We start from the raw sequence: 57,671 nt of genomic DNA, 5'->3' as shown, positions 1-57,671 counted from the left end.
CGATCGCCTCGCTGTCGATGTCGGTCGAGAAGATGCGGACGTTGAAGGCGTCGAGCTCGTCCCCGAGCAGCTCGCTGATCAGGATGGCGAGCGAGTACGCCTCCTCGCCGGTGGCGCACCCGGCCGACCAGATCCGGAGCGCCTTGTTGTCGCTGCGGGCGTGCGCGATGAGCCCGGGCAGGATCACGTCCCGGAGCTGCGCGAAGAGATCGGGGTCGCGCATGAACTCGGTGACCTTGATCAGGAAGCTGTTGATGAGCCGCTGGAGCTCGTCGGGTTGCCCGGCGAGGTGCTGCCGGTAGGCCTCGATGGACTCCGTGTTCGTGGCCGCCATCCTGCGCCGGAGCCGGCGCAGGATGGTCGCCTGCTTGTACTTCCTGAAATCGATCCCGCTCCGCTCGCGCACGAGATCGAGGAGCTCCTGGAGCCGCTTCTCGTCGTCCGCGGGGGGCTCGACGTACGAGCCAGCGAGCAGATCGTTGAGGATGGGCCCGATCCGATCGAGATCGGCCACGATGTCGACGGTGCTCGGGGCCAGTGACTCGGGCATGCCCGGGAAGCTCGCCGTCTGGGGGTTCTCGATGATGACGGTGCCGCCGCGCTTCTTGACGTGGAGTGCGCCCGCGCTGCCGTCGGAGCCGTTGCCCGTCAGGATGACGGCGACGAGGCCCTCGCCGAAGACCTCCGCCGCGGTGCGGAAGAGCATGTCGACGGACGGCTTGGGTCGATCGCTGTTGTCGGGCCTGAGCCGGAGCTCGTGGTCGGTGATCTCCACGTCGCGCCCCGACGGCACGACATAAACGACGCCGTCCTCGAGCGGGGAGGCCGTGGCGACGCTGCGGACGGGCAGCGCGCTGCGGCGGGCCAGCACGTCGACGAGGTGGCTGGGCCGTCGGGGGTCGAGGTGCTGAGCGATCACGATCGGCGCCGGGAACGGCGTCCTGAACGTGGAGACGAGCGTGCTGAGGGCCTGGATCCCGCCCGCCGAGCAGCCGATCACCACGAGCTGAGGTTTGATGCGGGGGTCTGCCATGCGCCTGTAATGAGCTCTTATATACGAGAACCTCAGGACGGATGCGTCGCAACAGGGAGGTTATGGTCAAAAACCACCGGTACTCCTGAGCCTGGTGCGGCGCTTGGTCAGGCGCGTATCCAATGGGCGCGGCGGTGTCGTGCTTCCGGAGGGGATTCGAAGAAGGACAAAAATTCACTGACAGCCGCAAGAAGATGGAGTGAAGAGCTCGCGATTCGCTAGAAGAACTCGTGATTCGATAGAAGAGCTCGCGATTCGCTCCAAGAGCTCACGACTCGCCCTCGTGGGCTATTGCGCGCTCGTCCAGAATTTTGTCATGCAGAGTTCTTCCGGGGGGCGCCTGTCGGCGCGGCGCGGGGGCGAAAGGCGCAGACCGCGCCGGGGGCGGCGGGCCGTCGGCGGCCCTGGCATCGTCGCGGAGCGCCGTCGCGACCGGTGGGGAGCCGTGCTACGGGGGCGCTCCGCGATGCGTTCGACCGCGAGGGCGACGAGCGGTACTCTCTCCAGGAGGAGCGACGCATGGCCTTTCAGAGCGACACCTCGTTCGTCCCGATCCCGCCGCCCGGCGAGGACGAGCTGCCGTACGACGACGGGGAGCCGATGGAGTCCGAGCGGCATCGCAAGCAGATGGACCTCCTCATCGAGGCGCTGGATCTGCTGTGGAAGGAGCGCGACGACGTGTACGTCGGCGGCAACATGGCCGTCTACTTCAGCGAGCTCCAGGCGAAGAAGAACGACTTTCGCGGGCCGGACGTCTTCGTGGTGCTCGACACGGTGAGGCGCGAGCGCAAATCCTGGGTCGTCTGGCAGGAGGACGGAAGGACGCCCGACGTGGTGATCGAGCTGCTCTCCGAGAGCACCGAGGCGGTCGATCGCACCGACAAGATGCGGATCTACGCGAAGCTCCTGCGCGTGCCCGAGTACTACCTGTTCGATCCGTTCACGGGTGTCCTCGAGGCCTACGCGCTCGATCTCGCCACGATGGCGTACGCGCCCGTCGCGCCCGGAGCGGGCGGCGACGTGGCGAGCCCGCGGCTGCACCTCGGGCTCGGCGTCCGCCGCGGCACCTACCACGGCCTCGAGGCCGACTGGCTGCGCTGGCTCGACCCAGAAGGGCGCGTGGTGCCCACGGGCGAGGAGCAGGCGCGGGCCGCCGAGGAGCAGGCGCGGGCCGCCGAGGAGCAGGCGCGGGCCGCCGAGGAGCAGGCGCGGGCCGCCGAGGAGCAGGCGCGGGCCGCCGACGAGCGGGCACGCGCGGCGCAGCACGAGGCGACGCTCCTCGCAGCGCGGCTGGCCGAGTACGAGCAGCGGTTCGGCAAGCTGCCCGGCGGCGGCTAGCTCTTGTCGGAGGCTGCCGGGAGCCTCCCGGGAGCGCTGAAGCTCGACCCGGAGGCTCTGGACTGCCGTGATGCCCGCCTCAGCGGCGCTGCTGTTCCGGGAGAGCGGCCGCCTCGGCCCCCTCCCGGAGCGCCTCCGGCAGCGCCGACGCCACGGCGGACCTGCACGCCTCCATCGAGGCGTGCAGCGCCTCGGCCGATGCCCCCGGCGGGTCGAGCGGCGGGTGCACAACGACCCGCACGACGCCGGGCGCGGCGGCATAACGCCCCTTCGGCTGCAGCGCACCCGTGCCGTCGATGGTCACCGGCAGGACGCGCGCGCCCGCGGCCGAGGCGGTCCGGAACGCGCCCAGCCGGAAGGGCAGGAGCCGGCCCGTCGCGCTCCGCGTGCCCTCGGGGAAGAACACCGTCGACCACCGCTGCATCACGTTGCGCCGCGCCTCGCCGAGATCCGCGAGCGCGCCGCGGGCGCGCCGCCGGTCGACGGGGGTGTGGCCGTACAGGCGCATGCCCCAGCCCAGCACCGGCACGCGGAACAGCGCGCGCTTCGCAAGGAACCGGAGCGGCGTGCGCCCCTGGAGCACCACGAGCAGCGCGAGGATGTCGAGCGTGCTCTGGTGGTTCGCCGCGATCACGTACCGCTCGCCCGGCCGGGCGTGCTCGACGCCCTCGGCCTCGACGCGCACGCCGACCAGCCAGAGCGCCCCGCGCGCCCACACGACCGAGAGCCGATCGTGCATCCGCTGCCGGGGATCGAAGGGGAAGCAGAGCAGCCCGACAGGGAGCAGCACGACAAGGAACAGCATCGCCCAGGCGTGGGCGAGCGCCGTGCGGACGACCTCGACAGGGCCGGCCGGCGCCGGCCGCGCAGCCTCGGCCGTCACTTGGCGACCGGCGGGGCCTCCGGCCCGTCGAAGCGCGGGACGAAGCCCTCCACCGAGGCCAGCGTCTCCAGCAGCGTGACGTGGCGGAGGCGCGGGATCGCCACGATCGTCGGCCCGCCGAGGTCCTCCTCCGGGACCGCGATCGTCGCCGCCGCCGCGAGCTCCGCCACCGTCGCGCCCACGACCTGCGTCGTGCCGACGCTGCTCGGGTTCGTGCTCCGGACCTCGCGCGGCAGATCGGCCCAGTACGCCCGCGGGGGGCCCTGGAACGCCGCCTCGGCCGGGACGCGCGGCCAGAACGTCGGATCCGTCACGCCGAGCTCCTCGACGAGCGCCGCGCGCTCGGCGCGGACGCCGCGCGCAGCCCCCCCGTCGCCCAGCGCGTCGAGCGCCTCGGCGTACCGCTCGAGCGCCGTCACAAGCAGCGTCCGGTTGCCCGACACGCGGATGAGATCGAGCGTCTCCCGGCCGTATGCGGCGAGCTCGCCGGCCTGGCCGGCGTCGCCGGCGTCGTCGGCGAGCAGCGCCCGCGCGTGCATCCGGCCGACCCGGCCGAGGCTCACGGCGTACGCGTCGCCCGTCCCCGCCGAGCCGATCTCGATCGCCCGGTCGTAGGCGGCGAGCGCGTCCCGCAGCAGGCCCTGCACGAAGTACACGTCGCCCAGGTACCCCTCCGCCCAGCCGCGCCCCATGCCGATGCCCAGCACGCCGCTCAGGTTGACCGCGTTCGCGATCAGCACGCGGGCCCGCGTGAGCTGGCCCATGTGGAACTGGTGCCGGCCCGCGTACATCGTCCCCATGTACAGGTAGAGCCCGCTCAGGCCGTGCTCCTCGGCGTACGAGAGCAGCTGCGCGGTCGACCGGACCCCGAGATCCCAGTCGAACCGGCCCTCCGCGAGCACCGCGTGGTAGAACCATGTGCCGAGCAGCCGCACCGGATCGCGCAGGCGCTCGGCGAGGCGCGCGGCGTCCGCGGCGCTCTGCTCGGCCTCGGCGTAGAGGCCGGACTGGCTCAGCGCGACGCAGAGGATGCCGCGCGAGTGGCAGAGCTCGACGTACTCGCCCGCCGCTTCCGCGAGCTCGCAGCCGCGGCGGAGCGGCTCGGTCGCCGGGCCCACCTTGCCGGCCGCGCACAGCGCGCGCCCGAGGATGTTCGCCGGCAGGCACTGGTACGGGCGCAGCTCCGGGCTCGCGCCGATCGCCTCGAGCGCCTTGCGGCTGTGCGCCACCGCGTCGGCGAACTCGCCCCGCACGTAGTGGACGCGCGACAGCGCGCTGGAGAGGGCCGCCGTGACGAGCGGCGTCCCCGGCAGCGCCCCCTGCGTGCGGCGCAGCAGATCGAGGGGCTCCGCCGTGCTGCCGAGCAGGCACGCCACGCGCGCGAGCTCGTGCGCGCAGCGGGCCCTGAGCTCGATCCGCGCCGGGTCGAGCGGCAGCCGCTCGAGCAGCGCGAGCGCCTGCTTCAGCCGCCGGCTGGCGCCGTGCGGATCCTGGAGCCGATCGGCCTCGCCCGCCGCGAGCAGGTACGTCGAGGCGGCGCGGTCGAGCTCGCCGGCGCGCTCGACGTGGTGCGCGAGCGTCCCCGGATCGCCGCCGCGCAGCTCGATGCGCCGCGCGATGCGCCCGTGGTAGTCGGGGCGCTCCTCGGCGGGCACGCGGGCGGCGAGCTGCTCGCGCGCCGCGTCGTGCGAGAACGACGTGAGGCCCCCGTCCTCGCTGAGGCAGACGTAGTGCGCCGCGGCGTCGCGCAGGGCGCTGTCGACCTCCGCCGGGTCGAAGAGCCCGAGCTCGACCAGATCGTCGCGCAGGAACTGGCGGCCGATGAGCGCGGCGACGCCGAGGACCTGGACCGCCGTGGGATCGAGCGCGTCGATGCTGCGCGAGAGGACGTCCGAGACCGACGCGGGCGCGAGGTAGCTCGCGTCGGCGCGGGAGATCTCGAGCGCGCCGCTCCGGCTGCGCTGCAGGAAGCCCTCGGTCTCCATGTTGCGGACGACCTGGATGTTGAAGAGCGGGTTGCCCGCGGCGAGCAGCGGGACGCGGCGCACGAGCTCCTGCACGAGGTCGTCCCCCGCGCCGCGGCCGAGCGCGGAGAGGAGCGCCCGGTTCGCGTCGGGCCGGAGCGGGCCGAGGTCGAGGCGCTCGACGTCCTTCCACGCGAGCCAGCCCGCCGAGCGCGGCGTCATCGGCGACGAGCCCGGCGGGCCGCGCAGCGCGGACGAGCCCGGCGGAGGCAGCGACGAGCCGGGCGGAGGCATCGATGAGCCACGAGCGAAGGGCGGCCGCGCCGTGCCGAGCAGCAGCACCGGCATCTCGCCGAGCTGATCCGAGAGGCGCAGCAGCACCTCCTGCGTCGCCTCGTCGGCCCAGTGCACGTCCTCGATCGCGAGGACGATCGGGATCTCCTCGGAGATCGCGCCGAGCAGCCGCAGGATCAGATCGGCGATCCAGCGCGTGCCGCCCGGGCCGATGGCGCCGCCCTCCTCCGCGAGCCCGACCGCGCGCGTCAGCTCCGGCACGAGCCCCTGGAGGAGGGCGGCGTCGTCGGCGATCACGAGGCTCACCAGCCGGCGGATGCGCGCCGCCCGGCTGTCGCCGTGCCGCTCGAGCCAGAGCGCGATCTGCGTCAGCGCCTCGCGGATCGCGGAGTAGGGCACGAGCCCGGAGAGCTCCCTGCACCGGCCGTATGCGACGATCGCCGTGCCCGCCTGCTCGGCGCTCCGGAGCAGCTCGGCGACGAGGCGGCTCTTGCCGACGCCGGTGTCGCCGACCACCACGGCCGGCCGCGGCTCGCCGCGCACCGCGCCCTGGAGGAGCTCGATGAGCCGCCCGAGCTCCTGCTCGCGGCCGACGAACGGCGCGTCGTGCGCGTCGTCGAAGGTCTCCGGCGCGGCGGCGTCGCGCTCGGGCGCTCCCGCCTCCGCCCCGGCCGGGGGCGGCGAGGTGCCGTGGAGCGTGACGTAATAGAGCTCCTTGAGCCGCGCGCAGAGCCGGGCCGCGCTGGAGAAGCGCCGCGCCGGGTCGCGCTCCAGGAGCTCCTCGACCAGCGCGACGACGGGCGCCGGCGTCTCGGGCGCCGCGTGGGCGAGCGGCACGAGCGTGCCGTAGACCTTCTGGTTGATGACGCTGTTGACGGTGCCGTCCGAGAACGGGAGCCGGCCGGCGAGCAGCTCGTAGAGCATGACGCCGACCGCGTAGAGGTCCATCCGGGGGCTCGGGCGCCCGAGCGCGCCGCGCTTCAGGCACTCGGGCGCCAGGTAAGCGATGGTGCCCGCGTTGACGCGGGCGTGCTCGGGCTGGAAGCTCACGGTGAGCGTCGCCAGGCCGAAATCGAGGATCTTGAGCCGGGGCTCGTACGGATCGGTGAGGACGATGTTGCTCGGCTTGAGGTCGAGGTGGAGCACGTTGAGCGCGTGGCAGTGCGCGAGCGCCTCGGCCACGCGGCGCGCGATGCGCAGGGCCTCGATCGTGTCGAGCGAGCCCATCCGTGCGAGGTACCTGTCGAGCGTCTCGCCCTGCACGAGCTCCATCGCGAGGTAGAGGCCCACGCCGTCCAGGACGCCGTACGAGGAGAGCTTGACGAGCGAGGGGTGGCGCAGGCGGAGCAGCGCCTCGATCTCGTTCTGCTGGGCGAAGAGCTGCCCGGCGTTCTGGGCGCTCACATCCTTGAAGATCTTGATGGCGGCGTCGTTGCCGGCCCCGTCACGGCCGCGGAACACGGCGCCGAAGCCGCCCTCGCCGAGGCGATCGGCGATCGTGTACTCGCCGATCCTGGCGCCGCGCTCGATCAAGGGATCGCCGACCATCGCTCCTGCCCTTCCGAGTACCCCGTCATCGTTCGCCGACGCACCATGATACTCCGGACGAGCGCCGCGACAGCGCGCAATGGCCCGGCCGCCTGCCGGAGGCACGCCGCCTCGACGGCCTGCCGCATCGCGGCTGTCTGGCCAAGAAACCTGCCTGCAACGTTGGGGGGCGAACCTGGCGCTGAGCTCGACCATCGCGCGCCGCGCCCGAAAAAGTGAGCCCGCACCCAAACCTGCGCCGCGGGCCTGGATTCGGCGCCTGAAATGACGACGGCGGCGACCCCCAGGAGGGGACCGCCGCCGCGTCCGCGCTCAGGCCGCGCCGGGGATCAGGTCCCGCCGCTGGCCGAACCGCTCGCGGAGCCGCTGACGCTCGCGCTCGCCTTGATGTTGATGTCGATCGAGGCCGACGCGCTGGCCGACGCGTCGACCGCGGCCGCGACGCAGGCGACCGCCTTGCCGCCGGCCTTGAGCGCCACGTCCTTCACCTCGACGCCGGCCTTGCCGACGCCGGACACCGCCGCCGCCAGCTTCTTGCCGGAGCCGAGCTGCACCTTGGCGATCGCCGGGAGCGACGTCCGGAGCGCGGCGACGAGCTTCTGCGCGTCGGCGTTCACCTTGCCGTTCGCCACGATGCGGACGTTCGGCGCATCGCACTTCGCCTCGCCGGCGGTCTTCGCCGTGCACTGCATCTGGCAGCTCGGGTCGACGCTCGGGGGCTTGAACTCGCCCGAGCACTTCGGCTCCTTGATCTCGGCGCTGCAGCCGCCGGAGCACGAGCCGGAGCACTTCGCCGCGGCCTTGACCTCGCAGGAGCCGGAGCAGGTGCCCTCGCAGGTGCCCGAGCAAGACCCCTCGGCCTTGGCGTCGCACTTGCCCTCGCAGGTGCCGGCGCACGCCGCGCCCTTCGAGTCCTTGCCGTCGCACTTGCCGTCGCACTTGCCGCCGCAGGTGCCCTTGAAGCCGACCTCGCACTTGCCCGAGCAGCTCGCGCTGCAGGTGCCGGTGCACGCCGCGCCGGCCTCGACGCTGCACTTGCCCTTGCACTCGGCGTCGCACTTGCCGCTGATCTCGCCGCCCTCACAGCTCGCCTCGAGCTTGCCGGGCTGCACCGGCGAGCCGCACTCGCCGAGGCACTTCTGCATGGCGGTGATGTCGGCGTAGCACTTCGGGGGGTCGATCTGGACGGTGATCTTCGCGTCGGCGTTCGCCTTCACGGCGGCGCTGACCTTCGCGGAGACCGCGCCGCAGACCTTCTCGGCGCCCTTGCCGCCGCTCGGGTCGGCCTTGAGCTCCGCGTCGCTCATGCCGAGGTCCTTGCCGAGCTTGCCGCAGGAGGCGATGAGATCCGCCTCCATGCTGGCGGTGAGCTTGTCGAGCGACGCAGCCGCGTCGAGGAAGCCCTTGATCTTGCCCTCGACCTCGGCGCCGCCGTCGAACTTCAGGTTCGCGATGCCGCCGTTCTTCAGCTCGTCGCAGCCGCTCGCGGCCGACGCCAGGTCACCGGCCGGGCCGGGCAGGCTGTCCGCGCCGGGGAATCCCTTGCCGCCGCAGTTCACGAGGAGAGGCGAGGCCAGGCCGAGAAGGGCCACGGGCATCGCGAACAACTTCCATCGATTGACGCTCATCTCAGAAACCCTCCGGCACCTCGATCGGTACCCCATGGAGCGCGGACCCTACACCAGCAGCCGCGACCTTGAAAGCTGGGACAGCCGCGATCCTGCGCGACGGTCACTCGCAATGCAGAGCAGCCCCGCACCGCGGGCTCCAGCAACTGACGGCCCTCATTGCCCCAAGTCAGGATGGCTGTAAAGAATCAAGCGGAGCTCATCGCGCGGGGATGGCGGTCTACACCGCAGGTGGCGCGAGGCGTTCCACATATATATATCGCGAGGCGTTTCACATGGAGCGCACGGCATTTCGCCCGTGACGCCTCACGCGCGGCGCGCGCGCCGTCCCTCGCCCGCCGCGCCGTCCCTCGCCCGCCGCGCCCTCTCGGGCGTCGCTTACTCCTCGTCCTCGTCGAAGGGGAGGTTCAGCTGGGCGAGGGGGCGTGCGCCGACCGTGGGCCCGCCCTGCTTCTTGAAGAGCAGCTGCTCGCGCGCGATGTCGGCCTCGATGAGGTCCTGGTTGTCGTACGCGAACGCGAGCGCGTCGAGCACGCGCGCGGGCCCGAGGTTCGGGTAGCGCTTGAGCAGCGTCTCCACCGACGCGCCGCCGCGGTGCCACGCCCAGAGCCGCCGGACCGGGACGCGCGACCCGAGGACGTGAGGGCTCCCGGCGAGCACCTGGCTATCGCATCGCACGTGAGGGTGGGGGACGCGGATTCGCGGGAGCACCGGCGCGGCCATCGCGCGGAGGAGCCTAGTACCGGTCGCGATCGGATGGAAGGGCGCCGCGAGCCGGCGGGCACGCTCGGCGCGGCGCCGGGCCGCGCGGGTGCCGGGCTGCGTGGGCGCGCGGGCGCGGCGCTCCGCCCGCACGCCCGCGCGCGGTCGTCCCCGCGTCGCACGACCTCCGGCATCGTCATCGCATCGTTCCGCGCCCGCGCGCGCGATCCGGACTACCCTACGCCGCGGAGGCGCGCGAGCATCGTGCCCGTCGCCGTCACCGACCGGAGCTCACCCACCATGACCCAAGCCGAGAAGAACCCGCTTCGCGAAGGGATGCCCGAGGAGCGCACCGCCTCGCCGGCCGCGCTCGTGATCTTTGGCGCCTCGGGCGACCTGACCCGGCGCAAGCTGCTGCCCGCGGTCTACAACCTGACGCTCAGCCGGCTCCTCACGGGCGGCTTCGCCGTCGTCGGCGTGGCGCGGCGCCCGAAGCCGGATTTCGCGAAGGAGATGCGCGAGGCCGTCGGGAAGCACTCGCGGCGCCCGCTCGAGGAGGCCACCTGGAGCGAGCTCGAGAAGGGCATCAGCTACGTCCAGGGGTCGTTCGACGAGGCCGAGACGTACACCCGGCTCGCCGCGGAGCTCGAGCGGCTCGACGCCGAGCGCGGCACCCGCAAGAACCGGGTCTTCTACCTGGCCGTCGCGCCCGACCAGTTCGCGCCCATCGTGCGCGGCCTGCGCGCGGCGAACCTCGTCGCGCCGCCGTCGCACGAGAAGGACGCGCCGTTCCAGCACGTCGTCGTCGAGAAGCCGTTCGGTGAGGACCTGGAGAGCGCCCGCGCCCTCAACCGCGACCTGCTCGCCCACCTCGCGGAGTCGCAGATCTACCGGATCGACCACTACCTCGGGAAGGAGACCGTCCAGAACCTCCTCGTCCTGCGGTTCGGCAACACGATCTTCGAGCCGCTCTGGTCGCGCCAGCACGTCGATCACGTGCAGATCACCGTGGCCGAGGAGATCGGCGTCGAGGGCCGCGGCAAGTTCTACGAGAAGGTCGGCATCACGCGGGACATCGTGCAGAACCACGCGCTCCAGCTGCTCACGCTGGTCGCGATGGAGCCGCCGTCGTCCTGGGACGCGGACGCGGTGCGCGACGAGAAGGTGAAGGTGCTCCGCACGCTCCGGCCGATCGCGGGCCCGGACGCGCTGTCGTCGACGGTGCGCGGGCAGTACGGGCCCGGCATGGTGCGCGGCGAGAAGGTGCCCGGCTACACGGAGGAGCCCGACGTCGCGAAGGACTCGACGACGGAGACCTACGTCGCGATGAAGCTCCACCTGGACAGCTGGCGCTGGGGCGGGGTGCCGTTCTACCTGCGCGCCGGCAAGCGGCTGGCGAAGCGGGTGGCCGAGGTGGTGCTGCACTTCAAGCCGCTCCCGCACGGCCTGTTCAAGGGCGCCCCCGGCGCGACCGAGGAGCCGAACTCGCTCGTGATGCGCCTCCAGCCCGACGAGGGCATCTCGCTCCGGTTCGCGGCGAAGATCCCGGGCGGCGGCATCGCGATCCGCGGCGTCACGATGGATTTCCGGTACGGCGCCGCGTTCGGCTCCAGCACGCCCGAGGCGTACGAGCGGCTCCTGCTCGACGCGCTGCGCGGCGACGCCACGCTGTTCACGCGCGCCGACGAGGTCGAGGCGCAGTGGGGCTTCGTCGATCCGATCTTCGAGGGGTGGCGGACCCAGAGCGCGCCGATCGCGCGCTACGCCGCCGGCAGCTGGGGCCCGCCGGAGGCCGACGCCCTCGTCGAGCCGTCGTCGGACGACGTACGCGCGGTGTGCGGGGCGGGCGACGGGGGGAAGGCCCCGGAGCGGGCGTGGAGGCGGCCGTGAGCGCGGTCGCCGAGGTCATCAAGCGGGTCGAGTCGGAGCTCGCCGAGTTCTGGTCGGCGCCCGACGAGTCGCGGGCGGAGCCGGCCCCGAAGACGCGCGCGTCGACCCTCAATTTCGTGGCGGTGGGGAGCCGCGCCGAGGTCGAGCGGCTGAAGGAGCAGGCCGAGGACCTCGCGGAGACGCACGCGGGCCGCACCCTGCTCATCACGCTCGACGACCGGCTCGACCCGGCGAGCGTCCAGGCCGACTGGTCGGCCACGTGCCGCCGCGCGGGCGAGGTGCCGATCTGCTACGACCGCGTGGAGATCACGTTCGGGGTGGCCGCGGCCGAGCGCGTCGCTTCGGTCGTGAGCGCGCTCACGATCTCCGACGTGGCGGTGATCGTCGAGCTCGCGCCCGGCGCGCCGAACGTGCTCGGCGACGCGCTCGCGCCGATCTGCAATCGGCTGGTGTTCGACTCGGCCGAGACGTGCATCGAGCGCATCGCGGAGGTCGCGCGCGGGACGAGGGCGCCGCTCGCGGACCGGGCGTTCGTGCGGACGTTCTCGTTCCGCGAGCTCGTGGCCCGGTTCTTCGACGACATGCCGGAGGCGTGCCGGGCGATCCGGCGGGTGGAGATCGCGCGCAGCGCGGGGGCGAAGCCGGATCCGGCGGCGCTGTTCCTCGGCTGGATGGGCTCGCGGCTCGGCTGGACGTTCGAGTCGCGGGGGCCCGCGCAGTCCGGCGGCGGCGTGGTCGGCCGCGCCCGCGGCGCGGACGGGGCGCCGATCGAGATCGCGCTCGTCGACGGGCCGCCGGCGGACGCGCAGGCGTGGCGGCGGCTCGACGGCGTGCGCCTGTGGACGTCGCTGCGCGGCGAGCCGCTGACGCTCGGCTGCGTGCGGCTCGACAAGGCGCCCGGCACGGTGCGGTGGACGATGGAGGGGGCGCGGTCGGCGGAGCACCTGCACCCGCTCGGCTACCGGGACGAGACGTGGGTGCTGGCGAAGACGATCGACTCGCTGGAGGGCGATCGGCTGCTGCGCGAGGCGGTGCTCGCCGCGGCGAAGTGGAGCGCCCTTTGACGAGGGCCGACAGGAGGACCGAGATGAACGGTGGTGAGGAGACCCTCGTCACGGCGGACGCTGCGGAGCTGGCGCGGCTCGGGGCGGAGCTCATCGCGCGCGCCATCGCGGCGGCGGTCGATGCGCGCGGCGTCGCGCGCGTCGCGCTGTCGGGCGGGAGCACGCCGTCGGAGGCGTACCAGCGGCTCGCGGCGCTCTCGCTCCCGTGGGCCCAGACCGAGTGGTTCTGGGTGGACGAGCGCGCGGTCGCGCCCGATCACCCCCGCTCGAACTACGGCGCCGCGCGCCGGGATCTGGCGGCGGCCCCCATCCCGGAGGAGCGCTTCTTCCGCATGGAGGGCGAGTCGCCGGACCTCGCCGGGGCAGCAGCTGGGTACGAGCGGCTCCTGCGGGCGCGGTTCGGGGTCGCGTCGGCTGTCTCGTTCGACGTGATGACGCTCGGGATAGGCGACGACGCGCACACGGCCTCGCTGTTCCCCGGGACGGGGGCGGCGGGCATCGAGGACCGCCTGGTCGCCGCGATCCCGGCGCAGCCGGACAAGGGGCTGGAGCCGCGGCTCACGCTGACGGCGCCGGTGATCCAGGAGGCGCGGCTGAAGCTGCTCCTGGCCCGCGGGGCGGGAAAGCGCGGGGTCGTGGCGCAGGCGAAGCGGCCCGGCCCGGCCGACGAGGTGCCGGCGCGGGTCGTGCGCGGCGGGCCCGGGCGGCTCGTCTGGCTGCTCGACGCCGCGGCGGCGCAAGCCGGGTAGCGAGCAGCGGGCGACCGAGCTGGCGCGGCGCGGCGCGGCACGTCCAGCGCGCCGCGCCGCCGGTTCGAGCGGGCAGCCGAGGCTGCCGCCGCCGGGGGCCCTGGAGAAGGGCCCCACGGCGCCGCGGGTGAACGTCACGTCACGACGGGGATCGCGCACTGCTCGCGCAAGAACTCGGCGAGCGCCTCGGTCTTCATGAAGCCGCGGTCGCTCCCGTCACGGAGCCGGACGGTGGCGCCCTTCGCCTCCACCTCCTTGTCGCCGATGACCAGCATATGCGGGATCTTCTCGACCTGCGCTTCGCGGATCTTCGCGCCGAGCTTCTCCGAGCTCCGGACGAAGCTCGCCCGGATGCCGTGAGCGCGCAGCGCCTGGGTGACCTGCTCGGCGTGGTCGTTGTGCTTGTCCGACACCGTGACGACGCGCGCCTGCTCCGGTGAGAGCCACGCCGGCAGGGCGCCCGCGTGGTGCTCCAGGAGCACGCCGATGAACCGCTCGATCGAGCCGAGGAGCGCCCGGTGGAGCATGATCGGCTGCTCGAGCTCTCCCTTGGCGTTCACGAACCCGAGCGTGAAGCGCTCGGGGTTGTTGAAGTCGTACTGGAGCGTGGAGCACTGCCACCTGCGGTCGAGCGCATCGACCAGCTTGATGTCGATCTTCGGCCCGTAGAACGCGCCGCCGCCCGGGTCCACCGTGTACTCGAGGCCGAGGGCCTTTAGGGCCCCCGCGAGGGTGCTCTCGGCCTTGGCCCAGTCCTCCAGGCCGCCCACGTACTTCTCCGGCCGTGTCGAGAGGTTGATGTCGAACTGCTCGAACCCGAACGTGCGGAGCATCTTCAGGATGAAGCGGAGCACGCGGTGGATCTCCTGCTCGACCTGGTCCGCGCGGCAGAACAGGTGCGCGTCGTCCTGGGTGAACCCCCGCACGCGCATCAGGCCGTGCATGACGCCCGCGGCCTCGTACCGGTACACGGTCCCGAGCTCCGCGAGGCGCATCGGGAACTCGCGGTAGCTCCGCGTCCGGCTCTTGACCATGAGGATGTGAAACGGGCAATTCATCGGCTTGCAGCAGTAGTCGTGCCCGTCGACCGACATGGGGGAGAACATCCCCTCTCGGTAGAAGTCCCAGTGGCCCGACGTCTTCCACAGGTCCGCCTTGGCGATGTGCGGCGAGTAGACGATGTCGTAGCCCTCCTCGAGGTGCATCTTGCGCCACTGGTCCTCGATGATGGTGCGCAGGAGCCCGCCCTTCGGGAGCCACATGACGAGGCCGGCCCCGATCTCCTCGACGAAGTGCGGCTCGAAGTGCACCTCGACGTCGGCGTCTTTCCGGGCGCTCACCGCGGCCCTGAAGGCGCTCTTCGACTCCTGCGCCGCCGCGCCGCGGAGCCGGACGTGCAGGCGCGGGCGCGCCTCTTCGTTGCTGCCGCCCGCGCCGTCCGCCGACGCCTTCGGCGCCTCGCCGAACTTCACCGTTCGCCGGATGGTCCGCCCGGGGAACGCCGAGGCCGCGGCGCCGAGGGCGTGCTCCACGAGCGCGCGGTCGAGGGGCGCCTCCGCGTCGACGCCGACGTAGAGGTCGATCTCGTCCTTCTCGGAGTACGCGTGGGTGTCGTAGCGCTCGGAGACGAGGTAGAGCTCGAGATCCCGCCCGAGCGTCCTGTGGTCGCGCTTCTTCGCCTCCTCCAGGCGGCGCACGTACTTGTCGAGGTCGTCCTTGTTGGGGAAGGCCACGCCGCGCACGCGCTGGAGCGACTGCTTCGTGGCGTCGGCGCGCCAGTAGGCCGCCGAGGACGACGTGATCTTGAGCCCCTTGATGAACCCCGCGTGGGGCAGGTGCGGGCCGCGGCAGAAATCCACGAACTCGCCGCAGCGGTAGATCGACACGCTGTCCTCGGGGATCCAGGACAGGATCTCCGTCTTGTATTCGTTCTTCTGCCCGAGCCCCTCGAAGACGCCCAGCGCGTCCTTCTTGGGGACGACTTGCCACTCGAACTTGATCTTCTGCTCGATGAGCTTCTTCACCTCGGCCTCGATCTGCTCGAGGTCGGAAGGAGTGAAGGTCCGACCGGCAACATCGAAGTCGTAATAGAACTCGTCACCATGGTTCTTCGGACCCATCGTGACCTTGGCGCCCGGGAACAGCCGCAGCACGGCCGTCGCCAGGAGGTGCTCGGCCGAGTGGTTGATCGTGTCCCTGCCCTCGGGCGTATCGGCCTTCAGCAACTCCAGCTTCGCGCCGTCCCGGAGGGGCACGCGGAGGTCCTGGATCACCCCGTCGACGCGCGCGACGACGACGGCCTCGGCGAGCCTCGGCGAGATGGCCCGGGCGGCGTCGAACGCCGTGTTGCCATCCTGGAGCGCGAGGGCCTTCCCATCAGGTAGAATGACCGAAGTTGCCATGACGTGACCTTTCTTTCCTTTTACCCGACTGTACGAGCGTCAGGTGGGGCGGTCTTAAAGCACCGTGGCTCCAACGTGTCAACGCCGCGAGGCCGCGCGCGGCCGCTCGATCTACGCGTGAGCTTACGCGTGAGGTTACGCGTGAGGCTACGCGTGAGGCCGAGCGCGAGGAGCTCGGCCGCTCCTGTTCGGAGCGCGCCCGGCTCGAGGCGGCGCCGGGCGATATGGCCTCTCGGTGCCTCGGGGCGAACTCGCGCTCATCCGCCTTGGACCGACGGCGCCGATTCGACAGGAGGCATGGAGTCGCGCGCGCGACTCCATGCCTCCGTCATGGGCGCGAGGACACGGGGCGTCAGGACCGCCGGGACGCCGCGCGGGCCCGTGGCCGCTCCGCGGCGGAGAGCCCTCTGGCGAAGGCGAGCGCGCCCCGCACGCCGACAAGGGGATCGGTGACCACCGCGACGGGCACCCCCTCGAGGAGCGGCGTGAGGCGCCCCTTCTTCAGGAAGGACTTCATGAAGAGCTCGCGCCTCTGGGTGACGAGGCTCCTCGCGATGTTCCCGAGGACGAAGACCCCGCCGAGCGCGAGCTCGCGCAGGGCGAGGTTGCCGGCCTCGGCGCCGTAGATCTCGACGAACAGGTCGACCGCGCGCGCGGCGGGCCGGAACGCGCGGGCGAGACCGAGCTCGGCGATCGCCGCGTTGCGGTCGCCCTCGGCGAGGCGGCGCTCGATCGCGCGCGGCACGCGGGCGGCGCGGGCGAAGAAGTCGAAGAGGGCGCCGAGCCCGTCGCCGGAGAGGACCCGCTCGTAGCTCACGTGGTCCGGGTGGCGCTCGGCGAGGAAGCGCCACAGCTCGGCCTCGACCGCGGAGCGCGGGGCAAAGTCGGCGTGACCTCCCTCGGTCGGGAGCGTGACGTGGCGGGCGCCGTCCCAGATGAGCCGGGCCTCGCCGAGCCCCGTGCCGGCGGCGATGACGGCCACGTTGTTCCCCTTCGGCCGCGGCCTGCGCTCCGTGAGCGGCTCGATGGACGCGCGGGCGACGTGCAGGCAGCCCGTGGCGCCGACGACGAGGTCGTTCGCCAGGAGCACGCGCGCGATCTTGAGCCGGCGCGACAGCTCGCGCTCCGCGAGGCGCCAGGGCAGGTTCGTGACGGTGGCGACCTGGTCCTTGATGGGGCCCGCGACGCCGAGCACGGCGACGGCGGGGTGGGGAGCGTCGCTGCGCACGAGGAACGGGAGGGCGATCTCCTCGAAGCTCGCGTGCTCGCGGCTGCGGAAGACGGCCTCGGAGAGGGGCCGGCCGCCGGAGGCGCTGTAGAGCGCGAGCCGGGTGTTGGTGCCTCCGATGTCGCCGACGAGCAGCGACGGGGCCACCGATCTCTTGGTCGTTGCCACGCCGGCGCCCTGCCAGCGCCCTGCCTCGGCGGCAAGGCGATCCATCATTGAGCCAGCGCGGAGGGATCGAGGTTTCCGGGCGGGCTCGAGCGCGCGTGACCACCGCGAGGCGATCGCGCGTCGCCTGTCGCGGGCTGGCGGCCGAGGCCGCCTCGCGTCCTGCGCCGCTTGACCGGCGGCCTGTCTCCGGCCGAGAGTGCCAGCGTGCAGCGGTTGTTCCCCGCGCTCCTGGTCGCGCTTGCCGGCCTCATCGCTCCCGCCGGCGCTGCGTTCGCCGGGCCGGCGCAGGCCGCGTCCGCGCCCTCGCGGGTCGCGCCCGCAGCGTCGCAAGCCGCGCCCGCGGCGTCGCAGGCCGCGCCCGCGCCGTCGCAGGCCGCGTCCGCGCCGTCGCAGGTGGCCCCCGCGCCCTCGCAGGCCAGGCCCGCGCCCTCGCAGGCTTGGCCCGCGCCGTCGCAGGTGGCCCCCGCGCCCTCGCAGGCTTGGCCCGCGCCGTCGCAGGTGGCCCCCGCGCCCTCGCAGGCTTGGCTCGCGCCGTCGCAGGTGGCCCCCGCGCCCTCGCAGCACGCGCCCCCGCAGGCCGCGTTCGAGCCCACGCAGCTCGCGCCTGCGCCGGCTTCCGTGCAGCCGCCGCTCGTCCAGGTCGTGCCATCGCCCGAGCCGGCCACGCCCGCGTCCGCGGAGGTCGTGCTGGCGCCCGCCCCGGTCGCGCGGCCTCCCGCGCCGCCGCCTGCGCCGGTCGCGCCGGCGTCCGCGTCGGTCGGGCCGCCGGCCCCGGCCGCTGACCAGGGCGAGCCGGTGGCTCCCGAGCCCCAGCCTTCGCCTCCCGTGGTCGAGCAGCCCGAGGCGCGCGTCGAGCTGCTCGGCAGGACGGTCTTCGCCCTCCGCGTGCACCGGGGCAGCCTCTCTCCCCCGGAGCGCGCCCGCGAGGCGGCGCGCGTGCTGGAGCGCGCCGCCCAGGAGAAGGCGGTCCCCGAGGTCCGCGTCGACGAGCAGGACGGCGTGGCGGTCGTCTACGTCGGCGACCGCCCGCTCGTCCACCTCGGCCCCGAGGACGCGGCGGCGGCGGGCCACACCACGGTCGCGGCCCACGCCGCCGCGGTCGCCGGCACGGTGCGCGACGTCCTCGCCAAGGAGCAGAGCCGGAGCCGCCTCGCGACGAGCGTCTTCTCGTTCTCGCTGCTCGTCTTCTCCGGGCTGATCGCGCTGCTCCTGCTCCGCAAGGTCGGCGAGCTCGTCGAGCGAGGGCACGCCTGGGTCGCCGAGCACCCGGAGCGGCTCCCGGCGCTCCACGTCCGCGGCATCGAGATGCTCCGGCCCGCCGCGTCGCAGGGCGCGCTCTCGGTCGCGCTCGGCGCCGCCGGCGTGCTCGTCCGGCTGGGCATCGCCTACATCTGGATCCTCTTCGCCCTCTCCCTGTTCGCCTCCACGCGCGGCACCAGCGAGAAGCTGACAGGCCTCGTGCTCGCGCCCATGTCGGAGCTCATGGGGCGCATCGCGCGGAGCGTCCCGGTGCTCGTGCTCGCGATCCTCGCGACGCTCGCGGTCGTCGTCCTCATCCGCTTCGTGGGGCTGTTCTTCGGGAGCGTGAGCCGGGGCGAGACGTCGCTCGGGTGGCTCCCGTCCGATCTCGCGGTCGCCACCGGCGTCCTTGTCCGCTTCGGCATCCTCGTGGCCGCGCTGCTCCTCGCGGCCCCGCTCATCACCGGCACCGACGAGGGGGCGCTCACGCGGATCGGCTTCGTCGTGCTCGCGGCGGCCGGGCTCGCCAGCGCCCCGCTCATCGCGTCGGCGGCCGTGGGCCTCTCGGTCATCTACGGGCGGCGCCTGCGCGTCGGCGACATCGCCGACGTGGGCGGCCGCGCCGGGCGGGTCCGCGAGCTGACGCTGATCGAGGCGCGCCTCGAGGACGAGGACGGCTGCGTCGTTCGCGTGCCGCACCTGCTCAGCCTGTTCCACCCGACGCGCATCCGCGGCCGCCCTCCGGTCGTGGCCGTCGAGATCAGCGTCGACCCCGCCGCCGATCTCGAGCGGGTGCGCGAGCTGCTCCTGAAGACGGGCTCGGGCCTCGGCAGCCGGGCCCGCGCCGCGCTCGTCGCGATCGACGAGGGGGGCGCTCATTTCCGGGCCACGATGGCCTGCGACGGCGACGACGTGCGCAGCCGGTGGCTCATCGCGGTGGCGCAGGCCCTCGTCGCCGCGGAGATCCAGCTCGGGCGCGCGCCGGCGTCCTCCGGGGGCGCGCGGCGCGCCGCGCCCGCGCCGGTCGACCGGGGCGCTGCCTCGTGAACGCCGTCTGGCTCCTGATGGGGCTCCTCGTGCTGTCGTACCTCGGCAGCTCGCTCGTCAGCGGCCGCGTGCTCCGGGGCATCGGCCTCCCTTCCGGCGCCGAGTACGTCGTGCTCGGCTTCGTGCTGGGACCCTCGGCGCTCGGGCTGCTCGAGCCCTCGTCGCTCGCCGCGTTCGAGCCCGTGGCGGGCGTCGCGCTCGGCTGGCTCGCGCTGGTCGTCGGCCTCGACTTCGGCTTCGTCGGCAGCCGCCGCGTGCGGCCGTCCCGCATGGCGCTCTGCGTGCTCATGAGCCTCCTGACCGGCGGCGCGGTGGCCGCCGCGGTCTGGTTCGCGGCGGCGTACGGCGCTCCCTCGCTCGAGCGCGGCGACCGCGCGCTGCTCGCGGCGGGCGTGGGCGCCGTCTCCGCCGAGACGACGCGGCACGCGGTGCTGTGGGTCGCGCAGCGCTACAGCGCGAGCGGCAAGCTCTCGGATCTCATCGCTGACATCGCCGACTGCGACGATCTCGGCCCGCTGCTCATGATGGGCGGCGCGTTCGCGCTCGTCCCGCAGGCGACGGCCCAGTGGCCGATCCCGTTCTGGGGGTGGACGGTCGTGACGGCGCTCATCGGCGTGGTGCTCGGGCTCATCGCGGTGGTGCTCCTCGGGAGCGATTTCCGCCTGATCCAGAGCTGGGGCGTGCTGCTCGGCACCTCGCTGTTGACGATGGGCACGAGCGCCCGGGTCGGCCTGTCGCCGCTCTTCGCGGCGTTCGCGATGGGCGTGACGATCGCCGCCATCTCGCGGCACCGCGACGAGATCGTCGCCATGGTCGCGCCGACCGAGCGGCCGGTCATCCTGCCGGCGCTCCTGCTCGCGGGCGCGCACGTGAACCCGAAGGCGGCGCCGTTCCTGCCCTGGATCGTGGCGATCGCGCTCGGGGCGAGGCTCGTGGGCAAGCTCGCGACCGGGCTCGTCTTCCGCGTCGTGTCGCCCGACGCGCGCGAGACGTCGCCGTGGCTCGGCCTCGGGCTGCTCTCGTCCGGCGCGGTGGCGATGAGCGTCGGGCTCGCCTTCGCGCTGCGCTTCCCGGGCCCGGTCGGGCACACCGTCCTCTTCGCCGCGGCGGCCGCGGCCGTGTTCGGCGAGCTCGTCGGGCCGCAGGCGCTGCGCGCCACGCTCCGCAAGGCCGGCGAGCTCGCCGCGCCGGAGCGGGAGTCGCTCTTCTTCGGCCGCGGCCTGGGCCGCGCCGGGCGCGACGCCGCGCCGGGCGAGGGAGGCGAGAGGGGCGCCCCGCCGTCGCCCGCGGCGCAGCGTGGGGGAGGGATGAGGAATGAAGAGGTGTCACCGTGAGCGCCGCAGCACTCCCTGAGGTCGAGCCGGCCGCGCCCGCCGGCCCGGTCACGCCGGCCGGCCCGGTCACGCCCGCCGACCCGGCCGCGCCGGCCGATCCGGCCGCGCCCGCCGAGCAGCACGGCGCGTCCTCCGCGCGCCACCACGGGTCGGCCCCCAAGGGGCCGCTGAACCACCTCACGCACGCGGTCGCGCTCGTGATCCTGTTCGGGCTGCTCTACGCCACGACGCGCGCGGTCCCTCACGAACACGGGCCTGCAGGGGCCGTCGCTTCGATCGGCTTCCTCCTGCTCGCGGGCACGCTCGCGAGCGAGCTCGTCGAGCCGCTCCGCCTGCCGCACATCTCCGGCTACATCCTCGCGGGCATCGTCGCCGGCCCGCACGTCCTGGGGCTCGTCGACCACCACGCGGTGGAGGAGATCTCGCGGGTCAACGCGCTGGCGCTGGCGCTCATCGCGCTCGCGGGCGGCGCCGAGCTGCGGATCGACGTCGTCAAGAAGAGCCTGAAGAGCATCCTCTTGCACAACGTCGTCCAGACGGCGCTCGTCTTCGTGGCGATGACGGGCGTCTTCTACGCGGCGCGCTCGCTGGTGCCGTTCGCGGCCGAGCTCTCGACCACGGCGGCGTTCGGCGTGGCCGTCCTGTGGGGCGTCATCGCGGTGACCCGCAGCCCCTCGGCCGTGCTCGGGATCCTCTCCCAGACGCGCGCGACCGGCCCCGTCGCGATGCACACGCTCGCGTTCGTGATGACGTCGGACATCATCGTCATCGTCGTGACGGCGGTCGCGCTCTCCACGGTGCGGCCGCTCCTCGAGCCGGGCACGACGATGTCGATGCACGAGATGGAGCTGCTCGGCCGCGAGATCCTGGGGAGCATCTCGATCGGCACGACGCTCGGCCTCGCGCTCGCGGCCTACATGCGGCTGCTCGGCCGCCAGCTCATCCTGGTGTTCGTGGCGCTCGGCTTCGGCGCGACGGAGGTGCTTCGGTACCTCCGCTTCGACGCGCTGCTCGTCTTCGTGGTGGCCGGCTTCGTCGTGGCGAACCTGTCGAAGCAGGGCGAGAAGCTGGTGCACGCGGTCGAGGACGCGGCGAGCGTGGTGTTCGTGCTGTTCTTCGCGACGGCCGGCGCGCACCTCGACCTGCCGCTCCTGCGGCAGATGTGGCCCGTCGCGCTGCTCTTCGGCGCGTCGCGCGCCCTGGTGACGTGGGTCGCGAACCGCATCGGCAACCGGCTGGCGGACGATCCGCCGCTCTTGAGGAAGTGGTCGTGGTGCGGGCTGGTCTCGCAGGCCGGGCTGACGCTCGGGATCAGCCTGACCATCGAGCGCGCGTTCCCGAGCCTCGGCGCCGGCTTCCGCGCGCTCGTCGTCGGGTGCGTGGCGCTGAACGAGGTGTTCGGCCCGATCCTCTTCAAGTACGCGCTCGACCGCGCCGGCGAGACGGCGGTCGAGGCCTCGCGCGGGTCGCTGCCGAACCTCGGGCGCCACGGGTGAGCCGCGGCCCTGTCACGGGGTGAACCGGAGCGAGTAGCTCACCACGGTGGGGCCTTTCCTCGGCTTGAGGAAGTCGATCCGCTCGAAGACGCCGACCACGCATTGCGTGAACGCCTTGCCCTTGAGCGCCGTCCGGGGCTTGCGCACCTCGGCCTTGCCGCCGTCCCGCTCGATCCGGAGATCAATGCCGAAGTCGCCGCCCTTGGTCGGGTCCTCGGCGAGCGCGAAGCAGCGGCGGAACTCGTCGAAGTGGGGCGCGACCGAGCGCTTGATCGGCTCCTTGGTGAAGTCGTCGTGCGGGCCGCCGCCGATGTGCATGCCGATGTTGGCGACCTTGACCTTCGGGAGCGGCCCGGCGTCGGCCGGCGCCGCCGGATCGGGCGCGGCGCCGGCGGCAGGCGCGGCGCTGGTATCGGCCGGTGCTGCGCTGGCATCGGCCGGTGCTGCGCTGGCGGCGGGGGCAGCGCTGGCGGCGGGAGCGGCGCTCGGGCCCGAAGCGGCGGGGTCAGGGGGAGCTGACGGCGCGGCGGTCGCGGAGGCGGCCTGCGTCACTTCGGCCGCGGGCGCGGTGCGGGGCGAGCAGCTGGCGACGGCGGCAGCGAAGGCGAGGGGAGCGGAGAGCGCGAGGAGGAGCGGAGCGGGACGGCGCATGATGGCGCGCGAATCTACACGGCGGCGCGCGCAGATCCAGGAAGCGGGGCGCGGCGCGAGCGCGGCCGAGGCAACGCGAGGAACGACGATCCGATCGCTGCGCGCGGAGAGCCGCCGTGATGCGCGCGAGGGACTCCGTTGCTTGAGGGAAGGGGTCCGGCGCCGGCCCGAAGGCTTCCGGCGCGCTCCGAAAGCTTCCGACGCGCTCCGAAAGCTTCCGACGCGGGGTGGGATGCGGAATTTGCCGGGAAATTCGTCCCCCGGCGGGCGCCGGATGGCGCCGACGGTGCGGCGGGCGCCGCTAAGTCCGCGAAATCTCGTGCTCCGGAACGCGCGGGAAGGCTTCGTTACCGCGACGGAAGGTTCCAGAGCGCGTCGGAAGGTCTCCGACGCGCGCCGGAAGCCGTAGTTTGTGTGCTGGATTGCGTCCGTGTGCCGCGCCTACGGCGCCGTCGCGTCCCTGCGCTTCTGCACGGCGTCGTTGTGGTCGTCCAGGCTCTCGCTGAACCGATGGCGGCCGCCGCCCGCGGCCACGAAATAGAGGTACTTCGTCGCCGCGGGCGCCAGCACGGCCGCGATCGACGGCGCCCCAGGGTTGGCGATCGGCCCGGGCGGCAGCCCCGGGTGCGCATAGGTGCTGTAGCGGTTCTTCGGATCCCGCACCACGGCCGGCGTGGGCTTGCCGCTCCACTCTGCGCACGACGGCGCCTCCTCGGGCCAGGCGACGCAGCCGTAGAGCGCGGTCGCGTCGGACTGCAGCTTGCGCGAGCGGAAGCTCGGATCGAGGAGCCGGTTCAGGAACACGCTCGCGATGAGCGGCCGCTCCTCCTCGACGACCGCCTCCTTCTCGATGATGGAGGCCAGCGTGAGCACCTCGCGGCGACCCCAGCCGAGCGTCGCCTGGAGCGCCGCCAGCCCGTCCTTCCCCTGCGCCGCGAGCGCGCTCCACCGCCGGTCGGACTCGGCGACGAGGCGCCGCGCCACGTCGCGCGCGTCGGAGTCCAGCGCGAGCTCGTACGTCGCCGGGAAGAGGTACCCCTCCGCGCTCTCCGCGCCCACGGCGCCGCCGCGCTCGATGCCGAGCGCGTCGAGGAGCGCGGCGTCGGCGGTGGCCGCGAGGAACGTCTTCCTGCCGGCGATGCGCAGCTTCTCCAGCCGGGCGGCGATGTCGAAGCGGCTGAAGCCCTCGGGGATCGTGAGCTTCGCCGTGGGGCGCCCCTCCGCGCGCGTGAGCAGCTGCCGGAGCTCCCGCGGCGTCGCGCCCTCGAAGAGCAGGTGAGGGCCCGGCACGAACGCCTCGGTGCCGCCCGTCGCGCCGAGGTAGAGCGCCATGGCGCGCTCGCTCTCGACGAGCCCCTCGGCCGCGAGGAGCGCGGCCGCATCGCCCGCGTCGAGCCCGTCCGGCCAGTTGATCTCCACGACGCGCCCCCGGTCCGGCGCCCTCGCGCGCCCGAAGCCGAACACCAGCGCGAGGAGCGCCGCGCACGCCGCCGCGACCACGCCCGCGAGCCCGAGGAGCAGCGCGCGCCCGCGCCCGGCCCGGGGCTGGGCAGGGCGCCGCGACGCCGGCGAGCGCTGCCCCGCGCCCCGCGCGCGCCGCGCGGGGGTCGTCTTCCGCGTGGACGACGGGTCGCGCGGCGGCGAGCCTTGCGCGCCGTCGCCACCCGTCCGGCGGTTTCCCGGCCGACTCGCCCTAGGTCGAACGCCCACCGCCGGCAGTCAAAACCCGAAAGCCCGACGCGTGTCAACGCCGTCAACGCCCCGCGTCGCTGCGGGGCAGAGGCTGGAGCGCGCGCTCAGGGTTGGGGCTGGAGCACGCCGTCTGCCTCGACCCGCGTCGGCGCGCGAGATCGAAGGCCCCCGCCTCGTTGCGGCGGACGGCGCTCTTGCCCTGGCGGGACTGCGCAGGGGCAGGCCGCGGCGCCGCTGCCGCTGGGGCCTGGCCTGCGTTGCCGTACCGGATCACGAAGCCGTCGCTCGTCCTCAGGCTGATCAGCGACGTGCCACCGAAGCTCAAGGTGCCCGCGAAGCTCCCGTGATGAACACGCTCCACCGTGACATGTCACGCCGCCTGCGTGACGTGTCACGCCGCCTGCGTGACATATCACGGCTGCATCTGCGGAACACCACCGTGAGCTCCCACAGGTTACGAAGCACGCGACTTCTCCGCCGGCGCTGGCGCACGATCGTCATGTCCGCATGGCAGTGCCGGTCATATGGCCTTGCGATGAAATGTGGGGCCAGCGCCCCGCAGGCTGATGCCTGGTCTCAGTCTGCGGAGATCACCGCCGGATCTGCCGGATGCGCAAGAATCAAAATTGCTTGACAAGTTGTATGTGTGTGATCAAGGGTACAAACCGTTGACGTCCCGTCGTGTGCCTAGCGGTCTATCTGCGGTGCAGGGGTGTTGCGTCGATCGTGTCGCCGGTGTGGCGGTGATGTCCCGGGTTCACCCGAGAAGGAGCAGCGTATTATCATGCGAAAATCGTGGTTTGCTGAGCTGGTCAGTGTGGCGTCCGTGGTTTGTTTGAATGCCGGTTGCGGCACGCTACCCGATGGCGATGAGCCTCGCACCTCGGAGCCTGTCACCACCTCCCGGCAGCCGCTGGTTCACGGATGGAGCAAGCGCTACGGCGACACCTCCTTTCAGTACGCCAGCAAGATCGCTGTGGACGGGTCCGATAACATCATCATCACCGCGTGCTCGGATGGGGCCATGGACTTCGGCGGTGGGCCGCTCGTCCCGACAGGATCCGAGTGCATGATTGCGAAGCTCGATGACAGCGGCGGCTATCTCTGGAGCCATATAATGCCGGCTATGGTCGTGAGGGACGTCGCTACGGACAGCGCGGGCAACGTCAACGTCATCGGCTCCGCCTACGACCCGACCTTCACCTTGGCCGACATCTTCATCAAGCAATTCGACGCCTCGGGCAACCTGGTGTGGAGTACTGGCTTCACCTCCAACCAATACGCCGAGGGAACGGCGATTGCGGTGGACTCCTCGGACAACGTGATCATCGCGGGGAACTATTGGGGTACCCTCACGTTCGGCAGCGACACCGGGACTAGCTCCTCCAATGAAGTCTTCCTGGCGAAGCTCGACAGCTCCGGGAGTCCCATCTTCGGGCGGTTCTTCGGCACCCCCTCGGCCGTTCACGACGGGGGGGCTTACGCTCTCGCGGTTGACGGCAACGACAACATCATCATCTCGGGGTGGTATGCCGGCAAGATGGACTTCGGCGGCGGGCCGACCGCCGCTACCACCTTCCCGGCTCTTTACAATGGCTACGTGGCCAGTTTCGACAGCTCCGGGACTTACCTGTGGGAAAGCGAGTTCGGCAATTCCGGAACTGTACTAGCCACCGACGTGGCGACCGACAGCCTCGGGAACGTGGTCGTCGTCGGTTCTTTCGACGGCGACATCGATATCGGCGGCAGCACGCTGACCAGCGCGGGCAACAACGACATCTTCGTGGCGCAGTTCGACGACAGCGGCACGCATCTCTGGAACCACACGTTCGGCGACACGAACTCGGACGCGGCCAGCTCGGTGTCGATCAACGGCTCGGGGGACGTCTTCGTCGCCGGCGACATCGTGGGCGCGGTGGACTTCGGCGGCGGTACGCTGACCAGCGCAGGCAACAACGACGCGTTCGTGGCCCAGTTCGATGACAGCGGCACCCACATCTGGAGTGAAAGGTACGGCGATACGGACGTGCAGGGCGTCTCGTCCCTCAAGATCGACAGCAACGGGAACGCTGTCGTTGCGGGGTTGTTCTTCGGGTCAGTGAACTTCGGTGGCACGACACTGATCGATGCGGGGAGCGGAGACGTCTTCCTCGCCCAGCTCACTCCCTGAGGGCGTGCGCGGCATGCGCCGTTCGTCCCGAGCGGCGCGTCAGCGCGCGAGATCGAAGGCCTCCGCCTCGTTGCGGCGGACGGCGCTCTTGCCCTGGCGGGACTGCGCCGGGGCGGGCCGCGGCGCCGCTGCCGCCGGGGCCTGCGCGAAGCCGCCCGGCTCCGCGGCGGCGGCGGGCGGCGGCGTGGCGAACGTCGGCGGCGTGGCGAAGTCCGTGCCCGCCCGCTCCAGCGCGGCGAGCTGGCCCTCGAAATCGGACGCCACGTCCTTCGCGCGGTTCGCCGGGGCGCTGGCCTTCGCCTTGTCGGCCGCCTTCTTGAGCGACTCCTGCTGCGCGCCGAGCTTGCTGCGCGCCTCGTCGAGCCGGCCCTGCTCGAACAGGAAGTTGGCCTGCTTCAGCGCCGCCGCCGTCTCGCTGCGCTGCACGCGCCCCGCGACGAGCGCGTCGAGCTCGCTCGCGTCGGCGTCGCGGTCCGCGATCGCGACGCCGAGCCTGCCCACGCACCGGGCGTCGGTCCTGGCGACGAGGTCCCGGTAGGTGAGGCCCACGTCGGCGACGGGGGAGTCGCCGCGCGCGTCGCCAGCGAGGCCGCCGAGGCGCACCTTGAGCAGGACCGTCTTCACCTCCCCCGCCGCGAACGCGCCGAGCGGCACGATGATCTGACCGCCGGCCCGCCGGAACGAGCGATCGAAGACCCGGTCGAGCTCCACGCCGGGCGCGAGGTCGATCGCGAGCTCCGCGCCGCTCGCGACGGACGCCGTGAGCTGCTCGGCCTCCGCCTCGAAGATGCGCGCGAGCGCGGCGTCGTTCTCGACGAAGTAGTGCCGGCCGTTCGAGTCGAGCGCGATCGCCGACAGGATCTTCTCGTTGTAATCGACGTCGACCCCGATGGTCGTGATGGCGACGCCGCGATCGCGCGCCCGCTGCGCCATCGCGCGGAAGCCGGGGACGTCGCGGACCCCGTGGTTGGCGTCGCCGTCGCTGAGGACGAGCATCCGGCTCACGCCGCCGCTCGTCTGACCGAGCAGCGAGAGGCCCTCCTCGATGCCGCACGAGATGCACGTGTCGCCGCCGAGCGAGATGCCGCGCACGCTCGCGAGGATGCGGCCGCGCGTGTCGGGCCCGACGGTGGTGGGCGGCACGACCACGCTGGTCCTCGTGTCGAAGGTGACCACCGACACGACGTCGCCGTCGTTCAGGCGGCTCACGGCCGTCGTCGCCGCCTGCACGGCGTTCATGAGGCGGGTGCCCTTCATCGATCCGGATCGATCGATGACCAGCGAGAGGTTCGCCTGCGCCTGCGACCTCGCGGGCGCCCCATCGCCGCGGACCTCGAACATCAGGAACGTCTCGTGCGCCGAGCGAGGCAGGCGGGCGTGACCGACGCGCCCCTCCAGCATCAGCCTCGATCCTGTGGTGAAGCGGCTCGGATCGATCGCCGCCACGGCGCCGCCCGTCACCTCGGGGATCTGGCGGGGCGGCTCGGTGATCACCTCCGGGACCGCCGTGACGGAGCTCCCGCCCCCGGACGGAGCCAGGGAGTAGACGGAGAGGCTCGTGAACATCATGCCGAGGGCGGAGAACAGGGCGACGTGGATCGGCTTCATGGCTCCTCCAGAGAACGGCCTGGGCCCCTCGAGCTTACGACGGACTCACGGCGCGGGGACCGCGGGCGTGGTCCCTTGTACGTCGCCGAGCGCGGAACGATCTGACGGCTCCGCGGTCGGCCGGATACCGGCGGCGCGGAGGGCGCTCCATGGCGGGATGCTCCCGATCAGGACGAGCACGGCGTCGCAGGGGTGCGCCCGGACCCCCGAGGGCGACGCGAGGGTCGCCACGAGCGCGCCGCCCGGATCTGCGGCGAGGGCGGAGACGTCGGTCTCGAACAGGAGCGAGAGGCGGGACGCCGCTGCAAGCCGTCGCAACTCCTCGATGTTTCGCGTCTTCCCGCGGCGGAACCCGGCGCCGCGGTAGACGACGGTGACGTCGGTGGCCGGCTGGCGCGACAGCGCGATCGCGGCTTCCATGGCGACATCGCCGAGACCGACGATCAGCACGCGGCTGCCGGCGAGGCTCCGGGCGTCGGCGAGGTGGTAGTACACCCGACCTTCCACCTCGGCGGAGAGCTCGAACGGAAGCCGGCGTGGCGAGCCGCGCTGGCCGATGGCGAGCAGCACGCGCCGCGCGTGGCGCTCGGTGCGCGGTCCGCCCTCGCGCGGCTCGGTGACGACGACGAAGCCGGCCGTGGCCTTCGCCTCGGCGGGCGCGCCTCTGCCGGCCGTCGCGTCGACGGCGGGCGCGCCGGCGCCGGCCGCGCGGGCGACCGACACCATGCGGGTGTCCTGCAGGATCGGGAGCCGCTCCTTGCGCACGATGCGGAGCCAGTGGGAGAGCAGCTCTTCCTTGGTCGACTCCTTCAGCCACAGCTTCCCGGTCATCGGCAGGTCGAGCGGCTGATCGAAGACCAGCTTGCCGCGCGGGAAGCTCTGGATGCTCTGCGCCACGCTGCCCTGCTCGATCACCTCGAACGAGAGGCCGAGCTCCTTGGCGCGGAGCGCGGCGCTGATCCCGGCGGGCCCTGCGCCCACGATGATCAGATCGAGCTCCTGACCGCTCGCGCCGCGCGGGCCGGCCTGCCGCAGGTCCTCCGCGATGCGCGTCGCGGCGTGCGCGCCCTGGTGGATGGCGTTCTTGATGAGCGGGAGCCCGGTGACGTCGCCGGCGAGGTGCAGTCCTGGCACATCGAGGCTGCCGAGGTCGTCGCCGAGGCGCGGGCGATCGGCGATCGGCGCGCCGCCCTCGATGGTGAGCGACCCGTTGGGGCAGCGCTGCTCGCACAGGGTGAGGCCGCAGCACGCCTCGGGGCGGGCCACGACCGCGACGTACTTCTCGACGGCGAGCACGTCGTACGGGCACGCGTCGACGCACGCGTAGCAGCCGAGGCAGGTGGTCGTGTCGATCCGGGGCAGGCGCACGCGCGCCGCGGGGCGGAGCATCGCGTCCTCGCCGCCGGCGTCGCGCGCCGCTCGCCGCGCGCGGCGAGCGCGCAGCGCGTGGCCGCCGCGGGCGCCCGCGAACGCGAGGGCGGCGGCGGCGAGGCCTGCGCCCATCCAGAGCAGGGCGGGCGCGCCGGGCGTGGCGCCCGCCTTCACGAGGGGCAAGGCCGTGGCGGCGTCGCGCGCCGCATCCCAGGCGAGGGCGCGGTCCTCGGTGTGCTGGCCGCCGCAGACGCCGGCGGGGCTGGTGTCGCCGCCTGCGCGACCGGCGTTGCGGCCGGCGGGGCGTGTGTCGCCACCTGCGCGGCCAGTCGCGGCGTCCTCGGGGAGGGCAGGGCGGTGCTCGTCGAAGCAGGTGATCGGACGCGCGTCGCCGAGCGGCGCCTGCGCCGCGACGAGGCAGCGCGCGATGGGATCTCGCGGCGCGGCGAGGTCGTGGCACGGCGCGCAGCTCCCGGCCGTGACGATCGCAACGGTGGCCGGCTGGCCCGGGCGGAAGGCTGACCTCGGGAGCTCGACCTCGGCGCCCGGCGCGAAGCGCACCGGCGGCTTCGCTGGATCGAACACGACGCCCTGATCGCCGCGGTGGATGGGGTGGCAGGTGGCGCAGCCCAGCGCGCCGCTCGCGAGCAGCTGCCCGTGGCTCCTGCGGGTGGAACCGTGGACGCCGTGGCACCCCACGCAGGCCTGATCGACGCGGGCGCCTGCAGCCGCTCCGCGCGAGGCCGCGGCTTCCCGCGCCGCGGCGGCCTCCTGCGGCGCGGGGGGCGCCTGCTCGGCGTGGCAGGACGCGCACGCGAGCTGCGCGCGCGCATGGGGCAGCGAGAGCGGCCCCGGCGCCGCGTGCCCCCCCGGCGGCGGGAAGAGCAGCGCCGCCGCGCCGGTCGCGACGGCGCCCGCGAGCGTGGCCGGCAGCACGCCCCGGAAGCGGGTGACGTCGGAGGTCGCCTCGGCGCGGCGCGCGGCGCGCCCCCGCACGACCTCCCGTGGCTGGGCGGCGCGCTGGCGCGGATCGGAGAGATCGGCGCGGTAGAGCGTCCTCGTGGGATCGGGAGGGCGCGCCGCGTCGTCCGCGTCGCCGGATGGCGGCGCCGCCGTCCGGCGGCCTCCGCCGGTCGGGCTAGAGGAGCGTGACATTCAATCGATAAAAGAAGGTCGCATCGGGGACGAGCGGCGCGGCGCGGAGCCTCACATAGTAAGTGCCCGCGGCGAGGTCGGTGAGCGAGGCGTAGGAGCAATAGCCGACCCCCGAATCGTCGTCGGACGCGAGCACGGTGGTCCTGTCATTGCCGAGAATCTCGATGTAGCTGTCGATCTGCCCCCTCAGGCAAGCCTCGGTATTGTTATCGCCGACGTTCACGTACAGCGTCGAGCGAGGCCCCGGAACGCTCACGGCGATCACGTCGACGTCGCCTGCGGGCGAGATCTCCGCGAGCCACGAGGCGGCGTACGCGTTGGCCTGCGCGGGGGTGCCGTTGGGCTCCGTCTCGTCGAGCTCGAAACGGCAGCGGGCGCTGCACCCGTCGAGAGCGTCCGTGTTGCCGTCGTCGCACTGCTCCCCCGCGCTGATCGTGCCGTCCCCGCACACCTCGTGGACGAGCGTCACGTCGAGGCGGTACGGGAACGTCGCCGCTCCGGAGCCGAGCACGGAGGAGACGCGAACATAGTAATCGCCCGCGGCGAGCGACGGCGCGACGGCGCGGGCGCAAAGGCCGTTGTCCCCGCGGTCGCGCCGCACGATCAGCCCGCCGTTCTCATCGAGGATCTCGATGACGCTGTCGAGCCGGCCGGTCAGGCAGTCGGAGCTCGTGACGGCCGCGGTCTCCGCGATCAGGTCCGTCGGTCCGCTCGGCACGGTGACGCGCACGACATCGACGTCCACGTCGTCATCGGTCGGTGGATGAATCGCGGCGAAGAACGGAACGGTGTAGGTGTTGGCGGTGGCGATGGTGTCGTTGGGCTCCACCTCGGTCGCCTCGAGCTGGCAGCTATCGCTGCAGCCGTCGTCCGGTTGACCGAGGGCGTTGTCGCACTGCTCCGTCGGATCCTGGATGCCGTCCCCGCAGGCGGTCTGTCGGCTCCGCACGCCGAGCTCGAACGCCCCTGCCTGGTCCGCGTCGGCTCCCGTGACGATCACATAGAACGCATCGCCCTCGCGAACCGGCACGGTCAGCCGGTTGTCGATCTCGGCGCCTATGCTGGGCATGCCGCATTCGACCCGGGTCGTGGGATCGTCGCAGGCGCTGCGCAGCTCGGCGACGAGCGGCGCGTCCGTGTGCGGGGTCAGCACCACGTCGAGGAACCCGGTTGTCGTCGCGGTGAACGTGTAGGCGACGCCCGGGCTCTCCAGCGAGCAGCTGCTCTGGACGGCCGCGTGGCCGCTGGTGTCGCCGGTCGTGGCCCCGGGATCCGCGAGCGCCACGGGCGCGGCGCACATGTCCGCGCAGGCCTCGTCGCACTCCGGATCGTCGCAGTCGACGGCGCCGTCGCCGTCGTTATCCCGCCCGTCCTGGCACACCTCGACGCCCGTGCAGCCCGAGGCGTCGGGGATGCACTCTGGGCTGCACCGGACCTCGCCGGCATCGAAGCCGAGGCTCTGGCAGGTCGTGCCCCCGAGGTCGGGTCCGTCGCACGCCTCGCCTTGCTCGGCGACGCCGTTCCCGCAGTCGCCCGGCGGGGCGCCCCCGCTGCCCCCGCCGCCGTCGCCGCCTCCAGCCGTGCCAGCCCCGCTCGAGAGCCCCGGGGGCCTCGGCCGCCCGGCCTCGTCATCGCCGCCGCACGCCGCGATCACCCCTGCCGCGCACACCAGCGCGGCTGCCATGGTGCTTCGGCTCATTCTGTATCCGGACATGAATAGGTGATCTCCCAGTCCTGCACCTGAACGCCGCCCCCTCCGCTGCTCGTCGGATTGAGCCTCATCCGGACATCGAGGTACTCCGTTCGAGCGTCCGGCAACTCTTGCAGCACGTCGAAGAGATCGACCGCGCACGGCGGCGCCGAGGTCTCATCGCAGATCCGGGTGTCGGTCGGCGCAGCGTGGGCGGTCGCGGCGAGCCTGACGGTCGCCGAGGCGAGGTCGGCGGGGTCATCCGCCGCTCTCACGAAGAACTCGACGCTCGAGTCGCCCGGGGTCGTCGTCCTGTACCTGAGGTATCCCCACTGGGTCTTGGTCCCCGGCGGACAGACGCCGTGGTACTGCTCCCAGTTCGTGGTGATGGCCGTGACGCTCGTCGTCGTGCACGGCACGATGGCCCGGACCTTCCCGCCCGGGTTCCCGCGGATGTTGGCGCAGGTCTGCGGGCAGAGCTTCACGTTCGTGTTCCCGGACTCGAAGTACCAGCCCGTACCGCAGCTGCCGATCCCGGCCCGGGGCGTGAGCGTCGTCTCCACGCCGGCGGCGGTCTCGTAGACGACGGACACCGACGCGGGATCCGAGACGCCCGCGGTCGGGACGGTGACGTCGCAGGGCAGCGCCTCTCCGCGGATCGAGACGAGCGCATTGAGGAGGTTGGTCTGCAAGGTCGTTCCGGCGTTGAGGTTGAACGCCTGTCCACCGCCTTGATTCGCGATGGAGTTGATGATCTCCGCGTTCGAGTTGCCGAAGCCCACCGCGTGCACGCGGACGCCGTGGTTTGCGAACGCGTTTCGCGCCAGGGTCCCGATGTGGTTGGGGACGGTGTCGCAGTCCGACGGGATGCCGTCGGTCACGAGCACGACCGCGACCTCCTCCTCGGGATGGGCGTTCTTGTAGGTGATCGCCCAGGATGTGGCGCCGTCGAGCGCCACGGACATCGGCGTCTCGCCGCTGGGCAGACCGACGCTGTTGATCGCGTTGACGAGCGCGTTCTCTTGCTGATCCCACGGCGCGGGGTCCTCGGTCAGCCGCCGGGCCGCCGTGCCATCGAACGGGACGAGCGGGTTCGCGCAGCCGCCTCCGCCGGCGGGGCAGGAGGAGCCATCGCAGGTGCCCGGGTTGTTGTGCGGCCAGAACCGGAACGCGACGCCTAGCCCGGCCGACGCCGGATCCTTGAAGAAGGCCTTGAGCGCGTCCGTCGCCGGATACCATCGATCGTTGATGGTGTCGTCGTACGTCGCGATGGTTGACCGCCGCATCGAGGTGGACCGATCGACCGCCACGAACAGGGTGACCGGCCTGACAAGCGACACGCTGGCCGTGGCGATGCAGGCGGGCGACTCGCACATGGCCGATTGATAGATGCTCCCGTTGTTGCCGCACCGGCACTCGGCGATCTGCCCAGCGCCAGGGGGATTGACGATGAGCTCCATCCCCGCGGCGAGGCCGGTGCAGCCGGCCACGCTGATGCACTCGCCCGGGGCGATCGGCTGCGTCGTCGTGCAGGCGAGGGTGCCGCCGCTCGGGCTGCACGCGTTCAGGACCCGGTTCGGGGCGGAGGACGGAAGCTGGTTTGCGCCGGCAGGATAACGGTGGATGGCGATGCCGGCCGGCGCCTGCGTGGTGCCGCGGTTACAGACCGGGACCGTCCCGCCGCAGGGCACGCCGATCGTGAGGTCCGGGAGGGCGCACGTAGGGTCCGTCTCGTTCGGCATGTACGACTTGCAGAGGCCTTTTTGCGGGCAGGTCTCGCCGCAGACGCTCTCCACAAGGTCAACGCAGCTCTGTGTCCACTCGCCCGTCGGCGAGCAGCAGCTCGCGCCCTGCGACGTCGCGCAGATGCTCTGCACGCACGGGTTGCACGACGGAACGAGCCGTTCGCCGGTGTAACACTTGTCGTGCGCGCAGCCGGGATCGGTGTCACAGGTGGAGCCGCACAGCGACCCGGCCAGGGCGACGCAGCTCGCGTCCCATTTCGGAACGGTCGCGCTGCACGTCTTACCACCGCACTCCGTGGCGACATAGCCCGCGCAGGTCGCGCTCCAGACCCCGGTGCAGCGGCCACCCGTCAGCACGGTTCCCGGAGGACACATGTTGGCGCTGGGCCCCATGCTGGGCGGGTTGCAGCGGCCTGGGTAGACGCATGCGCTGTACATGCCGATGACGGCAGTGCAGTCCGTCGACGAGCCGCACGTGATATCGCAGCATCGCGGATGGTTCGCGCAGATGGTCGCGATGCACGCGTCGCCGCAGGTCGTGGTCATGTTGGTCGCGGCGCCGGGAGCCGCCACGCAGGCGTCGTGTCCGCAGTCGGCCGGTATGGTCGTATAGGTGCAGCAGTTCGGGTTCGCGGCGCAGACCTTCTTGGCGCACCCGCTGCAATTCTCCAGCAATGACACGCCGGTCCCGCACGGATCGTGAACGCACGCGCCCCGCGCGGGATTGTCGCAGTACTGGTCGAACTGGCAGTCCTCGCTGGTCGTGCACGGCTGGTGCGTGCCCTGCCGCGCGATGTTCTCGGGCAGCTCGTTGATGTCGCCGACCGACCACGTGTACGTCGGGCCGGTCCCCCCGAGGCTGATGGGCCCCCCGTCCGGCGTCTCCTCGAACGACTGGCACGTCGGATCGCACGGGTTGGTCGCGCACAGGCCGCCGTCGGAGGCGTCGGAGTTGGCGAGCGGGTGGGGATACCCGCTCTCACCGCCCCCTTGCGGCGCCGAGCCGGACGGCGATCTCCGCATCGTCATCGTCCCGTCGCAGCTGCCGTAACGCCCGTTCTCGCAGCGCCGGATCCCGTCGAGGCACGTCAGCACGCCTTCGTGCTCGCCGACGGTGACGTGACACTCCACCTCTTCGCCATCGACGCACGGGTCGCCCGTTCCTGGCCCACCGTCGGGCCAGTCCGTCCCCCCTTGCGGCGGCTCACCGCCGTTGTTGCCTCCATGGCACGAACCGGCGATGAGGGCCGACGCGGTAAGCAACGTCACGAGCAGCAGCGCTCTCGGCGCCCACGCGCTGGCGGAGCCTGATCGGGAGAGCGCTCCCATCCACTTGGTCGAAGGACCAGCCATCGGCTTCTCTACCTTCCACTAGGGTGCTGTCGGGAAAATTGTACCTGGGCGCAGAAGGCAAAGTCCAGGCCTCTCGCCTGTGCGTTGCGTGATGCGCGAAAAGAGGTCGCGGCGCACACGCACGCGCGTCGCCGCCGGCATCCCCGCGCCGGCGGAGACGCGCGCGGCGCACAAAGAAATGCCATGCCTCGCAACGATTTCATAGCGAGTCCGGGATATCTCGGTGCTCCGTCGCGCGTCGCGGCGGCGGTGTGGGGCGGCGTGCGCGCGCTCCCGGTCCGGAGCGCGCTCATCGAGGCACGCTCGCCGCCGTCATCGCGTGGAGCACGAGCAGCGCCGCGGCGACGCCGAAGGTGATGATGTGCGCCGGGAGCCCTCCGCGGAGCGCGGCGAGGAGCGCGCGCTGGGCCGGGAGCGCGCGCAGCTCCACGGCGAGGCGGATGAGCTCCGCCAGGCCGGCGAGCCGCTCCGCGCCGCGTCCTTCGAGGACCGCGTCGACGCGGGCGCGCAGCGCGCGCTCCTCCTCGCGCAGGCCGCGCCCCGAGGCGAGCAGCGCGAGCGGGCCGAGGGGGCTCTGCAGGTAGGGCACGAGGATCTTCTCGACGATCTTCTTGACCAGGTCGCTGCGCCCGCTCACCTCGCGGTAGAAGCGGTCGAGCAGCTCGCGCCGGGCGGCGCTGAAATCCTCGGGGAGCGCGGCGGTGCGCTCGATCCGGGCGAGGCGCCGCGGCGCGAGCCGGTACGCGATCGCCGTGAAGGCGCCGGCCGCGGCGGTGGCCCAGAACACGAGGTGCAGCGCCGCACCCAGCGTCGGGCGGCCGGACCGGGGCCACGGCGCGTGCGCGAGCGCGAGGCCGGCCGTGACGAGGCCGATCGCGAGGTGCCCGGTCAGCTGCGGGCGGAGGCGGCTCTTCACCGGCGCGGCATCGCCGCCCTCCTCGGCCGCGCCGCCGCGCCGCCTGGGCCGCATCCACGCCCATCGCCCGGCGCGCTTGGGGACCGCGTAGAGCAGGAGCAGCGCCATGCCCACCGCGGCGGCGACGCCCGCCGAGAAGGCGGCGCCCTCGCCCGGGCGCGCGCCGCCGCGCGCGTGCGCCGACAGCCCCGCCGCGCCGAGCCCGGCCGCCGCGAGCGCGCTGCCTGCGACGACCGCCGCGCCGCTCCGTGGCGCGGCGGAGCGCTCCTGCTCGCGCCGCGCCCCGCCGAGCAGATCGCGCACGTCGGCGATCTCCTCCGCCGGGTTGACGCGGAAGATCGAGCCCGTGGGACAGGCCTTCACGCACGCGGGGCCGTCGTAGTCGCGGCAGAGATCGCACTTCACGGCGATGTCCGCGAAGTCTGCGCCTCCCGGGCGCGGCGCGGCCGCGGGGCGCGGCGCCATCGCGATGTTCTCCCACGGGCACGCCTTTGCGCAGGCGCCGCAGCCGGTGCAGAGCGCGTCCCGGATGAACACCTCTCCTCCGGTGTCCTTGCCGATCGCGCCGGTGGGGCACTCGATCATGCACGCGGGGCTCTCGCAGTGCTGGCAGGAGTTCGGCAGGAGGAGGCTGCGCGGCGCCTCCTTCCGCGCGGCCGGCTCCGCGTCGTCCACCCGCGCGCGCACCTTGTCTCCGCGGCGCACGAGCCGAGAGACCCCGTGCACGTCGGCGCACGACCACGCGCAGTGTCCGCAGCGGGCGCACGTCTCGAGATCGATGACCAGGAGCGACCGCGCGACCTGAAGGCGATAGAGGTCCCGGAAGATGTGCGCCGTGTGATTGCGCGCGTGGCCGGCGATGACCGCCTCCTGCCTTTCGTGGTGCTCGCCGGTGATGCGCCGGAGTCGGGGGATCAGATCAGGGTGCTTCCGCGCGAGCGCGGCGAACGTCTTCGACGGTACGGACAGGAGCGCCGCGGCGCCGCTGGCCACGGCGCTCGCCGCCCGGCAGCGGCCCTCGTCGAGCTCGACGTCTCCAAAGAAGTCACCTCGGGTGAGGTACGCGCGCACATGAATCCGATCTCCGTCCTCGGTCTGAATTTGCACCATCCCCTCGGCGATGAGCCACAGCTCGGCGGCCGGATCGCCTGTGCGATAGATGGCCTGACCCCGCTCGAAGCGCCGATGACTCACTGCGTCAAGCAGAATTTCGACGTCCTCCGAGTCCAGGTCACGCGTGAAGGCGAGGGTGCTGAGGAGGTCGCGTGTCGCGCTCCTCCGCAGCGCGCGCTCGAGCCTCTCGGCGATCTCGGCCTTGCCGGAGCGGCCGGCGGCGCGGCGGAACAGGTGGACCGGGATCTCGGCGAGCACGCTGGTGGCGAGCGCGACTGCGGTGGTCCTGCGCGACATCCCCACGACCGCCTCCTCGCCGAGGACGTCGCCCGCGGCGGCGGTGCGCACCTCGGTATCGCGATCGTCTCCGCGGCGTGTCGCGCGCAGGGCGACGCGCCCGGACGCGACCACGAAGAAGGCGTCGCCGGCGTCGCCCGCGCGATAGGCGACCTCGTCCGGCGACAGGGAGCGGAGCCGCCCCGCCCCGGAGATCTCGCGCCGGGCGCGCTCGTCGAGCCCTCGCAGCAAGGGGGCGTCGAACACCGCCGGCGGCCACGGCTGGGGGCGGTCAGACCCGGCGTCGCGCGCGCCGCCGTGGGTGTGGTCTGATGAGGGCATCAGCAGGTCTCCTGGTCGAAGCACGCAGGCCGCCGCTCCTCCCGACCCGCCTTCGTCGCGCGATCACGGCCTGAGCCGCCCCGCGGAGCGAGGTCGACGGGAACCCAGCAAGCGGCGCAAGGCGTGCAAGCGGCGCAAGGCGCGCAAGGCGCGCAAGGAACACAACCCGCGCGAAGAACGTGGGCGCGGGCGCGGGTGCCGACGCGGAGGAGCAGACGAGGCCGGCGTGTCATGGCGTCGGATACCGTCGCTCCACACCGTCGCGCATCCGCTGTCTTAAGGGACGACATGGTATTACTTCACGTTCGAGAAGGTGCAGAAAAAGGACGAGCGTCCCGAAAATGCCTTGACACCCAAGCCGATTACAGTGAATATCCATCCTGCTAGACTCGGCATCTTCGGCGCCAGGGTTCGTTTGAGGGTTCGGCATGAAATGACTAGCATCTGTTCTTGAGTGCACATGCAATGTCATTCAAAATCAACGAGGTAGAAGTATGAGTAGGCGCACGACGAGTTTGGCTGTTGCTTCCCTGGCTGCCGCGTCTTTCATCACGCTCGCTTCGGCTTCCGCGAGCGCGAAGGGTCCCGAGGACTGGGCGGTCGAGTTCATCGACAACGCCGTCAGCAACGAGTGGGGCACTCAGCCCGAGTGCTTCATGAACTGGGACGACCCTGACCAGTCGAAGGCGTGGACGGGCATGACCAAGGCCGCGTGCTTCTTCACGTTGTCGCTGCAGAAGGCGATGGGGTACTCCAGCCTGGACATCTATTCGATGTGGGGCAAGAACAGCCCGACGTCCGATTACTATTTCGATCTCGTCAACGCGAGCCCGAAGGTCGGAGCGACCCCTCCCGGGTTCGAGACGTACTTCCGCCGTGTCGAACGGGCGGTCGACATCCAGAAGGGTGATGTCTTCACCATCGACACCGCGATCGTGGTCAACCCCGATGGCACCACCTCCACCCTCGCCGGTCACACGATGATCATCACCGGCGCGCCGGAGGAGATCCTCCCGCAGATCAACCCCCGCTACTCGAAGACGAGGCAGTACGCCGTGCCGATCGCGGACTCGACCAGCGCGTCGCACGGGTGCGCCGAGGGCAAGTACAAGGACAGCCGGTGGAGCGGGCAGTGCACCGGCGGCTACATGACGCCGGGCGCCGGGACGGGCTATGTGCGTGTGTACACCGACTCGCTCACGGACGTCCTGCTCGGCTTCACGTGGAGCGTCACGTCGTCGACGACGAGCTACTACTCGCCCTCCACGCGCCCCTACCGCATCGGCAGGCTGTTCAAGCTGCCGGCTCCGATCCCGACCGATCCGCCCCCGCCCCCTCCCTGATCGACGGCGACGCTTTTCATGACCACGGCGCGCTGAGCTCGTCAGCGCCTGACCAGCGAAGCCCTTACCCCGCAGGCCGGGGTAGGGGCTTGCCCCTTTTTGTCGGCCGGCGCGTCGAGGTGCCGGCCTCGTCCGTCGCATCGTTTGCGTCTGTTGCGTCCGTTGATCCATCGCGGCGACCTCGGCTCAGGGGATCTCGACCTCGGCCCGCGCGAGCTCGACGATCTCGAGGCGTTCGAGCATCGCGTCGGTGACCAGCGGGCCGCTCGGCCGCAGGCCGCGCCGCGCCTGCTCCCGCTCGTACGCGGCGAAGGCGCGGATCAGGAACGGGGGAAACGCCCGGAAGAGCAGCCTCGCCTCGGCCCGGAGCGGGCCGCGCCGCTGGCCGGTGCGGAGATCGTAGGTGTACCGGATCGGCACGCCGGGCGGCACGGAGCGCGTATCGATGATCGCGTCCGGCCCTTTCACGACGCCTCGGCTCGCGTCCAGCGCGCCGACCGGAAAATACGTCTCGAGAAAGGCGTTCTGCCCCGACAGGTTCGAGCCGCAAGCGCCCGTGTCCAGGTCGTAATCGCCGTCCGCGAACCGATCGGCGTGGTGCAGCCCCTGGCCGGGCCCGGCCTGGCAGGCGCCGTCCGCGGCCACGACGCCGATGCATCGGACACAACGTAGAAAGCCGTTCTGAAAGTTGATGAGCCCCCGCCCCCGGAACGAGGTGCCGCCGAGCCGTGGGGGTGGGGCCCAGAGGGGGACATCAGGCCCGTCGCGCACGTCCGCGCCGAACAACCCGCCTGGAGCGCCCGCCGGCGCGAAGGGGCTGTTCGCGTCTGGATCGGTGGTCACCCGGGCGAACACCTTGTCTCTCAGATCCTCGTCGGCGCGGTCGATCCGGCCGACCTCGTAGACCACGCGCCCCTCTCGATCCTTCACCACGAGGTGAACCCAGAACTCGCGCTCCTGGCTGAAGCCGGCCGGCACCTTGTGCCCGGCGCCGGTGTTCTCGATCTCGACCGGGATCTCGACGCGATCCCCGGCCGCGCCGGCGCGGCGCGCGGCGCCGAGCTCGAAGCGGAACGTGTGGCGGAGCAAGAGATCGCGGCGGCGGCGCGCGCCCGCCGGAATGCCGTGCACGTCGAGCGACGGCTCATCGATCAGCGCGTCGGGGAACTCGTCCGACAGCGGTACATCCACGCCGGAGAAGTAATGGGTCGCGACGTCCGCCGGAGCGGTCGAGTGATCCGCGATCCGGCCCCGAGGGCGCGCGCCAGGCGTTCGCGGGGAGAAGCGCGTGCCGGGCGGGCACTCGGGATCTGCCGGCGACGCCTGCGCGGCGCCCGCCGCCGGGGTCGCCTCGCAGACGCCCGGGTAAGTGCTCATGTGGCAGTCCTGGCAGGTCGCTGCCGGGCGGCCCGCGCGCTCCTCGGACCTCGCCCAGTCCGACCACTCGGTGTAGGCGTTGCGCAGCCGCTTGAAGTGCTCGCCCCGCGCGGCGGCGAGGCTGTCGCTGCCGAAGAGGCGCACGTCGTGGCACGCCCCGCAGAACTCGCTGGAGCGCAGGTACGCCCTCGCGCTCGCCGACGGTCGACCGTGCACCACGGGCTCGATGGCGCCCGCCGATCCCGTCGGCTGGAGCCCGGCGCGCGGGGCTGCGCCCTGACCCGAGGGGAGCAGCAGCTCCTCGGGGCGGAGGTCGTAGCCGCTGTTGGCGATCCCGAACAGGCCGCGGCCGTCCTCGGGGCGCGCAGCGAAGACGGCGCCCGTCACGAAGGACGTCCACGTCGGGTTGCCCTGGTACCCGGCGCGCCCGCGCGGGCCGACCGGGCCGTGCACCTGATGGCAGAAGCTGCAGGAGATCCCCTCCAGGCCACGCCGGGTGAGCAGGTCACGCACCGGGAGGCGCGCGCGGGGATCGCCGCCGGCGCGGCCGTCCCACGCGGGCATCGCGGCGTCGAGGTTCTCCGCCGGGCTGTGGCAGTTCACGCACCAGTGCTCGCCGCCCGAGCCGGTCACCGCGACGCCGCTCCGCCCGTCGCGGCAGGCGCGCGCGGGATCGGCCTTGCGCAGGATGCCCGCGCCGTTCGGGCAGTCGACGGTGCGGCCGACCTGCTCCTCGATGAGGCTCTCCAGGGCGTTGAAGAGCGGGCTCTTCACCGAGTGCGCCATCACCGAGCGGCGCCACTCCGCGGCCTGGCGGCCGTGGCACGCCGCGCAGTCCTCCGCCGCCGTCCGCGCCTGCGCGAGCGGCACGACCGGCGCGACGGCGACCGCGCGCTGCGCCGCTGGACCGGGCTCGCCCTGCGAGAGCGCGAGCGCGGCCGACGCGATCAGCGCGCCGGCGCCGAGGGGCGCGATCCGCCACAGCCGAGCCGCTGCGCCGGCTGAGCCGCGCGGCGGGTGGTGGTCGCCCGCGTCGCCCGCGTCGCCCGGGCGCGCGCGCTCGCGCGGCGCGGGGCCGGTCCTCGCCGAGGTGGCCGCGCCAGCGCGGCGGGAGGTCCGGCCGGCGTGCACGGGAAGCGCCGGCGGGCGCTCGTCGAGGAACCCGCTCAGCGCATCGGCGATCTCCTCGGCGCGCGGCGGCCGCTCCGACGGGTCCGGATGGAGCAGCCGCAGCACGTAGCCCTGCAGGCCCGCGGGGAGCGAGGTCGCGACGCCCTCGATGAACGGCGGCGGCTCCGCGCGAGCGGCCTCGCCGAGCGCGTGCCGCAGGCCAGCGCCGGCGAACGGGTGCTCTCCCGCGAGCAGGCGGTAGAGCACGAGCCCGAGCGCGTACCGGTTCGCGGCGCTGTCCCAGATCGCGCCGTCGGCCTGCGCGGGCGGCGTCCAGAGCGGCGGGATCTCCGAGGACACCCGCGCGCCCTCGGCGCGGGGCGCCGTGGCGGCGCCGCGGCTCGGCGGCGCCCCGACGAGGGCGGCGACGAGCGCGCTCGCGGGCAGCGTGACGCGGCCCCCGTCGTCCACGAGGACCGCGTCGGGCGAGAGCGGACCGGGGAACAGGCTGGCCCGCTCGCACGCGGCGAGCGCGCGGGCGACCTGGATGGCGAGCCCGAGCACCTCCTGGAAGGGAACGGGCCCGCGCCGCGCGCGCATCCAATCCGAGAGGGGCGCGCCCGCGAGCCGCCGCACGAGCCAGACGCGCGCGCCGCCCGGGCTCGCCGCGGCGGCGCGCTCGCCCTCGGCCGGCGAGGCGACGCCGCCGTCGATGAAGCCCCCGACGCCGGCGCTCCCGAGCGACAGGAGGCGCGCCGCGACGGCCTGGGGCTCGGGCCCTGCCGGAGCGGGAGCGTCCTGGTCCGCCCCGCCGAGCCGCCACAGCTCTTCGACTGCGCCTGCGCCGCAGCGCCATCGCGCGGCGCAGCCCACGGCCGGGAGGGGCGCGCCTTCCGTGTAGCCCGCTTGCTCTGGCGACGCCCGCCTCACCGCGCCCGCTCCGGGGAGGTCGGCGTCGCGGTGCTGGCGGGCGTCTCCGGCGCGCCGTTCGTCGAGCGCAGCGCGCAGGTCCCGAGGCCCGCTAGCGCCGACAGCGTCACGATGATCGCGATCGCGAGCCTGATCGGGACGTCGCGCGGCCTGTCGATCTGCTCGACCAGCGCGATCGTATCGGCGCGAGGCGCGTCCGCTCCGCCGGTGACGCGCGCGGCGATCGGCGAGCTCGCGCGGTCGTGGTCCTCGGCGCGGTGCGGCGAGCTCGCGCGGTCGCGGTCGCCAGCGCGATGCGTCGAGCTCGCGCGGTCGCGATCTCCGGTGCGGTGCGGCGAGCTCGCGCGGTCGCGGTCGCCAGTGCGGTGCGGGGCGATCTCGCGGTCATGGTCGCCGGCGTGGTGCGGCGCGCTCGTGCGGACGCGATCTCCGGCGCGGAGCGGCGCGCTCACCGCGGTCTGGAACGGCTCCAGCCGATCCACGATGTCCTGAGCGAGGTACGGCCGATCCTCGGGCGCCTTCTCGAGCAGCTGGAAGAGCAGCTGCTCGACGCCGCGGGGCAGCCCGCTCCGCACCTCGTCGCTGAGCGGCGGCGGCTCTGCCGTGCACTGCAGGTTGAGCAGCTCCCGCGGCGAGGCCGACTGGAACGGCGGGCTGCCGGAGAGCGCCTCGTACAGGATGAGCCCGAGGCAGTAGAGATCCGAGCGGTGATCGATGGATCGCGCGTCGATCTGCTCCGGGCTCATGTACTGGAGGGTGCCGACGCTCTGCGTGTTGGTCTGGTTCATCGCCTCCACGACCTTGGCGATGCCGAAGTCCATCACCTTCACGCCGCCGTCCCGCTGCACCATGATGTTCTCGGGCTTGAGATCGCGGTGGATCACGGGCGGCTGCTGCCCGTGGGCCGCCGCGAGGGCGCTCGCCACGCTGACCGTGATCCGCACCGCTTCCGGCCAGGGGAGGCGGCCGGCGGCGCCAAGGACGGACCGCAGCGTCTGGCCGTCCAGGTACTCGAGCACCATCACGAGCTCGCCGGAGGCCTCGATGCTGGCGAGGCTCCGGACGATGTTCGGGTGCTCGAGGTGGGCGAGGATCTGCATCTCGTTCAGGAAGAGCCGGCGCCCCTGCTCGCTCCGGGCGAGCTCGGGGCGGAGCACCTTCAGCGCGACGCGCCGGCGCGACAGGCGCTCCTCGCCCTCGTAGACCTTGCCCATCCCGCCCTCGCCGACGAGGCGTCGAACGAGGTACTCGCCGATCTGATCCATGCGCGCCGTCTCCTCTCCCTCTCCCTGGCCGGGCGTCTCTTCTACGTGCGAGCAAGGCCGAGGGCTTACACCTGAGCCTGGGCTCGGATCGCGCCGGGTCCCTCCAGCGAGCGCAACGTCCCCCGTTCGGGCGGCTCGTCGCCCGAGGAGAGGATCGCGGTTCCCCGCTGCGCGGGATATCGAAATCCTGCGCTGCGATGGAGGGCGCGGTGGTAGAACCGCCCCCATGCTCCCACGCCGGGTGTCGTTCGCTCGAGCGGCGATGATGGCGCTCGCGGTCTCGGCCTGCTCGAGGACCCCGGCGGAGCCGGAGCCGCCGCCGGCCGTCTCCAGCGCGCCCGCCGCCGCGCGGCTCGCGTGGGACGTTCCGGGGAGCTGGGCCGCGCTCGACGTGCCGCGCGACGGCTCGCGCAAGGCCCTCTACAAGGTGCCGAGGGCGGCGAACGACAAGGAGGACGCCGAGGTGCAGGTCCTCTCGTTCGGTCTGGGGAGCAAAGGAGACGTCGACGCGCGCTTCGACGAGTGGTTCGCGCAGTTCGATGGCGACGTCGGGGCGAAGGCCGGACGCGCGTCGTTCGAGGTGCGCGGCATGCCTGTCGAGCTGGTCGAGGTGGCCGGCACCTACAAGATCGCGCTCGGGCCGCAGTCCGGCGCCCGCAAGCGATCGCCCGTGGAGATGGTGAAGGACCACTACCGGCTCATCGGCGCGGCGGTGAGGGCGCCGGATCGCGGAAACTGGTTCTTCAGGATCGTCGGCCCCGACGAGACCGTGCAGTCGGCGCGGTCGGCGTTCCGGGGCATGATCGAGTCCGCACGGTGAGCGATCGAGGGGCCGAGAGCCCGCGCGGCCGTGCGCGCTGCGAGGGCGGCGCGCTGCGCTCGCAGCGCGCGCCGAGCACATGATACGTTGCGCGCCATGGACGACCGAAAGCGAGAGGCGCGCACGCCGGCCGAGATCTTCCGTGTCGAGGCGGAGGCCGAGGCGGAGCAGAGCCGGCTCTGCGAGGAGAGCAAGCACCAGCTCGCCAACCGCTGCCCGGAGTGCGGCAGCCTCGGTAGCATGGAGCTGGTCGACGGGCTCATGCGCTGTATCGATTGCGACGAGGTGGTGGCCGCGACCCGCCAGCTGCCGGGCTTCGGCCGCCGCTGAATCCCTGTCGCGCCGCCTCGCGACCTCCGCTGAAATCTCGATGAAATCTCGATAGATCCCGGTGGAAGTAGAAGTAGAAGTGGAAACCAACGCTCGAGCCTCTGCCGGAACGAATTCCCGGGCGTGGCGCTTTCCAGGTGATTTTCAGTCGAATCCGTGACTATTCTGCGAATATTGGCGTTCTCGCGCCCGGTTCGGTTTTCGCCCCAGACGCGGTGCACGGAAGTCCACGCACGTCAGCCGGCCGGGGCGTGAACAGCAGGACTGAAGTCTTGAAGGAGTTGGAGATGAAGCGGATCGCAGCGGAGAGCTCGGACCCCTCGTCGCGGGAGACAAGCCAGGGATCCCGGGCGAAGACGGCACGAGGCGCGAGCGGGGGCCTGCTCATCCTGATGATCGAAGACAGCGCGATCACCAGCTTCGGTACGACGCCAGAAGGCGAGTCGACCAACGGTCCGCGTCGGTCCCGTCCGAAGCACTGACCCCTCGCGCCGCGAGGCGCCTCGCGGACGTGGGCTCCCACCGGAGCGCCGGCACGCCGCGGCGCGGTGCTGCCACACATCAGGAATTCCCTGATGAGATCTCGGAACCTCGAGGTGGCTGCGCCCCGGACCCCGCGTCCAGCGTGCGGCGACGATCCCTCGTGAGTCCGGCGCGAGCCGCGGGGCCGCTGGCCGTCGGGTTGTCGTTTTTTCGCCCCCTCCGCTGAATCGTGGCACCTCGTCGGTGTGGACACCCGGGGAACGACACGGAAAACCATGGTCCTGGCGCTCGCCGCCGCCGCTCTCGGCGGGGCGGGGCTCGGTTGCAGCGATCCGAGCGAGGCGATCGCGCGGATCTCCCGGGAAGAGCTTCCCGCGCTGAACCGCCTGGCAGAGGGAAGGCCGGGCGGCGGGGCCGAAGGGCAGGCGAGCGCAGCCGCGGCGGGCGAGGCGCGACCGGACGCGGCCCGGGCCGCCGCGAGCGGCGCTGCCGCGGAGGAGGGCCGCAGCGACGCGGCGAACGCGTCGCCCGCCCGCGGCCCGGCACGGGAGCGTCGCCGCAGGTCGGGGTCGGCTCAGGAGGGGCGCACCGCCGCGGGCGCGGCGCAGGGCGGCGTGGGAGAGGGCGCCGCTCGGGCGCCCGAGCTCCAGGTGATGCGGCTCGTCGTCTCGAAGGGCATCGCCGGCCGCGAGCCGATCGAGCCGGCGACCTCGTTCGCGAGCGCGGAGATCGACCGCCTCTACGCCTTCGTCGAGCTCTCGAACAAGGACCAGGCCACCTCGGAGATCAGCGTCACCTTCACGCCGCCCGATGGCAGCGCGCCCCTGCGCATCCCCCTCGCGGTCGGCGCGCAACGGCGCTTCCGTACGTGGGCTGCCACGCGGAAGGCGCGCTCGGCGGGGCTCTGGGCGGTGACGGTCAGCGACGCGGCGGGCAAGGAGCTCGCGCGCGCCTCGTTCACGATCACGAAGTAGGAGGCGCCCGTGGCTCGCATGTTGTGCTCGCGCTCTTCTGCTCTCCAGGGCGCTCGCCGCGCCGTCGTCATCGCGCTCGCGCTCGCTGCGGGCGGCTGCGTCTCCCGGGCCGCGCCTGCGCCCGAGCTTGTCGGGACGCCACGCCCGCCTGCGACCGTCCCCGCCCTCGGTGCGCAGGTGGGGTTCGCCTTCTGGGTGCCCGACGGCCCCGCCGCCAGGGTGCTCTCGCTGCACGTCCAGGAGAACGACGAGGTCGAGCCCCCCGACGCCGAGCCCTCCGACGCCGAGCCGCCCGCGCAGGCTCCGGCGCCCGGCGCGGCGCCGGCGGAGGCCGACGAGGAGCGCCGCTACGTGCTCCTGCCTGGCGTCGAGCTCGCGCCCGCCGTGGAGCAGAAGGTCGAGAAGATCGCGTCCGCCTACTTCCGGCGAACCGGAAAGGAGCTCGTGGTCACGAGCGGCACGCGGGATCCCGCGCGACAGGCCGAGGCGATGCACGAGCTCTTCCGGCACGGCGCCGACGTCCTCGGCCTCTACAAGGACAAGACGGCGGTGCGCGAGATCAAGAGCGCCTACGACGAGGAGCGCTCGGCCGAGCACCCGCCGGAGGCCATGATCGCCGCCCTCGAGCGGGTGATCCGCGCCCAGATCGATCGCGGCGTGTTCATCTCGGCGCACCTCCGGGAGGGCGCCGTAGACATCCGGAACCGGGACATGACGCCCGCGGAGAAGCGCGCCTTCCTCGAGGGGGTCGACGAGGTCGGGGGCGTGTTCGCGCTCGAGGAGTCGCGGCCGCCGCACTACCACCTGCAGATCGATTGAGACGACGAGGGCCCAGCGGCCCGAGCGAGGAGGCCGCCTGGCCGGCGGCTGCGGGTCACTCGTCGTTGAAGCGGACGATCTGTCCCGAAACGGAGTTCGTCCAGTAGACGCCCGTCCCGTCCGCGGCGATGCCCTTCGGCCCCTCCTGACCCGTTGCGATCTCCTCCTGAGCGCCGGCCGTGTCCTTGCGGAACCGGTAGACGGTCCCCGCCGCCTCGACGGTGGCATAGAGGTAGTCCTCGTACGCGGCGAGCCCCGTGGGCGGGCTCGACAGCCCCTCGAGGAGGGGCACCGGGTCCTCTCCCGGCGGCTGGCTCCGCGGGTACCGCCATACGCTGTTCCCGGCGACCCAGTAGAGGTTGGCGTCGTCGATGACGATCTGACCCAGATCCACGAGACCTTCGAGGACGGCCTTCTCCTTTTCGTCGTTGCCCACGTCGTCGACGAAGATCGTCCCTGATGCCTTGTCCGTGAAATAGACGATGTTCCTGTCCGTCGCGACGCCGACGGGGGCCCCGTTCGGCTCGGAGACCCCGGTGGGGTAACTGCCCTCGTCGCTCTCGTCCTTCTCGGTCCACGTGACGCGGTGGCCCGAGGTCCGCGCTCCGTAGACCCGGGAGCTGCCGAGCACGAGGGTGCTTATCTTGCCGCAACCTTGCCAGAGGGTCGTCTCGGCGGTCACGGGAGCCGCGGGGAACCTGGCGTCCTTCGGCAGCCTCAGCAGCTTGTCACGTGTGCTCCCCGTACCCATGCAGTTCTCGTTGGCATATCGGGTGTCGGTGCTCGACCAGTAGATGTGCGTCGCGTCCACCGCGATGGCCTCGGGCGCCTCGCTGGAAGGCTCGAGCAGATCGACGACCTCCCAGTCATCCTTGATCTGCCTCCGGAGCGCGCCGCCCGTGGAGCTCTCCTGCGTCCCGTCGCTCCGCCCGTTGGTCCAGTAGATCGCCTCCTCGTCGAGCGCGATGGCGCGAGGTTCTGCCTGGTTCTGGGCGATCACGAGCAGCGGGATCACCCGGCGATCCTCGAGCCCCGCGATCTCCGCGCAGCCGTTGAGGCCCGGCGCGAGCGCGGCGAGCGCCAGCGTCACGGCAGAGCACGTCGAGCTTCGCATCACCAATGGCCTCCGAGCACCACGCGCCCCCCGTCCGAAGCGACGCTGGGCGCGACCCACACGCGCTCTACCGCGGCAGCCTGCTCCGGCGAACGAGGGGACATCAGCACCATCGCGACGCCGGCCCCGAGGCACACAAGCCCCGCGCCGATCGCGATGTTCGAGACCATCGCCTTCGTCCGGGCGCTCTCGTTCGCCTCGACGTCCGCGCGGCTGCAGCGGAAGCTACCGCTGCACCCCTCCTCGACATCCCCCGCTTTCTGTATCGTCAGCACCCCGAACACCGCCCCCACGCCGAGCCCGGCGATGCCGACGCCGCCAGCGACGAAGCCGAGCGCGCGCATCGGGTTGCCTGTCGCCGCGGGCCTCGCGGCCTCCGGACGGGCAGGCGGCGGGCGCGGCGGGGCAGGGGGAGCCGCCTTCGCCGCCTGAACGGCGACGTCCGCGAGCGGCGGGATGGTCACCCGCGTCGTGCTGGGCCCGGGGTCGAGCGTCACCCGCTGCGACCAGGGCTGCTTGCCCGGCGCCTTGGCCTCGATCGTCGCCGTGCCCGGATCCACGGGGATGCCGGAGCCCGCGGCCGCGGCGGCGCTCAGCTCCTTGCCGTTCAGCGTGATCGTCATCGCAGGAGCCGTCTGCGTCGCCTGCGCCGCGTCGAGGACGAGGCGCGTCAGCCTGGCCTCCAGCTCGGACGCGCGCTTGGCCGCGAACTGGGCGCGATCCTGCTGCCCGGCGCTCGCCGCGAGCGAGGACGCCTCCGTGAACTCGGCCCACGCGCTGGCCGTCTTGCCCTCTTTCTCGTGGCAGACCGCCAGGTTGAGCAGCGTCCCGACCGTTGGATCCACGCGCTGGCTCTCCGCGAGCTTCGGACAGGCCTCCTGGAGCTTGCCCTCGTCCATGAGCCTCTTGCCGTCCTGGAACAGCCCCTCGGCGAGCGCCTTGTCCGCCGCGGTCGGCTGCGCCAGGAGCGGTGAGGTCAGGCTGGTCCCACAGAGCAGCGCGAGCCATGCGCCCGCGTGTCGCGCTCGTAACGATCTCAATGGCGGCTCCTCAGCATCTCGTCCTCGCTGATCGACCTCGGCTGTCTCGGCGGGTGGCCCGGCTTGAGCGGCGCTCCGGAGGCGGTCGCCTTCGGGCGCGCGTCGGCCGCAGCGCTGCCCGTGGGAGCCGCGCTCGGCGCAGACGCCGGCGGCGCCGCCGGGCTCGACGCCTCGGTCGCGGCGCTGGCGGTCGCCGCTGGAGCGCTCGGCGCTGCGGCGGGCGACTCGGGCCCGAGCGCGTCGGCCGCGGCGCGCTCGGGCTGGCGTGACACGGCGGCGCTCGGCGCCTGCGACGCCACCACCTGCACGCTCGCGACGAGCCACATGCCCGCCCCGGCCGCGCTGGCCACCAGCGCGGCCACGCCGGCGGCGACGAGCAGCCTGCGCCGCGAGCGGCGCCGGTTGCTCGTGTGCGACCATGACGCGCCGGACAGCCTGTCGCTGTCCTCGGCCGCCCGCGAGTTGAGCAACGTCTGTCCGGCCGGCGACGCCGCGCCGATCGCGCTCTGGATGCGCGAGGTCGAGAGCTTCGCGAAGCTCGACCCGAGCGGCTCGAGGGCCTGCGCGAGCTTGCCGACGTTGGCGTACCGCTCGCTCACGTCGCGCTCCAGGCAGCGCGAGACGATGCGCTCCAGCGTGGCGGGCGCGTCGCTGCGCTTGTCGCGCAGCCGCGGCACCGGCTGGTGCAGGATGTTCGCCATCACCGCGGCGACGGTCTCGCCCTGGAATGGCGGCTCGCCCGTCACCAGCGTGTAGAGCAGCACACCGAACGACCAGACGTCGGCGCGCCCGTCGACGGTCCTCGGCGCCATCATCTGCTCGGGCGACATGTACCCGGGCGAGCCCATCACCTGCTTCGTCGACGTGAGCCCCGGCTCCGCCGGCGAGTCGAGGCCTTGCCCCTTCGAGATGCCGAAATCGAGGACCTTGATGTGCCGTGTGCCGTCCGTGTGCTCGGCGAGGAACAGATTCGAAGGCTTGATGTCCCGGTGGACGACGCCGGCCGCGTGCGCCTCGGCCACGGCCTCGAGGGCCTGCAGTACGTAGTCGACAGCGTCCTGGATGGGCAGCGGACCGTGGGTATCGATGACCTGCTGGAGATCGAGCCCGGTCAGGAACTCCATCACCATGAAGGGCACGCCGGTCTCGGTGGTGCCGACGTCGAACACGCGCGCGACGTGCTCGCCCGACAGGCGCGCCGCCGTCCTCGCCTCCCGCAGGAAGCGCGTGACGGCCTCCTGGTTCGCGAGGGCGTCCTGGCGCAGGATCTTGATGGCGACCTTCTGGTCGAGATCCTCGTTGCGCGCCGCCAGTACGACGCCCATACCGCCGATGGCCACGACCCGCTCGACGCGGTACTTGGCTGCGATGAGCTCTCCCGGCTGGGCCAGCGGTGCGAGGAGCTGCGCGGTGCGGTCGGGGGTCACGGCTGGCGCTCAAGCCTACATGAACGGACTCGGTTTTCCGAGCGCTGCGCGAGGCCCAGCGCCCTTTGTCGCGCGCCCGCTGGTTTTGGAGCGCCGCGCGCTGCCCGCTCGGGCCCCGGGCGCGCTCCGGACGCCACGCACGCCACCGCGCCGCCACTCTCCTGCGGTTCGCCCGTCAACCGCGCGGCCCATCAACCACGCAGCCCATCAACCGCACGGCCCATCAACCACGCGGGAATAGACCGTGCCTGCCCGCCGTCCGGAGCTCGTCCAGCCCGGCCTCCATGCGCGCGACGATCCGCGCGAATGCGCGCTCGACCTCGTCCGGGTCGCTCGCGGCCTCTCTCGGGAGCCCGAGGTGCAGCGGGCGGAGCACCCGCGTGTGGATCTTCACCGGCAGGGGCACATGGGGGATCGGGATGCCGACGATGAGCCCCCACGGCAGGGCGAGGCCGAGCGGCGCGACGTTCGAGCGCGCGAGCTCGGGGAGGCGGAGCCACCTGGCCAGTCTGCTCCCATCCGTGGCGATGTAGAGGGATTGGTGCGCGCCCACGCTCACGATCGGCACGATCGGCACGCCCTCGCGGATGGCGAGCCGGACGAAGCCGCGGCGCCGGCCGAAGCGGATCGTGTACTGCGCCGAGCTCGGCTTGCACGCGTCGAGATCGCCGCCGGGGAAGACCAGCACCGCCGCGCCCCGGGCGAGCGCTCGCCGCCCGTTCTCCGGGCTTGCCGCGATGGCGCCGCAGGCGTTGAGCCAGGCGCCGGCCTTCGGGACGTTGAACGGAAGATCGTGCATCAGCCCGTAGGACGGCCGCGATGGCCCATAAAGGCGCCAGAACGCCGTCATATGGCAGTACATATCGGGCATTCCCGTCATCGCGTTGTGGTTGCTCACGGCGAGGAAGGGGCCGTCGGGCAGCTGCTCTTCGAGCTCGGTCTCGCAGCGGAAGTAGTCGTCGTAGAGGAAGCCGAGCAGCGGGAGCACCCGGGCGATGAACGCCGGATCGCGCGCGTCGAGATCGTCCGGGCGGGCGCGCCCGCGGCCTTTGAGCGCGAACGCCGCGATCGCGTCCTTCACGAGGTCAAGGCTGGGGCGAGGCTCTCTCGGTAAGGTCAGCACCGTTCAGGGTGCCCTAGCGTGCGGCCGGACCGAGGGGAAGCGGTTCGTTCAGGTTGCCTGTCGCGAGGCCACGGCGCGGGATCGCGTCGGTCACCGGCGGCGCTGCGCCTGCGCTCGCGCCGAACGTCCGCTGCGCGCCGCCTGCGCTCGCGCCGAACGTCCGCTGCGCGCCGCGCCGTCGGGCCGCTCCTGTGCGGGCCGGAGCGTCGCCGCCGGGTCGCTCACTCGACGTCGCGGCAGCACCGGAAGCCGGTCTCGTAGAAGCGAAACCCGTCCCCGTGCGCCGGGTTCGTGGAGCCGCACCGCGGCTTCGCGCCGCCGAAGCAGCCGGACCAGTAACAGCCCTTGAGGACGTGAGGATACTCGTTGACGTGATATTGGGTGCGCACCACCCACTCCTCGACGCTCCCCGTCATGTCGTGGACGCCGAACGCGCTCGCGCACCCAGGTCGCGAGCCGCTCGGCTCGGCCTGGTACAGCGCCTGGACCTCGGCCAGCGCTCCATCGGAAGGCCAGGAGCTGAGCGCGCCCTCGTCGGGCGCTCTCCACGTCTTGTTGTCGTTGCAGCGCTCCGCTTCGTGGGTGTTCCCGTACGGATAGACGAACGCCTCGGGGCCCTGGCACGCCGTGTCCCACTCGTCCTCGGTGCAGAGGCGCTTTCCGCGTTCCTCGCACCAGGCGTGCGCCGAGACGGCGCTCTCCATGACGAGCGGCAGGGCGCCTTCCACGTTCGGCGCCTCGAAGCGATCGATGCAGTATCCCTCGACCTCCGCCATGTCGGGCGGGCAGGGCGCCGGCGGCGCCGTGTCGAGGGGGAAGTCCTGCTCGTCGGTTCCGCCGCTGCCTCCCCCGCCGCCGCCTTCTCCGGGGCCCCCGCCGTCGCCTGCGCCGCTGCCTCCGCCCGATGTCACGGAGGGTGACGAGGATGCCACGGAGGCCGACGAGGACGACGCCGCCGCCGCGCCCCCGCCGCCCGGGGCGTCGTCCATGCCGGCGCCGAGACCGCCGTTGCAGGCAGCGCTGAAGAGCGCCACGAGCCCTATCAGCGAGGTGAGCCGAGCGGCGAGGGGGAGAGCTCCAGAGCGCATTGCGGGCTCCTCATCGAACAACGTGTCAGAGCGGCGGTCGCGCGTCGAGCGCGCGCCGCGCCTCCCGTGCTCCGCGCCGTGGCTCATCGCGTCGGATCGTCCTCGACACAGACATTCGCCCTCCGCCTTCCTCCCTCATCGATCCTCGCGGCTCTCGGACGGAGTGCTCCCGCAGGGGACGGCAAGGCGCGACAGCGGTGCTCGGAAGCGAAAGCGCCGGGAAAAGCATAAAGCAGTTCGACCGTCGAGCCGCGACGGGGGTACCTTGAATGCCAGGAAGAGAAAATTCCAGGGCTATCCGCTTCGTTGGCGCCCTACCGTCCTTTCCTCCCGGGATTCGGGTTCTGGGTTCCGGGTCGCGGGACCCGGCGCGGCGGAGCGACCCGCTAGAAGCGGAGCTTACAACGGAGGATCGCGCTCGGCGTGACACGCGCGGCGGTCAGCCGGCTCGCGCGCGCGTCGACGTGGACCTGGACCGCCACCGAGCCTGCGAGCGCGCGGCTCACCAGGTCGCGCGCGAGCAGCCCCACGGCGCCGGTCAGGTGCGACATCGCAGCCGAGCCGGCCAGGAGCGAGCATGGGATGGATCCAGATAGATCCATCGCGATCGCGGCGTCCGCGCCGCTGCGCTCGACGGTGCCCGTTCCTTTGAGCTTCAGCGCGCCGGCGGCGACCTCCACGCCGCTCAGCGCGACGCGCCGGCGGTCCGCCGAGATGCTCGCGTCCGCCTTGACGGTCGTGGTGTTGCCGAAGAGGAGCCCGTCGAGCTCCCTGGGGTGGGGCAGGGTGAAGCCCTTCACCGTGAGCGCGATCGGCCCTTCGAGCGGCCCCTCGGACAGGGCGGTCCGGTCCGCCCCATCCGCGAGCCGCAGCTCGAGCGTTCCGGCGACGACCATCGTCGAGGCGCCGACGTCGACGCCGAGGAGCGCGCCCACGGCGGAGAGCGGCGTCGGCGCGAGCTCGATCGAGGCGCTCGGCGAGGGGCGTGGGCGGAGCTCGGCCCTGAGCGGCGCGGAGACGAGGTCCTCGCCGCCGAAGCCGAGGGAGATCGAGGCTGCGCCGAGGGACCAGGCGATGTCGGTGCGCGCGATCTCCTTGCCGGCGACGAGCACGCGGGCCTGCTTCAGGACGCCGATCTCCGGCCGCGGCGCGCCGGGCGGCGCGGCGGCGCCCTCGACCGGGGCGGCCGCGCGCCGCTCGAGGGCGCCGTCGGCCAGCACGAGCACCTCCGGTCCGCCGTCGCGATCCCGGAGACCGAGGCGGAGGCGGCCCGTGGTGAGCGGCAGCGCCGCCGCGCGCGGGCCGTACTGCGCGACCCACGCCGGCAGATCCTCCAGGGCGTCGGTCCCCACGAGGGTGAGCTCGACGCCTTCCGTCGCGATCCGCGCGGGCGAGAGCCCGCGCAGCTCGATGGTGGCGCGCGCGATCGTGCCCGAGACCCCGCGCACCCCGAGGAGCGAGAAGCGGCCGTCGCGCAGGCGGATCGAGCGGAGATCGACGTCGATCACGCCAGGATCGAGCGCGACGCCGCGCGCGCGGGCCTCGGCGATGATGCGCCGGCGGAGCGCGGGCGGACCGAGCACGAGGAGCGCGGCGACGGCGGCCCCGATGAGGGCGACGACCACGAGCGCCGCGATCAGGGCGCGGCGGCGCCGCTTGCCGCGCGCGCCGTGTGGCGCGCCGCCGCTCTCGCCAGGGGCGCGCGGCGCAGCGTTCTCGTCAGCGACGCGCGGCGCGCCGCCGCTCTCGCCAAGGGCGCGCGGCGCGGCGAGCGGCACCTCCGCGTCGGTGTCGGGGGAAGAGGCAGAGGAGGGGCGGGGGGAGGGCGCCACGAAGTGGGATCCCTGTAGCGTCGTTCGAGCGCCGTCGCGAGCGCTTCGCGCCGCTCGGCGCGCTTGCAGCCGAGCCCTCGCCTGCGCTACGGGTCACAGAGCCGCCTGTAGTCCGGTCCCCGGAGCCCGGTATGAAGATCACCATCATCGCGAGCGGGAGTGGAGGCAACGCCACGCTGTTCGCTTCCCGTGGCACGCGGGTCCTCGTGGACGCCGGCGTCGGGCCGCGGGTGCTCGAGCAGTGCCTCTCGGCGGCGGCCGCGGACGGCGCGGACGGCGCGGACGGCAGACTGCTGCCCGACGCGATCGTCATCACACACGCGCACGCCGACCATGTGGGCGTGGCCGCCAGGTACAACAAGAAGCACAAGATCCCGATCTACGCCTCGGAGGCGACCGCGCGCGCGGCGGAGCTCGGCGATCCAGAGCGCGTCCGGGCCTTCTCGCCGCGCGAGCCGTTCGCGGTTGGCGCGCTCACCTTCTCGCCGAAGCCGCTGCCGCACGACGCCGCGCAGGTCGCGCTCGTCGTCGACGACGGCGCGCGGCGGGCCGCGCTCGTGACGGATCTCGGCGAGGTCCCTCCGGGGCTCCTGGAGCACGTCGCCGGCTGCGATGTGGTGATGCTCGAGTCGAACTACGACCCCGGGTTGCTCGAGGCCGGCCCGTACCCGCAGCACCTCAAGCGCAGGATCCGCTCGGCGCGGGGCCACCTGTCGAACGCGCAGGCGTGCGAGCTGCTCGCGACGCTGCCCGGCGGCACCCACACGGTCGCGCTGATGCACCTTTCGGAGGTCAACAACCGCCCGGACCTCGCGCTCGACGCCGCCCGTGACGCGCTCGCCGGCCGGCGCGCGCGCCTCTTCGCCGCGCCGCCTCGGGGGCCGCTCGTCCTCGACGCGGCGGCGCCGCCGGCCCCTCCGCCCGGCGCGGCGCGCTCGTCGCTCGGGCCGCCGGCTCCCCCGCGCCAGCTCGGTCTGTTCACGGGGATGTAGCTCGACGCGCCGGCCGAGGAGCCGCCGCCCTGGCGAGCGTCAGATCCCGTCGAGCCGCACCTTCTGGCCTGCGACGACGCCGTGGCGCCGCGCCCAGCCGGCGTTCAGCTCGAGGACATACGTCGACGGACAGCCGACGTCGAAGGTCGAGTCGTTGAGCGTCGGGGTGTTCTCCTCAATACCCACGATCGTACCGTCGCTGTCGATGAACAGCATGTCGAGCGGGATGCATGTGTTGTGCATCCAGAACGAGTGATTGGTCCGCTGCTGGAAGACGAAGATCATCCCGCGGTTCTCCCCCATGCTCGTCCTGTACATGAGGCCGCGCATGCGCTCTTGCTCTCTCCTGGCGATCTCGACGGTGACGTCGGGGGCCTTGGCCTCGAGGAAGGTCACCTTGCCGGTCGCGAGCTGGAACGGGCCGGTCGGGTCGTCGGGGCACGCCGGATCCGGGCCCGTGAGCCTCGGGGACGGTCGCTCCGGCGTCGACGGCGTCGGCTGGATGCAGCGGGCGGCTTCCCGCCCCCCGGTCGAGGCGGCCGGCGTCCCCGTCGAGGCCGGAGGCGTCCCGGTCGATGCGGGAGGCGCGACGTCGCCCACGTTGCTGCTGGGCGTGAGCGGGAGCGGCTCGTCGACGCGGCGCTCGCATGCGCCAAGGGCGAGCCCGAGCAGCAGCGTGCCCAGGGCGGGAACGAGCGAGGCGAGCACGGCGGGAATGGCGAGCGAGGCGGACGTGGCGGACGTCGCGGAGGTGAACGGACGGGTCGCGAGGGCGCAGCGCGAGCTCATGCCGCTTCCTACCACGGCGACGCTCGTCCTTGACCGCTGGACCGCGACGCGGGAAATCGTCGCACGATGAACGCTCGAACCCTCGCCATTCAGTCCATCGCCGCCCTCGCCACGCTCTCGGCCCTCGCGGGATGTTCGAAGACCCCGGAGCCCACGGCCGAAGAAGCGCCGAAGCCGAAGACCACGCCTGCGTCGACGGGGCTGGCCGGAGGCAAGGCGGAGAAGGAGCGCCCTCAGCCGCAGAAGCGCAAGGTCACCGCGAAGCCGGTCGCCGAGGTCAAGCCCAGCGAGGACGACCCGGTCAAGGGCAAGTGGACGCTCGACGACGCCACCAAGGGGCTCCCGCCGGGCAAGACGTTGACCGCGTCGATCGAGACCGACCTCGGCACGCTGTCCTGCAAGCTGCTGGACGACAAGGCGCCGATCACCGTCGCCAATTTCGTCGGCCTGGCGCGAGGGATCAGGCCCTGGAAGACGCCGGAGGGGACATGGGAGAAGAAGCCCGCTTACGACGGGACGATCTTCCACCGCATCATCAAGGGATTCATGATCCAGGGCGGTGACGCGAAGAAGAACGGCACCGGCGAGGCCGGTTACGTCATCCCCGACGAGGTCTGGGAGGACGGCAGCCACGATCGCGCGGGGCTCCTGTGCATGGCGAACCGCGGCAAGAACACGAACTCCGCGCAGTTCTTCATCACCGACGCGGCGGCGTTCCACCTCGAC

40 protein-coding genes (2 of these 40 cut by a window edge) are annotated in these 57,671 nt (G+C 72.7%); 16 read left to right on the top strand and 24 right to left on the bottom strand.

The window, feature by feature from the left end; genetic code table 11:
- On the bottom strand, nt 1-1,033 hold the start of the coding sequence (locus WMF19_RS24850; RefSeq protein WP_437901403.1) for a CheR family methyltransferase. It extends 2,345 nt beyond the left edge of the window; 1,033 of the gene's 3,378 nt are visible here — the first part of the coding sequence; its start codon is at nt 1,031-1,033; its stop codon lies beyond the left edge, outside the window.
- Nucleotides 1,034-1,552: 519 nt separating this feature from the next.
- Between WMF19_RS24850 and WMF19_RS24845 the strand changes: the two genes are divergently transcribed.
- Complete coding sequence (locus tag WMF19_RS24845; protein ID WP_437901402.1) at nt 1,553-2,371, top strand: Uma2 family endonuclease; 819 nt, start codon at nt 1,553-1,555, stop codon at nt 2,369-2,371.
- A 79-nt stretch (nt 2,372-2,450) separates the two neighbouring features.
- Here the strand turns inward: WMF19_RS24845 and WMF19_RS24840 are convergent, their stop codons facing one another.
- The 4 genes from WMF19_RS24840 to WMF19_RS24825 all read right to left on the bottom strand — a co-directional run bounded on the left by WMF19_RS24840 (nt 2,451) and on the right by WMF19_RS24825 (nt 9,348).
- Nucleotides 2,451-3,254 (bottom strand): lysophospholipid acyltransferase family protein, encoded by an 804-nt coding sequence (locus WMF19_RS24840; RefSeq protein ID WP_437901401.1) that lies wholly within the window; start codon nt 3,252-3,254, stop codon nt 2,451-2,453.
- The gene (locus WMF19_RS24835; RefSeq protein WP_437901400.1) at nt 3,251-7,060 is read right to left on the bottom strand and encodes a serine/threonine-protein kinase; all 3,810 of its coding nucleotides are present in this window, start codon (nt 7,058-7,060) and stop codon (nt 3,251-3,253) included. Before WMF19_RS24835 ends, WMF19_RS24840 begins: the two co-directional genes overlap by 4 nt.
- 329 nt (nt 7,061-7,389) lie before the next feature.
- Nucleotides 7,390-8,688, bottom strand: a complete 1,299-nt coding sequence (locus WMF19_RS24830) for a hypothetical protein (RefSeq protein WP_437901399.1) — start codon at nt 8,686-8,688, stop codon at nt 7,390-7,392.
- Nucleotides 8,689-9,066: 378 nt separating this feature from the next.
- A complete protein-coding gene (locus WMF19_RS24825) occupies nt 9,067-9,348 on the bottom strand; it encodes a DUF433 domain-containing protein (protein ID WP_437901398.1) in 282 nt (93 codons plus the stop codon).
- Nucleotides 9,349-9,690: 342 nt separating this feature from the next.
- Between WMF19_RS24825 and zwf the strand changes: the two genes are divergently transcribed.
- Genes zwf through pgl form a run of 3 tightly spaced genes read left to right on the top strand, consistent with a single transcriptional unit; the run spans nt 9,691 to nt 13,093 of the window.
- Nucleotides 9,691-11,280: a glucose-6-phosphate dehydrogenase gene (gene zwf / locus WMF19_RS24820; protein WP_437901671.1), complete on the top strand. Its 1,590-nt coding sequence runs from the start codon at nt 9,691-9,693 to the stop codon at nt 11,278-11,280.
- A complete protein-coding gene (locus tag WMF19_RS24815) occupies nt 11,277-12,344 on the top strand; it encodes a glucose-6-phosphate dehydrogenase assembly protein OpcA (RefSeq protein WP_437901397.1) in 1,068 nt (355 codons plus the stop codon). The genes zwf and WMF19_RS24815 overlap by 4 nt, the downstream gene beginning before the upstream one ends.
- Before the next feature lie 23 nt (nt 12,345-12,367).
- Complete coding sequence (gene pgl, locus WMF19_RS24810; protein ID WP_437901396.1) at nt 12,368-13,093, top strand: 6-phosphogluconolactonase; 726 nt, start codon at nt 12,368-12,370, stop codon at nt 13,091-13,093.
- Nucleotides 13,094-13,227: 134 nt separating this feature from the next.
- Here the strand turns inward: pgl and thrS are convergent, their stop codons facing one another.
- Both thrS and WMF19_RS24800 read right to left on the bottom strand, forming a co-directional pair.
- Nucleotides 13,228-15,495, bottom strand: coding sequence for a threonine--tRNA ligase (gene thrS / locus WMF19_RS24805; protein WP_437901395.1), 2,268 nt, complete (start codon nt 15,493-15,495; stop codon nt 13,228-13,230).
- Nucleotides 15,496-15,847: 352 nt separating this feature from the next.
- Nucleotides 15,848-16,891, bottom strand: coding sequence for a glucokinase (locus WMF19_RS24800; protein ID WP_437901394.1), 1,044 nt, complete (start codon nt 16,889-16,891; stop codon nt 15,848-15,850).
- A gap of 204 nt (nt 16,892-17,095) precedes the next feature.
- On the opposite strand from WMF19_RS24800, the gene WMF19_RS24795 reads away from it, so the two are divergent.
- From WMF19_RS24795 to WMF19_RS24785, 3 genes are read left to right on the top strand one after another with little or no spacing between them, the layout of a single operon-like run.
- The gene (locus WMF19_RS24795; protein WP_437901393.1) at nt 17,096-19,177 is read left to right on the top strand and encodes a mechanosensitive ion channel family protein; all 2,082 of its coding nucleotides are present in this window, start codon (nt 17,096-17,098) and stop codon (nt 19,175-19,177) included.
- Entirely contained in the window at nt 19,174-20,511 is a 1,338-nt protein-coding gene (locus WMF19_RS24790) for a cation:proton antiporter (RefSeq protein WP_437330994.1), read from the top strand. The genes WMF19_RS24795 and WMF19_RS24790 overlap by 4 nt, the downstream gene beginning before the upstream one ends.
- Entirely contained in the window at nt 20,508-22,007 is a 1,500-nt protein-coding gene (locus tag WMF19_RS24785) for a cation:proton antiporter (protein WP_437901392.1), read from the top strand. The genes WMF19_RS24790 and WMF19_RS24785 overlap by 4 nt, the downstream gene beginning before the upstream one ends.
- A 12-nt stretch (nt 22,008-22,019) precedes the next feature.
- On the opposite strand, the gene WMF19_RS24780 is transcribed toward WMF19_RS24785, so the two are convergent.
- From WMF19_RS24780 to WMF19_RS24770, 3 genes are all read right to left on the bottom strand, one after another.
- Entirely contained in the window at nt 22,020-22,658 is a 639-nt protein-coding gene (locus tag WMF19_RS24780) for a hypothetical protein (protein WP_437901391.1), read from the bottom strand.
- Nucleotides 22,659-23,099: 441 nt separating this feature from the next.
- Nucleotides 23,100-24,368, bottom strand: coding sequence for an endolytic transglycosylase MltG (gene mltG, locus WMF19_RS24775; protein WP_437901390.1), 1,269 nt, complete (start codon nt 24,366-24,368; stop codon nt 23,100-23,102).
- 43 nt (nt 24,369-24,411) lie between these two features.
- Nucleotides 24,412-24,711, bottom strand: coding sequence for a hypothetical protein (locus tag WMF19_RS24770; RefSeq protein WP_437901389.1), 300 nt, complete (start codon nt 24,709-24,711; stop codon nt 24,412-24,414).
- Nucleotides 24,712-25,134: 423 nt separating this feature from the next.
- Between WMF19_RS24770 and WMF19_RS24765 the strand changes: the two genes are divergently transcribed.
- Entirely contained in the window at nt 25,135-26,520 is a 1,386-nt protein-coding gene (locus tag WMF19_RS24765) for a hypothetical protein (protein WP_437901388.1), read from the top strand.
- Nucleotides 26,521-26,559: 39 nt separating this feature from the next.
- On the opposite strand, the gene WMF19_RS24760 is transcribed toward WMF19_RS24765, so the two are convergent.
- The 5 genes from WMF19_RS24760 to WMF19_RS24740 all read right to left on the bottom strand — a co-directional run bounded on the left by WMF19_RS24760 (nt 26,560) and on the right by WMF19_RS24740 (nt 38,089).
- The gene (locus WMF19_RS24760; RefSeq protein ID WP_437901387.1) at nt 26,560-28,128 is read right to left on the bottom strand and encodes a vWA domain-containing protein; all 1,569 of its coding nucleotides are present in this window, start codon (nt 28,126-28,128) and stop codon (nt 26,560-26,562) included.
- Between the two features lie 45 nt (nt 28,129-28,173).
- A complete protein-coding gene (locus tag WMF19_RS24755) occupies nt 28,174-30,654 on the bottom strand; it encodes an NAD(P)-binding domain-containing protein (protein ID WP_437901386.1) in 2,481 nt (826 codons plus the stop codon).
- Nucleotides 30,638-32,338 carry a DUF4215 domain-containing protein gene (locus WMF19_RS24750; RefSeq protein ID WP_437901385.1) on the bottom strand — a complete coding sequence of 567 codons (1,701 nt, stop codon included), beginning with the start codon at nt 32,336-32,338 and terminating at the stop codon, nt 30,638-30,640. Before WMF19_RS24750 ends, WMF19_RS24755 begins: the two co-directional genes overlap by 17 nt.
- Nucleotides 32,339-32,349: 11 nt before the next feature.
- Nucleotides 32,350-35,442, bottom strand: a complete 3,093-nt coding sequence (locus WMF19_RS24745) for a vWA domain-containing protein (RefSeq protein ID WP_437901384.1) — start codon at nt 35,440-35,442, stop codon at nt 32,350-32,352.
- A 289-nt stretch (nt 35,443-35,731) separates the two neighbouring features.
- Nucleotides 35,732-38,089: a cyclic nucleotide-binding domain-containing protein gene (locus WMF19_RS24740; protein ID WP_437901383.1), complete on the bottom strand. Its 2,358-nt coding sequence runs from the start codon at nt 38,087-38,089 to the stop codon at nt 35,732-35,734.
- A gap of 515 nt (nt 38,090-38,604) precedes the next feature.
- Between WMF19_RS24740 and WMF19_RS24735 the strand changes: the two genes are divergently transcribed.
- Nucleotides 38,605-39,432, top strand: a complete 828-nt coding sequence (locus WMF19_RS24735) for a hypothetical protein (protein WP_437901382.1) — start codon at nt 38,605-38,607, stop codon at nt 39,430-39,432.
- A 186-nt stretch (nt 39,433-39,618) separates the two neighbouring features.
- Here the strand turns inward: WMF19_RS24735 and WMF19_RS24730 are convergent, their stop codons facing one another.
- Together WMF19_RS24730 and WMF19_RS24725 are read right to left on the bottom strand one after the other, a co-directional pair.
- Nucleotides 39,619-42,849: a serine/threonine protein kinase gene (locus WMF19_RS24730; RefSeq protein ID WP_437901381.1), complete on the bottom strand. Its 3,231-nt coding sequence runs from the start codon at nt 42,847-42,849 to the stop codon at nt 39,619-39,621.
- Nucleotides 42,846-44,114 carry a serine/threonine protein kinase gene (locus WMF19_RS24725; protein WP_437901380.1) on the bottom strand — a complete coding sequence of 423 codons (1,269 nt, stop codon included), beginning with the start codon at nt 44,112-44,114 and terminating at the stop codon, nt 42,846-42,848. Before WMF19_RS24725 ends, WMF19_RS24730 begins: the two co-directional genes overlap by 4 nt.
- A gap of 226 nt (nt 44,115-44,340) precedes the next feature.
- Here WMF19_RS24725 and WMF19_RS24720 point away from each other — a divergent pair, with 226 nt between their 5' ends.
- From WMF19_RS24720 to WMF19_RS24700, 5 genes are all read left to right on the top strand, one after another.
- A complete protein-coding gene (locus tag WMF19_RS24720) occupies nt 44,341-44,934 on the top strand; it encodes a hypothetical protein (RefSeq protein ID WP_437901379.1) in 594 nt (197 codons plus the stop codon).
- Nucleotides 44,935-45,030: 96 nt separating this feature from the next.
- Nucleotides 45,031-45,264 carry a hypothetical protein gene (locus WMF19_RS24715; RefSeq protein ID WP_012236968.1) on the top strand — a complete coding sequence of 78 codons (234 nt, stop codon included), beginning with the start codon at nt 45,031-45,033 and terminating at the stop codon, nt 45,262-45,264.
- A 287-nt stretch (nt 45,265-45,551) separates the two neighbouring features.
- Nucleotides 45,552-45,746, top strand: coding sequence for a hypothetical protein (locus WMF19_RS24710; RefSeq protein WP_437901378.1), 195 nt, complete (start codon nt 45,552-45,554; stop codon nt 45,744-45,746).
- Nucleotides 45,747-46,022: 276 nt separating this feature from the next.
- Nucleotides 46,023-46,721, top strand: a complete 699-nt coding sequence (locus WMF19_RS24705) for a DUF2914 domain-containing protein (RefSeq protein WP_437901377.1) — start codon at nt 46,023-46,025, stop codon at nt 46,719-46,721.
- Nucleotides 46,722-46,739: 18 nt separating this feature from the next.
- Nucleotides 46,740-47,540: a hypothetical protein gene (locus WMF19_RS24700; protein WP_437901670.1), complete on the top strand. Its 801-nt coding sequence runs from the start codon at nt 46,740-46,742 to the stop codon at nt 47,538-47,540.
- A gap of 55 nt (nt 47,541-47,595) precedes the next feature.
- Here WMF19_RS24700 and WMF19_RS24695 read toward each other — a convergent pair whose 3' ends face one another.
- From WMF19_RS24695 to WMF19_RS24670, 6 genes are all read right to left on the bottom strand, one after another.
- The gene (locus WMF19_RS24695; protein WP_437901376.1) at nt 47,596-48,654 is read right to left on the bottom strand and encodes a hypothetical protein; all 1,059 of its coding nucleotides are present in this window, start codon (nt 48,652-48,654) and stop codon (nt 47,596-47,598) included.
- Complete coding sequence (locus tag WMF19_RS24690; RefSeq protein WP_437901375.1) at nt 48,654-49,694, bottom strand: hypothetical protein; 1,041 nt, start codon at nt 49,692-49,694, stop codon at nt 48,654-48,656. Before WMF19_RS24690 ends, WMF19_RS24695 begins: the two co-directional genes overlap by 1 nt.
- Nucleotides 49,691-51,121 carry a serine/threonine-protein kinase gene (locus tag WMF19_RS24685; RefSeq protein WP_437901374.1) on the bottom strand — a complete coding sequence of 477 codons (1,431 nt, stop codon included), beginning with the start codon at nt 51,119-51,121 and terminating at the stop codon, nt 49,691-49,693. The genes WMF19_RS24690 and WMF19_RS24685 overlap by 4 nt, the downstream gene beginning before the upstream one ends.
- A 223-nt stretch (nt 51,122-51,344) precedes the next feature.
- The gene (locus WMF19_RS24680; RefSeq protein ID WP_437901373.1) at nt 51,345-52,202 is read right to left on the bottom strand and encodes a 1-acyl-sn-glycerol-3-phosphate acyltransferase; all 858 of its coding nucleotides are present in this window, start codon (nt 52,200-52,202) and stop codon (nt 51,345-51,347) included.
- 263 nt (nt 52,203-52,465) lie between these two features.
- Nucleotides 52,466-53,332 carry a formylglycine-generating enzyme family protein gene (locus tag WMF19_RS24675; protein WP_437901372.1) on the bottom strand — a complete coding sequence of 289 codons (867 nt, stop codon included), beginning with the start codon at nt 53,330-53,332 and terminating at the stop codon, nt 52,466-52,468.
- Between the two features lie 386 nt (nt 53,333-53,718).
- Nucleotides 53,719-55,164, bottom strand: coding sequence for a hypothetical protein (locus tag WMF19_RS24670; RefSeq protein WP_437901371.1), 1,446 nt, complete (start codon nt 55,162-55,164; stop codon nt 53,719-53,721).
- Between the two features lie 131 nt (nt 55,165-55,295).
- Between WMF19_RS24670 and WMF19_RS24665 the strand changes: the two genes are divergently transcribed.
- Nucleotides 55,296-56,156: an MBL fold metallo-hydrolase gene (locus tag WMF19_RS24665; RefSeq protein WP_437901370.1), complete on the top strand. Its 861-nt coding sequence runs from the start codon at nt 55,296-55,298 to the stop codon at nt 56,154-56,156.
- A gap of 39 nt (nt 56,157-56,195) precedes the next feature.
- On the opposite strand, the gene WMF19_RS24660 is transcribed toward WMF19_RS24665, so the two are convergent.
- Complete coding sequence (locus tag WMF19_RS24660; protein ID WP_437901369.1) at nt 56,196-56,945, bottom strand: DUF192 domain-containing protein; 750 nt, start codon at nt 56,943-56,945, stop codon at nt 56,196-56,198.
- A 66-nt stretch (nt 56,946-57,011) separates the two neighbouring features.
- On the opposite strand from WMF19_RS24660, the gene WMF19_RS24655 reads away from it, so the two are divergent.
- Nucleotides 57,012-57,671 carry the 5' portion of a peptidylprolyl isomerase gene (locus WMF19_RS24655; RefSeq protein WP_437901368.1) on the top strand. The gene runs 129 nt beyond the window's last position, so 660 of the gene's 789 nt are visible here — the first part of the coding sequence; its start codon is at nt 57,012-57,014; the stop codon falls past the right edge of the window.

The sequence above is a fragment of the Sorangium sp. So ce124 genome (assembly GCF_051525235.1).
GTDB lineage: Bacteria > Myxococcota_A > Polyangia > Polyangiales > Polyangiaceae > Sorangium > Sorangium atrum.
The sequence above is the reverse complement of the archived record's forward strand: the minus strand, read 5'-3'. Positions and strand labels throughout refer to the sequence as shown.

Coding starts and splice junctions, on each gene's coding strand:
- WMF19_RS24845 (WP_437901402.1), top strand. CDS start 1,553: ATGGCCTTTCAGAGCGACACCTCGTTCGTCCCGATCCCGCCGCCCGGC.
- WMF19_RS24835 (WP_437901400.1), bottom strand. CDS start 7,060: ATGGTCGGCGATCCCTTGATCGAGCGCGGCGCCAGGATCGGCGAGTAC.
- WMF19_RS24830 (WP_437901399.1), bottom strand. CDS start 8,688: ATGAGCGTCAATCGATGGAAGTTGTTCGCGATGCCCGTGGCCCTTCTC.
- zwf (WP_437901671.1), top strand. CDS start 9,691: ATGACCCAAGCCGAGAAGAACCCGCTTCGCGAAGGGATGCCCGAGGAG.
- pgl (WP_437901396.1), top strand. CDS start 12,368: ATGAACGGTGGTGAGGAGACCCTCGTCACGGCGGACGCTGCGGAGCTG.
- thrS (WP_437901395.1), bottom strand. CDS start 15,495: ATGGCAACTTCGGTCATTCTACCTGATGGGAAGGCCCTCGCGCTCCAG.
- WMF19_RS24780 (WP_437901391.1), bottom strand. CDS start 22,658: ATGCGCCGTCCCGCTCCGCTCCTCCTCGCGCTCTCCGCTCCCCTCGCC.
- WMF19_RS24765 (WP_437901388.1), top strand. CDS start 25,135: ATGCGAAAATCGTGGTTTGCTGAGCTGGTCAGTGTGGCGTCCGTGGTT.
- WMF19_RS24760 (WP_437901387.1), bottom strand. CDS start 28,128: ATGAAGCCGATCCACGTCGCCCTGTTCTCCGCCCTCGGCATGATGTTC.
- WMF19_RS24755 (WP_437901386.1), bottom strand. CDS start 30,654: ATGTCACGCTCCTCTAGCCCGACCGGCGGAGGCCGCCGGACGGCGGCG.
- WMF19_RS24750 (WP_437901385.1), bottom strand. CDS start 32,338: ATGGCAGCCGCGCTGGTGTGCGCGGCAGGGGTGATCGCGGCGTGCGGC.
- WMF19_RS24745 (WP_437901384.1), bottom strand. CDS start 35,442: ATGGCTGGTCCTTCGACCAAGTGGATGGGAGCGCTCTCCCGATCAGGC.
- WMF19_RS24740 (WP_437901383.1), bottom strand. CDS start 38,089: ATGCCCTCATCAGACCACACCCACGGCGGCGCGCGCGACGCCGGGTCT.
- WMF19_RS24725 (WP_437901380.1), bottom strand. CDS start 44,114: ATGGATCAGATCGGCGAGTACCTCGTTCGACGCCTCGTCGGCGAGGGC.
- WMF19_RS24720 (WP_437901379.1), top strand. CDS start 44,341: ATGCTCCCACGCCGGGTGTCGTTCGCTCGAGCGGCGATGATGGCGCTC.
- WMF19_RS24715 (WP_012236968.1), top strand. CDS start 45,031: ATGGACGACCGAAAGCGAGAGGCGCGCACGCCGGCCGAGATCTTCCGT.
- WMF19_RS24710 (WP_437901378.1), top strand. CDS start 45,552: ATGAAGCGGATCGCAGCGGAGAGCTCGGACCCCTCGTCGCGGGAGACA.
- WMF19_RS24705 (WP_437901377.1), top strand. CDS start 46,023: ATGGTCCTGGCGCTCGCCGCCGCCGCTCTCGGCGGGGCGGGGCTCGGT.
- WMF19_RS24700 (WP_437901670.1), top strand. CDS start 46,740: ATGTTGTGCTCGCGCTCTTCTGCTCTCCAGGGCGCTCGCCGCGCCGTC.
- WMF19_RS24695 (WP_437901376.1), bottom strand. CDS start 48,654: ATGCGAAGCTCGACGTGCTCTGCCGTGACGCTGGCGCTCGCCGCGCTC.
- WMF19_RS24675 (WP_437901372.1), bottom strand. CDS start 53,332: ATGCGCTCTGGAGCTCTCCCCCTCGCCGCTCGGCTCACCTCGCTGATA.
- WMF19_RS24665 (WP_437901370.1), top strand. CDS start 55,296: ATGAAGATCACCATCATCGCGAGCGGGAGTGGAGGCAACGCCACGCTG.
- WMF19_RS24660 (WP_437901369.1), bottom strand. CDS start 56,945: ATGAGCTCGCGCTGCGCCCTCGCGACCCGTCCGTTCACCTCCGCGACG.